We start from the raw sequence: 57,671 nt of genomic DNA, 5'->3' as shown, positions 1-57,671 counted from the left end.
ACTACAAATACTCTTCTTCTATAGTCAAAGTTTGTTGAAAGTTAATGTGACTGAATGGGTCATCGCCATTAGTTCCTTAAAATCTTTGACAGATATACAAGATTGCATTGAGGCTTGCTTGATTGTTAATTAAACAATATTGGCTTGCAGACGCATCGTAGAAAAAAAATTATGATTTGACCGTGGCATTGAACGAGATAGTTTTTGTCTCTAAAGTCATAATTACGAAAAATTAAGATATTTAAATAATAAATGTTTATAAATATCAAAATCTTGATGTGTTTTGTTTTTGATAAAATTTACCATACATTTAACATGAATCATCAATTATTTAGTAAATTAAAAAGGGATCGTTTATTAACTTGTTGATTATTTTAATAAAATTAAAAAAACTGGTTGAGTAGTTAAGTTTATAAATTTAACTTTTTTATCTATAAATTATATTTTTAATAATTTTTACATCAGACAGGATGTCGCTCATCTTTTGAATCGAAAAAAGAACCGACTTTAACTGTTATGTTAGCAAGAAGAAGTACCTGCACAGGTTATGGCAAGAGCTACTCAGATTAAGTGATATAGGCCCTATTAGAATGGTTTGTTCAATAGATTGAGCTTACAGTTTTATTTGATTAATTAGATATAGTTTATAAAAAAGGGAGAACTTATATTCTCCCTTTTTTAATTATGAAATGGTCACAGTCTTTTCTTCTATCTTTTTCTTAACAATTGCATAGCTTATTCCAGTAACGATACTACCGGCAGCAATTGCAGTAAGATATAACCAAGCATGATTAATTGCATTTGGAATTAAAAGAACAAACACACCACCGTGAGGAGTTACCAACTCGCAATGGAATAAGGCAACAAGTGCGCCTGTCACAGCGCCACCTAAAATACAGGTTGGAATAACACGCATTGGGTCTTTAGCAGCAAAAGGAATTGCACCCTCTGAAATAAAACATAAACCTAGTACAAAAGCGGCTTTCCCAGCATCTTTCTCTCCTGTGCTAAATTTATTTTTAGCAATGAGAGTCGCAATAGCCATACCAATAGCAGGGACCATACCGCCCGCCATTGTTGCTGCCATTGGCATATAGGTATTTGTTGTCAGCAATCCGACAGTAAAAGCGTAGGCTGCCTTATTGATTGGACCACCCAAATCAATACACATCATGCTTGCTAATATAATTCCCATTAACACAGCATTTGTTGTACCCATATTATTTAGGAAATCTTTCATTAGCTCGAAAATATGTGCTACAGGTTGTCCAACCACATAGAACATAATAAGGCCAACAAATAACGTACCTAATAAAGGAATAATTAAAATGGGTTTAAGCGCTTCTAGACTAGTTGGAAGTTTAAGTTTTTTTGCAATAAAAAGAGCGATATAACCTGCAAGAAAACCAGAAACAATACCGCCTAAAAAACCTGCTTGTAATTGAGAGGCGAGTAAGCCGCCAATTAAACCAGGTGCGAGCCCAGGACGATCAGCAATCGAGTAGGCAATATAACCCGATAACATTGGGACCATAAGCATAAATGCGGCGGCCCCAATTTGTTTTAAGATCGCAGGTAAACTTCCAGCTTGCTCAGCAGCATTTAGACCAAAGCATAAAGAGAGGGCAATTAAAAGACCTCCAGCCACGACCATAGGTAACATATAGGAAACACCTGTTAAGAGATGTTTATATACGCCAACCTTTTCGGTTTTATCTTTGTTTTCGACTGATGTTTGTTGCTTACCTTGTTCTAAAACTTGAGCATTACTTATTGCTTCAGCAAAGGCTTTATCTGTTTGCTTTAATGCAAAACCAGTGCCGCATCGGTAAACACGCTTACCCACAAAACGATCTGTATTAACTTCAATGTCAGTCGCAAGAATTACGATATCTGCCTCAGCAATAGCTTGAGCTGATAAAATATTTTTTGCGCCAACGGAACCTTGTGTTTCTACTTCAATTTCATAGCCAAGTCTTTCTGCACCTTGTTGTAAAGCTTCGGCAGCCATAAAAGTGTGTGCAACCCCAGTAGGGCAAGCTGTAATTGCAACAAACTTAGTTGCTTTGTTTACTGATGTCGTATCACTCTGCCAATCTTGAGCTGGCTTAAAATGATCTAAGGCAGTTTGAAAAGCTAAGTGAGCATCCTTTTTTATCTCTTCAATGCTAATTAAAGACAAAGGGTGGGTACCAAAAATATTAAGATCTTTCGGGCGTTGTCCAACAACAATGACTTGATCTAAGTTTTCATTCGCATCAAATTCATCGAGCGAAATAATGCTATTTAAATAACCCTGTTGGGATGCAACTTGTGCAAGTTTACGAGCTAAAATCAAAGCATTGACTTGCTGTTGCGGACTATTAATGACAAATAATAAATGTTTAGCAGTTGGCATCAGATTCACTCAATGAATTGATTGTAGTTTGGGCTTTTAATTGGACTAGCTTTTCAGCATTTGGAATCCGAAAGCCAATTTGTGTGACAGCATGGCTTGCAATTGCTGTAGCCGTTTTCAATGTTTCTTCAGCAGAAAAACCATTCATTAAGCCATGAATCATGCCTGCTAAAAGAGAGTCACCTGCACCAACGGTACTTTTAACGACTACTTTAGGGGCTTTGGCATGAAGTGGGTGAGTGTTATGTAGCCAATTTACACCGTCTTCACCCATCGAAATAACGACATGCTCAATTTCAGCTAAGTTTTCAAAAAGCTTTTTTTGTTCAGCATAGGTCGCGGCAGGAAGCTGATAGCTTTCTACTAATTCATCAGTATTGGGTTTAATCATCCAAGGCTGGCACTCAATTGCAGCGACTAATGCTTTACCACTTGTATCAAGAGCAACTTTTTTTCCTTGTCCTTGAATGAGCTTAATAAGTTGCTTTAACTCATCAACGCTAAAACCTTGTGGAAGGCTCCCTGCAATAGCAACTACATCTACCTGTGGCAAAATCATTTCGATTTTCTGAAATAAGTTTTTTTTATCCAATTCAGATACTAAAAAACCTTTTCCATTTAAATCAGTCATACGCCCAGAATGTTCAGCAATTTTTATATTTTGGCGAGTCTCACCTTCAATATAAATAAACTCAGGCTGGAATTGAGCTTCCTTAAAATGCTTATCAAAAATCTGTCTGTTAGTGGTTCCTAGAAAACCAGAAACAATAACCTCATGCCCCAAATCTTTTAAAACCTGTGCAATATTTAACCCTTTGCCTGCTGCATGTATTTCTACAGATTCTTGGCGATTTACTTCGCCAACCTGTAATTCATTGAGTTGTATAGTCACATCAATTGCAGGATTTAAAGTAATTGTTAAAACTTTAGCCATTACTGTTCCTAATCTTTAGATTTCTTGTTCGGATAGCTGACGTACAGCAGGGGCGCTATCACATTCTAGTGCGCGTTTTGCAAGCATTTGAGCTTGGCTGTAGTCAAGTGTACGAATTTGGGCTTTTACCAAAGGAATACTATTGGGAGACATGCTGAGCTCATCTACGCCTAATCCCATAAGGATCGGTACGGCTTTTGGATCAGCTGCCAGTTCTCCGCATACACCCACCCATTTGCCATATTTATGTGCAGCTTTTACAGTGTGCTCAATCAATTGCAAAATGCTTGGGTGGAGGCCATCTGCTTCAGCCGAGAGGATAGGGTGACCACGGTCAATAGCTAAAGTATATTGAGTTAAGTCATTTGTTCCTATACTGAAAAAGTCCACTTCTTGAGCAAGAATAGGGGCAAGTAAGGCAGCAGAGGGAACTTCAATCATAATGCCAACTTCTAAATTGTCACATGGATGTAAAGTTTTAACCTCATCAAGAATTGCCTTTGCTGCACGCCATTCTTCTACACGGCCAATCATTGGAAACATGATTCGTAAAGGGCGATCATCTGCGGCTTTAAGCAAAGCGGTAAGTTGCTGACGTAACAGCTCTGGCTGTCTTAGCGTCAAACGAATACCTCTTAGACCTAAAAATGGATTTTCTTCTTCAGCAATTGGAAGGTAAGGGAGAGGTTTGTCACCTCCCACATCTAAAGTACGTACTACAAGAGGGCGGCCAGCAAGGGCATCTAAGACAACACGGTAATCTGTTTCTTGGGCTGCCTCATTTGGGGCACTGCTATGAGCCATAAAAACAAGCTCGGTTCTGAGTAGACCGATTGCTTCGGCGCCACATTCTACTGCGTGGGCTGTAGCTTGAACTTTTCCTAAATTGGCAGCAATTTCGATCTGGTATTGATCTAGAGTAATCGCAGGTTCTTGACAGTGGCGTTCAGCTTCTTCACGAATTTTTTGTTGAAGCTCACGCTCCTGTTTTGCTTGTTCGATTTGCTGAGAATTAGGGTTTAATACAAAAGTTCCTGTATCTCCATTAATTAAAAGAGAACTCTTTTGTTCAATATCTAATACTTGATCGCCAGCACCCACAATGGCAGGAATACCTAAAGCACGAGCAACAATAGCGCTATGGGCACTAGCACCGCCTACAGCTGTCAAAATACCCGCTACACGATCTTTATTAAGGCGAGCCACATCACTTGGCCCCACATCATACATGATCAAGATATAAGGCTCTTTTGGCTCTTCGATAATAACTTCACCACAGAGTTGAGCTAAAACCCGATCGCCAATATCACGTAAGTCTGTAGCTCGCTCAGCCAGTAAACGGTCTGGTAAAGCTGCTTGTTCTTTGGCTGCTGCGTCAATATGTTCATACCATGCAGCAGGGGCAGAAAGGTTTAAGTTTATCTTTTGATAAACACCATTAATGAGATCGGGGTCATCCAACATTTCCAAATGTGCTTGGAAGATTTGCTTAATTTCCGTAGCTTCAGATTTCGCAATCACTTGGTGAATATTGTTTTTAACTGCATGAAGTGCAATATCTAGTTTTTCTTTTTCTGCTTTAACACTTAAACCCATACGTTCATATTGATAAATCTTAGGTTTAATGACATGTACGGGGCCAAAAGCTAAGCCGCTTGAAGCTGGAATGCCTGTATTTGCACTTAATATTCTCGGCAGTGATTTTACTGTTTGAGACAATTGAGTTTCTTTGATATCTGGAGGCAGAATTGGTTCAACTTCCTCTCCTAAGCCTTGTTGCACGACCTGAATAACTTTATCTAAAGCTTCAACTGCATCTGTTTCTGGCTCGGCAATAAAACGTAAGGTCTGGCCGCGTTTACATCCTAAGGCTAATAAACGAGTCAAACTTTTAGCTGAAACAAAATTACCTTCATCTACTGCGACTTGAATATCGCCTTGAAAACTTTTTGTTAAGTTGACCAAATGAGTCGCTGGTCTAGCATGTAATCCATGTGCATTGGCTAATACAACTGAGCGATGAGGCCAATCTGGAATAACATCTGCACCAATAATTTTAGCAATTTCATTTGGTGTTTGTGTTTGATCTAGCTGAGCGACTTGTTCTGGATTAAATAAAATATCAATGAGTCGGTTAAATCTTTGACTATCTAACTGCTCATTGGCAGCAATACAGACTAGCGTATTTAGTTTTTGCCCATCCAGATCTAGAGTATGGCGGGGCTTTACAATACTGATTGCAGGCTGTTGAACAAATTTACTGCTAGAAATAGACCAGATTTGGTCTTGCAACTGGATAACTTGATCTGGCTCAAGTGAGCTTAGAAAACCACATTTTACGAAATTATGTTTTTTTAAAATTTGAGAGGCTGACCACAACAAATCTTCAATATCTTGAGATTCAATTTCAGTTTGAATTAAATTTTCGTGCAGAGTTAAAGATAAAGGTTGAGCTTGCAAGAGTTCAATAATTTGTTCAGGTTGTGTTGCATTTTTTACCTGTTCACTGACATCTTGCATTAAAGCTCGAGTTAATATTTGTAGTACTTGTAAATGTTCATCAGATTTTGCTGCAATAACCACAGCTAAATAAATCGTGTTTTCCCCATCCCATATTATTCCTTCAGGGAAGTGAGCTAACCGAATACCTGTTTCTAAAATAAATTCACGAGATTGCGGAGTGCCATGTGGAATTGCAATTCCTTGACCTAAATAGGTGGCGCTTTGCTGTTCGCGATTGATGAGTCCTGTTATATATTCAGGTGTAACTAACCCATCTTTTACTAATATATCTACTAGACACTGTAATGCATGCTTTTTATCAACAGCATGTTGATTCATATGAATATGTCGAGGCTCGAGTGCTAGCATACTTATCCTTGAACAATTTCTTTGGTTTTAGCTAAAACAGAAAAAAAGAAGCTGTTTGTATTAAAATAGGTTAGTTTACCCGTTTTTAAACAACAGCTTCAGACAAATTACCATAGCAGAACTTTAAGGTTATATCGACGTATTTACGTAAAAAAATGCTTATTAAAAATACAAAGGAATCGCTACTTAATATATTTTAATTTGTTAGGGTGACTATGAATTTAATAAAGTGATTTTATAAAAAAGAAGTATTAATAATAAAAAAACCTCTAAACCGGATTACGGGCATAGAGGCAAAAAGTAAATGATAGAATTTAAAATTAATATTGAATTTCTTGCTCTAAGAGTGACCACAGCTTTTGATGTGATTTTTTAAACATTAACATGTGTCCAATTGATTTATAACCGAGTTTGATCGGGTTTAGTTCTAGCATTTTAGTAGGGGCTTTCGGATATAAACTTAATAAATCCTCAACATTGTGTTGAGTGGCAATTTCATCGTCACTTGCCCAAATCGAAGTAATGGGGCAGACAATCTCAGTATGAAAGTCATGAAAGATAGTTTTACCAATGGCATTTTTTACATAGCCTGGGTTGCTACAAAATTCTCTCCATTGTTGAGCAACTTTTTTAGGTAAGTTTTCACCCATTCCAATAAATTGAGTAGCGCCATAACCTTTTAAAGTATTAGAAATTGGAAAAATAACATTAAACATAACAGGGGCCAGAAACTTGGTTTTACCTTTAAGTCCTTTTACATTGCCAGTAGAGCCTGCTACCGCAACAACTTTTGCTACCTTATGAAAATTAGGCACAATTCCTAATAATTGCCCACCGGCACTGTGGCCAAGCAGAGTAACTTGTTCTGCTTGTGTTTTTTCTAATAGGGCGTCAATTGCGCAAGGAATATCAAGCGTCCCCCAATCATTAATACTTGCCTCACTTTGCTTTAAAGGTCCATGCAATGAATCTCCAATTCCACGGAAATCAAAGCTTAATACTTCATAACCTTGTTGGCTTAACCATGTAGCAAAAGAATGATAAAAATTTTTAGTAATGCCTGTGGCTGGGCAAATCAAAACAGGATTGGCCGATTTTTTTGTTTGAGCTGGATAAAATTGTGCAGCAAGTTGATAACCATCTTCGCAGGTCATCCAAAATGATTCAAAAGTGTTATCCATAATATTACGTAATGATTAGCTTATTGATGACTTTAATTTACATGAGTTCTAAAATGATACTTGATTAAAGTGTGACTATAAAGTCAGGATTTATGCTATACAGCTCATTAAATTTTAATAAAACGAATAATGAGGAAAAAGATGGATTTACCAAAAGCTGTACAGTTAGCGATTGTATTTAGTGGCATATTTTTATGGATAGGAATGTTCACAGGGGTGTGGAAATATTGGCAAATACGCCGTTCGGAATTGAGTCGTGCGCATTATTATGTCGATATTGCTCATCGAAGTAGCTTACTTTACGCAGCTGCTAGCTTAATTCTTGCTGCACTAAGTTATTTTACTGTTTTAAATGAAAATATTACTTTGTGGTGTGTTCTAGCGAATGTCTTATTTTTTAGTTTTTCAATATTGGTTTACATCATACATGGATATTTGCAGGACACGACAAATCAATTCAAAACTCCACATCGATTAGGCAGATTTAACTTGCCTTCGTGGTTAATGTCTTTAATGATGGTGGCATTGATTATTACTGAATTATTAGCTACAGCTATTTTAGTTATGGGAACAATTTTTTTATTTCTGGGTATATAAAAATGGATGATCACTCATCCATTTTTTAATCTTACAATTATTGTTGACTAAGACGTCTTTTAGCTAACTTTCGCATTTTATGATCGACGAAAGCCCACAAACAAAATATGACAGAAACAACCATCGCATACATAAAGTATTCGGGTTTTAAATTTCCTTTTATCATACCTTGAAACAGCAAAGTCAGCATAAGAGCAAGCGGTGTTACTCCATAAACAACTGAATCTTTGCTGTTCAGAGTGTTAATGAAGACTTGTTTGTTGAAATGTAATGATAACATCTCCATCCCTCCTTGTAGTTGTGCTAAAACCTAATGTTTTAGTCAAGAATAAGTTTTAAGCTTAATGTTTTACTGCTATTTTTAATTCAATTCAATAGAGAATAGCAATTTTTTTGAGCAGTTTTATAAAAACCTCTATATTTATAAAAGCTTAAGGTATTAAAAAAGTAAATATTAAATATTTTTGTATGAAATGCTTATTCTTTTAGGGAAGAGAAATTATTTAAGTGAAAAGTGTATTAATTTCTCTTTCCTATTAATTTATTTTAGCTATTTTGCTTTTTAAAAAAGGTATCAATCGCATGTTGAGCAATTTCTGCATCTTCAAAAGATTGAACACCAGATACACCAATAGCACCTAAAATTTCACCTTCATGAATAATCGGTTTTCCACCTTCTAACATGCCTTGAGCGCTAGGCATACTTAAGAAACCAAGACGGCCACTTTGCAAAAGTTCTTCATAAAATTTTGAAGGTCTACCTGATATTGAAGAGCATTTTGCTTTTTCTAAGCATAAGTGTGAAGTTAAAGGAGAGGCGCCATCTAAACGTTTCATGAGTAATAATGAGCTTGTTTCATCAACAATTGCGATGCTGACTTTAAAGTTGTGTTCAATTGCATATTTTTGAGCTTCTTCCATTAAAAACTCTGCATCTGCTAATGTTAAGTAATATTTAGTTTTCATTGTTGCTCTTCTTTCCTGAGTAAGCTAAAAATTATTTTAGTGTAATTTTACAGTAAAAATTGATTATATCTATAGTTGATTTGTCATTAAAAGCTAGTGTGGAAATAAAATGCTGGCTGGGTAAACACAGCATTTTATTCAATATATAAAATCATGTTTGGATAAAACTCGATTTCAAAAAAGCCACTAAATTAAATGTTTTTGAATTTAACTTTGTCGATAATTACGGTAATTAGAAGAACAACTAAAGATGGGATCAACCAAGCTAAGTTTTGTTCATTTAGTGGTAAATGTTGTAGAAATTCAGGTAAATAATCACCAAAACCTGCAACTTTAAGACCATCAATAATGCCGAAAATTAAAGCAATACTCGTTACTGAACCGACAATAAAAGAAGGTTTGTGCCAAAATTTCCAAAAGAAGCTCAGCATAATCACCACAATTGCAGGTGGATAGATTGCACTTAAAACTGGTACTGATATAGCAATCAGTTTAGTTAATCCAAGATTAGAAATAATGAAAGAGAAACCAACTAAAATAAAGACTAAAAGCTTATAGGGTAATTTAGTTAATTGAGCAAAGTACTCACCACACGCACACGTTAAGCCAATCGCTGTAACCATACATGCTAGAAAGATGAGGCCAGTTAAGAATAATGAACCCATATTTCCAAAAGCATGCTGAACATATGCATGTAAAATTACTGCGCCATTTGCTGCATTTGGTGCTACTTCATGGCTACCTAAACCTAATTTGAACAAGCTTAAATAGACTAAAGTAAGACCGGCACCCGAAATGAGACTGGCAATAATTGCATATTTGGTCACTAACTTTTTATCAGTTACACCGCGAGAGTAAATCGCTTGAATAATAACGATACCAAATACGAGTGCACCTAAGGTATCCATGGTGAGATAACCGTTTACGAAACCCTCTGAAACCGGAGACGCAACGTATTGATTAATCGGTGCAGGAACGTAACCTGCAGGAATCATGACCGCCGCAATTCCTAAAATTGCTAAAGCGATAATTTTTAGCGGGGCAAGTACATGTCCTACTGTATCCAAAAGCTTGTTTGGATAGAGTGAAACTACAGTTACAAATGAAAAATAGATTGCACTATAGATTAGAAGACTGCTACTTGAGGTTCCAAAATAAGAGGAAAAACCAATTTCATAAGAAACAGTAGCTGTACGTGGGGTAGCAAATAGAGGGCCGACTGATAAGTAACAGACAACAGTTAAAATCAGACTTGCCACCCGACCTAAGGGAGAACTAATAATTTCAATGGATCCCTGCATGCGAGAGAGTGCCATGATAGTGATTACAGGTAAGCCGACAGCCGTAATCAAAAAGCCTAGTGCAGCTAACCAGACATGTTCACCAGCTTGTTGAGCGACGATGGGAGGAAAGATAATATTGCCAGCACCAATAAAAAGGGCAAAGGTCATAAAACCTAAGGCAATAATATCTCCAGTGCGAAGATGTTGCATAAATTAAAAGTGAATAAAAAAGAAGGAATTTTAGAGCAAAAGTAATCATGTTCAAGCGCTAATTTATGTGAAAAAGCTTTTTTTCGGGTGGTTAAAACGATATCTGGTGATATAAGCATTTGTTTGGTTAAAGTATGTACTTGAAAAGCCATTAAAAGGACAAAAGAACTTCTTTTTAAGTTCTGACTTTTTATAAAAAATATGTAAGAATAAAAAGATAAATTTTTATTGTGAATGCTGAATGTTTAAGCATTTTAGGCTTTTGGTCTGACTTATATTCATCCTAAAATATTTTGAATTACCTTAGGTTTTTGTAGGGAAGGGCATGTTTCTTGTCTGCGAGGATAGAATTGAATGAGAGCTTCTACTGTTACCATTAAAACTGAACAAGATCTGGAAAAATTAAGAGTTTCTGGACGCTTGGCGGCACAAGTTTTAGAAATGATAGGGGCCTATATTAAACCGGGCGTATCTACTGAATATTTAGATAACCTCTGTAATGACTATATTGTAAATAATTTAAAAGTTATTCCCGCTAATGTGGGATATCACGGTTTTACAAAAACAATATGCACCTCAGTCAATGAAGTTGTTTGCCATGGAATACCATCGCCGAATAAAATCTTAAAAGATGGCGATATTATTAATATTGATGTTGCAATTATTAAAGATGGTTATTTTGGCGATACGAGCCGCATGTATTTTGTGGGTAATGTAAACCCACAAGCAAAAAAACTGGTTGATACAACTTATGAAGCGATGGTTGCTGGTATTCATACCGTTAAGCCAGGAGCTACATTAGGCGATATTGGTTATGCTATTCAGTCGGTTGCTCATCGAGAAGGCTATAGTATTGTTCGAGAATATTGTGGGCATGGGATTGGTAAGGTGTATCATGAACAACCCAATGTTCTACATTATGGACAGCGCGGGCAAGGCTTGGTCTTAAAGAAAGGAATGGTCTTTACCATTGAGCCAATGGTGAATGCAGGTAGACCGCAAGTGAAAGAGTTAAATGATGGCTGGACAGTCGTTACTCAAGATCTTTCATTATCTGCTCAATGGGAACATATGGTTGCAGTAACAGATACTGGCTTTGAACTATTAACACCATGGCCCGAAGGTGTGGGCAATTATCCTGCAATTTGAAAAATATAAAAAAAGTTCGATAAATTATCGAACTTTTTTATTTTAACGCTCAGAAAGATGTTCTACTAAATAATCAATAAATACTCGAACAGCAGGTAGTAATCCTCGGCGTGATGGATATACGGCATGTAATATTCCATGCGGTGCTTTCCAGTCCGGTAAGATTTGTAGAAGTTGCCCAGACTTCAGGAAATCTTCTGCTGCACTCTCTGGTAATAATGCGATACCACAGTTCTGACTAGCCAATTGAGCCAACATGTGTATGTTTGTGCCCATTACAATAGGGCTGACTTTGACTTTTTTCTGTTGATTGTCAGGCCCATGCAAAATGAATTGTTGATCAAGATGATCTTCAGACAAACTTAAAATACGGTGCTCACTGAGCTGCTCTGGATTTTTTATATCTCCAAACTCATTTAAATATGCCTGACTTGCGAATAAACTTTGTTCTATAAGGGCAAACTGTCTAAGAACTAAACTTGGATCATCATCAAGTTTTGAGCGAACTCGTAAAGCGATATCAATCCCTTCGTTAATGACATCCACTCGACGGTTACTCACCATAAGTTGCAAACGAATTTCTGGATATTTTTTTAAGAAAGCAGGTAGGATTTTTGGTAGTTGATTTTGAGCAATATCAACAGGCACACTAACTTTTACCACGCCTCTAGGTTGAATACTTAAATGATCAATTAAATCATGGGCAGCTTGTGCAGCATTCATCATGACTTGAGCATGTCTATAAATATCCATCCCAATATCTGTAACAGCAAAATGACGAGAACTACGCTGGATTAAACGAACCCCCAAGTTTTCTTCTAAACTGTAAACGCGACGACTTAATTTTGATTTTGGTATATCCGTTACACGCTCAGCAGCACTAAAACCACCATGCTCAACAACAAGAGCAAAACAATAAAAATCATCAAGATCAGTGAGCATTAAAATATCCTATTTATGCAACAACTATGATTTTACATTATTATTTTTGCAACGATAATTCTTATACTAAATTTTTTGTAAGTAGAGGATAAATTCATGATCTATTTAATAAAGATGGTTTTTGAAATGATTTTGTAATTACGATGTGATTTTGATGTATGTATTTTAATTGAACTTGTGGCCTATCTATAGAACTATTAATCAATTTCTTCTACACTATAATTTTTCTTTACCCTCCAAATCTAATGCCTTATCAATTAATAGAACTTAACGATGCCTCAACAAATATTAAGTGTCCATTTTGCAAACAAGCGATAATTGACTGGGCACAAGAACAATATGTTCAGCCATGTGAGCACACTTTATTTATTGCTATGGATTTAGGATTCGAATTTGTTGCAGATCGATTTGAAGAGTGTATGAGTCAAAGCGTGGATGAGTTGCATGAAGACCCAAATATGAATATTTTTGAAGCTCTAACGACAACGGCTTATGAAAATCTAATTGTTTTAAAATCTGATTTAGGTGTGGAAGGTCTATTTCGCTATGTTGGCGTGAGTGATTTTTAACGTTAAGAGCATAAAAAAGCCAATCTATTGATTGGCTTTTTTATTATTTACGCTTCTGGTGCAGCGCTATATTGTTCAACTAATGGTTTTAATTCGCCATTTTGGAACATTTCAAGCATGATATCGCTACCGCCAATCAGCTCGCCATTTATCCAAAGTTGCGGGAATGTAGGCCAATTCGCAATTGCTGGTAAGATTGCACGAATATCAGGATTTTCCAGAATATTTACATATGCAAATGGACGACCAATTTGACTGAGCGCCTCTACAGCACGTGCAGAGAAACCACATTGTGGAAACTGTGGAGTGCCTTTCATGTAAAGTAAAACGGGATGCTTCGCAATTTGATCGCGGATTAACGCTTCAGTATCACGTGCTTGTTCAGTCATAAATAGATCCTCAACTAATCTAGCAGCATTATAGGGGGTGTTTATGTTGCTTTGCAAACCACCTGATTACTTAAAGTTGCATTGAATATTCAATATTTTATTGTATAAACCGAAGTGATAACGAAAAGCGGACGAAATTTTAGATAAATGATTGATGAGACTTTTCATCAGAGCCAGTTTTTGCTTATATAAACCCTTCTTAACACCTCATACAGACAGAGTTCGATATGACTGATATTACCCTAGCTCCAATACAACCTGATCAACCATCACACTTAATGGCTACTTATGGTCGCCAAGCGATCAGTTTTGTACGAGGCCGAGGGGCATATCTATATACTGAAGATGGTACAGAATATCTAGATGCCTTAACTGGTATTGCGGTATGTGGTTTAGGTCATGCGCATCCAGTCATTGCAGAAGCAATTGCTGAACAAGCTGCAACACTTGTGCACACAAGTAATTTATTTGAAATTCCTTGGCAAACTGCCGCTGCTCAGAAGCTTGCCGAAGTGTCTGGCATGGAAGAGATCTTCTTTTCAAACAGTGGCGCTGAGTCAAATGAAGGTGCGATTAAGATTGCTCGTAAATTTGGTACTCAACAAGGTGTACGTTTGCCAAAGATTATTGTGGCAGAACAATCATTTCATGGTCGTACTTTGGCAACACTTTCAGCAACGGGTAATAAGAAAGTACAAGATGGATTTGCCCCCTTGGTAAATGATTTTATTCGTGTGCCATTTGGTGATGTAGAAGCAATTCAAGAAGCAGCTTTGCAACATCCAGATATTGTTGCAATTTTGATTGAGCCAATTCAAGGTGAGGGTGGTATTAATACTGCTCCTCAAGGCTTTAGCTATCTTGAGGAAGTTCGCAATATTTGTAATCAGCATAACTGGCTCATGATGCTAGATGAAATTCAAACAGGTAATGGGCGTACTGGTAAATATTTTGCATATCAGCACACCAACATTGTGCCTGATGTCTTGACGACTGCGAAAGGACTCGGAAATGGCTTCCCAGTAGGTGCTGTAATGACACAAGGTAAAGCTGTTGGTTTATTGGGGCCTGGTAGTCATGGTTCTACCTATGGCGGTACTGTACTTGGTTCTCGTGTGGTTTATACAGTCATTGATACAATTCAAAAAGAGAATGCTGTAGAAAATGCGGCGGTAGTAGGACGTTATATTGTTGATCAACTTCGTGCACAGTTAGCCAACAAGAATATTCAAGTGCGTGGTTTTGGCATGATGATAGGTATTCAATTGCCTAAAGACTGTGCTGAACTCGTTGCCATTGCGCGCGATCAACATAAGCTTATTATTAACGTTACAGCAGGTTCGGTCGTTCGCCTATTACCACCTATTAATATGACTCAAGCGCAGGCCGATGACTTGTTAGAGCGTTTAGTTGCTTTGATTAATAATTATCTTTAAGTTTTAGTGTTAAAAAATGGGCGTATAAGCGCCCATTTTTTATTTCAAATTATTAGCCAGAGATATATTGTTTTAACTGTTCAATTAAGTTTTTTTGATCTTCCATTGCAGCTTTTACCAAGTCACCAATAGAGATAAAACCAACTAGTTTTTCATTGTTCAATACTGGTAAATGACGTAAGTGACGATCTGTCATTAACTGTAAACACTCTTCAACGGTGTTGTTCAGGCTTACAGTAAGTACTTTAGATGTCATAATTTCAGCGACTGTAGTGCTATATGAAGAACGTTCCATAAGCGTCACTTTTCGGGTGTAGTCACGTTCAGATAAAATTCCGACAACTTTTTCACCTTCAGCTACGACTAACGCACCAATTCCTTTATCAGCCATGATCTTAATGGCTTCAAGGACAGTGGCTTCTGGAGAAATTGTAAAAATATTTTGTTCTGATTTGTTTTTGATTACTTGTGCAACGATTGTCATTTCTTCTGTCCCGTGTTTTATCATTTTGTTTTAAATTAGCTTGATTTTATAAAAATGCAAAGACTTGATAGTCATTCAATACAAGTTTTACACTCAAGCGTTCAAAAAGCATTCTAATAATGGTGAAGAACCTAAAGAAAACTTTAGGCTCCTTGCCAGTGCGGATGTTTAAAAAAGAAATGATGCATTTGCTGGGTAGATAATTTTAACTTCCTATGAGAAGAATTAAACAAAGCAGGTGTAACGTTGAGTCGGGTTAAGGTTGGTAATAAAGATTCGTGAAAATCTTTGGGGGTAATTCTTCTTGGTTTGTAGTGTGGCCAATGTTCTTTAGCGTAGCGGTGAGCTTGCAATCCATTGAGCCAGAAAGGAAAAATAAAGTCTTCCTGATCTGATTTAATTGCCCAACCTTGATGAAATAATCCCCAAAGAACTCCGCAATACATCATGGTTCTTAAAATATAAATCTTAATCATCAAGTCTTTTGAAACCGGTTGTAGATTGCTTAAACTATTCATTGTCAATTTAATGGTTCTTAACTTGTCTTGCTTATTATAGAAAAAATAGATGACATTTCAGTTTAAACAGGTATCAAATCGTAAACAAATATTCCCAGCTATAAAAATGCCACTTGAGCTACGACTCAATTGGTAAAGTGAAGCTTTGGCGAAACGCAAGGCAAACGAAGTACGTAGTGAATTATATTTATTATAGAAAGTTTTTACAGGTATAAAAAAATGCCACCTGAGCAAAACAAAGCGATTAAAGCTTTGGTGAAGCGCAAGAAGAGATAAGGGATGAATTGGTTTATATCAAATTTTTACAGACATAAAAAAACGCTACCTGAGCCATGACTGAAGTGGCGAAGTAAGGCTTTAGATAAATTGATAACTTTAGATTTTTTACGGGTATAAAAAAACGCCACCTAGGTGACGTTTTTTTATGCTTGCATTGTGGCTAACTTTTGCCAATATTGTGCTTTAAGTGAGTCACGTTCAACACGGAAACCTTGATAATACAATTCTGCTAAGAATAGAGCCGCTTTACCGTGCCCAGCGCGAGCAACTTCTTCTAACTGTGTAACTGCATCTTGAAAGTTCATTTGAGAATGAATAGTGTTTACTGCAGTTGCGTATACATGTTCTAAATCATGATGAGAGATACGTTGAATCATATAAAACTCCTTATTGTAATTATGATTACTTTTTTCTAAAGGCCATTGCCTTTAAATTAATTTAACTTAGAATTATTAAACTAATATTACAAATTGATGGATTTGTCAACTATTTGTGCTTTTCGCTTAATTCACTATTAGGATACATGATTAAACATTATTCACAAATAATTTTGATTAAAATCAATATGAGAATAAAAGACAAGGAGAATAAAATATGACAAATACAATCGACGGCTTTGTTTTTGATACTCCGCCTAAAGAGGAACAAATCATAGAACTGGCCCATTATCACCGTAAATTATTAGATGAAGCGATCTTTCATCAGGAAATCCATTTAGGGGATTATTGTCTTGCGCAACGCAAAAGGGTGTTTGATTTTGCTGGGCATTTGGAACCCACCCAAAAAAGCTGGTTTTATCAAGTTTATGATGGGGAACTTCGAAAAATTGCTGATGAAGACGAATTGCACCCAGCTGATGCAGAAGAAGGACTAAGTATTTTTGCGATGTTTTTAGTCTTAGTGATTATTGCAGCAATTTTATACTTTTCTGTCATTCGTTCACTAATAAGTTGAGCATACTATCCAGTAAGGTACGATTATTAACCTTACTGGATGTTTGATCTTGTGCTTATGAGCATTGAACCCTACACTACACTAATTCGAGGTAGGTCATGCTCATATTCAAACAAAATTTTCTTAAATTAAAGTCTGAGTTAAAAGTTGATCAATGTTTTAACCTATTTGTGGTTATTGTCATTGGCTGTATTTTTGTGCTGTCATATTTAGCATTACTTCGGCCTATTAGTCCGGATCAATATCAACGAATTATCCAACTATCTCATCAGGCGACTTATCCAAGAACTCAAGACATGGCCGAGTTGCTTATAGCTCAGTCGGAAATTCATCGGGCAGAGTATTTAAAGTTAATGCATGCTTACCAATTTGAAGGTGCTCATGTTAAGCAATATCCAGCACTCGCTCAGGAAGATACTCAGTAAATGAGTAAATCAGACTAAATCTTGGTTTGCCAGGCGTTTTGAATGCTATTGTGGCAGGCAATGTTTTGAATTTATGCTAAACTTTCTCTTTTTAAACGCGCTGCTTTTCAAGGAATCGGCATGCAACAACAATCGAATATGCAAAATAAATTCTTGATAGATGCTGAGATCGGTGATGACGATGTCACATTACCTAATTTACCTGCTATCGATGTTCCCATCGTTGAATCTCCTGTTAAATCACAAGAAAGTACGGAATTAGCCGAGACTGAATCTTCTTCTACCAATATAGAAACTGAACAAACCAAATCTGGTTTTTTTGGTCGGATGAAGGAAGGCTTAACAAAGACTCGTCGTAATTTCGCCGATGGTATGGTTAACATTCTGATTGGCGGAAAAGAAATTGACGATGAATTGCTTGAAGAAGTTGAAGAGCAATTATTGGTTGCGGACATTGGTGTAGAAGCAACTAAAACGATCATTACCAATTTAACAGAACGAACAGCTCGTGGTGATTTGATCTATTCCCACTCTCTTTATAAAGCGTTACAAGAAGAGTTGGTTGCTCTGTTGGCTCCACGTGTGAAACCACTACATATTGATCCGAACAAATCACCTTATGTGATTTTGATGGTCGGTGTAAATGGTGTAGGCAAAACTACAACCATTGGTAAATTAGCGAAGCGTTTACAAGGTGAAGGTAAAAAAGTGATGTTGGCTGCCGGTGATACATTCCGTGCAGCAGCGACAGAACAATTACAGATCTGGGGTGAACGTAACGATATCTCTGTAGTCGCTCAAGGTCACGGAGCTGATAGTGCCTCTGTTATTTTTGATGCCTTTGAGAGTGCTCGTGCTAAGGGAATTGATGTATTAATTGCAGATACAGCAGGTCGTTTACATAATAAAAGCAACTTGATGGAAGAGCTTAAAAAAGTTAAACGCGTTATGCAAAAAATTGATGCAACTGCACCTCATGAAATTATGTTGGTAGTAGATGCGGGTACGGGTCAAAACGCGATTAACCAAGTGCAAGAGTTTGACCAAGCTGTGGGTTTAACTGGTATTACAATTACTAAGTTAGATGGAACTGCGAAAGGCGGCGTGCTCTTTAATATTGCTAGTCGCAGTCATGTGCCAATTCGTTTTATTGGTGTTGGTGAAAAAATTGATGATTTAAGACCATTCTCGGCTAAATCATTTGTCGCTGCACTGTTTGAAACTGATAAATAAAATTGGTTATCAGCAATGAAAAGCTTCACTAAATGGTGGAGCTTTTTTATATGTATATCTTTTTTTATTGTTGCGAAAATAAAACGAACTGTCATATTTTTAATGCTGATTATAAAAAATGAGTTCAATACACTGTATTCATTCCCAAACAACGGCCCATGGTCAAACAAATAGGTAGGAAATAACAAAATGTCTACTTTCTTAGATAAAATTAAAAATCGTCGTACAATTTATGCAATTGGTAAAAATGTTGCATTAGATCGCACTAAAATTGAAGAGACAATCCGTGAAGCGGTTAAACATAGCCCTTCAGCTTTTAACTCGCAATCTTCACGTGTGGTGACACTATATGGTGAATCTCATGCTAAATTCTGGAATTTAGTTCGTGAAGCATTACGTAAAATTGTTCCTGCTGAAGCTTTTGCGGGTACAAACACAAAAATTGATAGCTTTGTAGCTGGTGCTGGTACTGTACTATTTTATGAAGATCAAGCTGTTGTTAAAAACTTACAAGAGCAATTTGAATTATATGCAGACAACTTCCCAGTTTGGTCTGAACATTCAAGCGCGATTGCTCAATTTGCAACTTGGACTGCGCTTTCAGAGCTTGGTTTAGGTGCATCTTTACAACACTATAACCCGATTGTTGATGCTGAAGCAGCTGAAGCATTTGATGTGCCTGCAACTTGGAAATTACGTGCTCAATTAGTATTTGGTTCAGTTGAAGCACCAGCAGGCGAAAAAGCATTTATTAATGATGCTGATCGTTTCAAAACCTTCAACTAATTTAAGTTGATTAAAAAAGAGTACCTCATTAGGTGCTCTTTTTTTTACTTTTTGATTATTATTAAAGACTAAATAAAAAACAACTATTCAGTAAAATTCAATTATATATTTTAAAGTCTTTCATCTGAAAATTGGTCTAGAACCCCAATGTCATAAAATGGTCACAATCATATTGCATATTGCTCATGATTTAATGGCTTATCAAATACAGAGAAAGAAACAGATGACTTTAAGATTAAGCGTTGCTGCAATTGGTTTGTTACTCAGTGGTTCAGTATTTTCAGCAGTTACAATTACAGCACCAGAGGAAATTGTAATCCTTGCGGTGAATGGTCAAGAAGTCAATTCTGGGTTATTTCGTTCATCTAAAAATAACTATAAAGTCGATGCGGGTGAAACCAGCTTAAGCGTGCGTTACCAAGAATATTTTGAACATTTAAATGGCGAGCATGACATTGTTAAATCTGGCGTAGTCACAATTCAAACACCTACATTGCAAGATGGGAAAACTTATAAGCTTTCGATGGTAGATGTGCCTAAAGATTATGAAAATGCGAAAAAGTATGCTGAGCAACCAACGGTTGCTTTGTACAGTGCAAATAATGAATTAATTGTGAAACAAACGGGTGCAAACAATGAAGCAAAACCATGGTTTGCAACTGGCTTATTGGGTAAAGTAACTGACTTTACGACTAAATCATCTAAACCACAGCCTGAGGCGGTGTATGCAGCGGCTAAACCTACTTCCGCTCAGGTTGTTGTACCAGCTCCAACATCTATGCCAGTAACGGGTGTAGCCCAAACCAATGATCAACGTTTAGTTGAAACTTGGCAGAAAGCCTCAAAAGCTGAGCGTCAAAAATTTATGGCATGGTTAGCTGAACAATCAAATTAATTAATTGCTATTTAAAATAAAGCCGATTTGATAAATGAAAAAAGACCTCAAATGAGGTCTTTTTTGTTTAGGTTAGAAACCAGATGTAATAGCCTAAAAGCATGAGAGGCCATGCTACCCATGGGCTAAATAACCATTTCCATAACCAGAAGTTTGGTACAAAACCCACTCCATAAATGAAACCACCAGAAATACCAATCATTACCAACATGAGTTGACTATGATTGTAGTGTCCATTTGCATCTAACATGAGTGAAGGGTAAACAAGCAAAATTGCAGCAAGAGGCAATGCCAACAGAAATGAAAGGGCCATTGCGAATGCTTGAACTTTTCGATGATTTGATGCTGTCATTGCTTTTGCCATGATTTATTCCTCATCTAAATTTTGATGATGTTCGATATAAAGTGCACTAAGTACACCTGCAAAACATGCCATCAAAATGCCAAGGATCCATGCGAAATACCACATTTGCTTCTCCTTAATACAAGCTATGCGAGTTTGACTCGATGTGTTTGTTGGTAATGACGCCCCACATTTTGTAATAAGACCAACTGGTATAGATCAAAATGAGTGGTACAAAAATGCCAGCCGCTACAGTCATAACGCCTAAAGTAAGGTGGCTTGAGACAGCATCCCACATCGTCAAGCTAGAATTAGGATTAATACTAGATGGAAGCAAGAACGGAAATAGGGCAAAACCTGCGGTTAAAATCGCTCCTACAATCATTAAACTTGTGCCAGTAAAACTTAAGCCTGCTTTTGCTTTTGAAGATGCAAAAACTGCAATGATTGCGCCTAATATTGCAAGAACTGGGGCAACTTTAGTAATTGGATAGGTACTGTAGTTGTTCATCCAGCCAGGGTTGTTATTTGTAACTACCTCTTTTGCTAAAGGGTTGAGTGCAACATTTGGATCAATAGCAACTGCATAGCTATAACCCGGTACTTGCCCAAAATACAGCCATGCCCCAATAACAAGGAAACAAATTAAAAATATAACTGCCATGATCTGGGTTGCTTTGGCAGAACGTTGCTTTAAAGCGTTGTCTGTGCGCAACATGAGCCATGCACCGCCATGGGCACAAAGCATTGATAGACTGACAATGCCGCAAACTAAGGCGAACGGATTTAAAAGAGCAAAAAAACTGCCAGTATATTCAGAGCGTAAAGTGTCATCTAAACCAAAAGGTAAGCCTAGAAACAAATTACCAAAGGCTACACCGAACACAAGCGCTGGAACAGCACCGCCAATGCATAGGCCCCAATCCCATGAATTACGCCATTTGGTGTTTTCAAGTTTTGAACGGTAATCGAAGCCGACTGGTCGCAGGAAAAGTGCGAATAAAACCAACAGCAGTGCCCAATACATACCAGAGAAAGCTACAGCATATACCATCGGCCATGCGGCAAATAATGCACCACCAGCGGTAATAAACCAAACCTGATTGCCATCCCAGTGCGGTGCAATGGTATTGATAGCGGCACGGCGTTCGTTATCAGTTTTTCCAACAAAAGGCATGAGGGCCATAGAACCCATATCGAAGCCATCAGTGAGAGCAAAGCCGATCAGAAGTACGCCAACTAACACCCACCAAATGATTTTTAATAGTTCATATTCAATCATGATAAAGCCTCCCCATTAACACTTGCTTTCGGTTCCTGCTTTTCAAAATGATATTTGCCAGTGTGCAGAGAGCTTGGTCCTAGACGAGCGAATTTAATCATTAAATACATTTCAATAATTAAAAGAACTGTATAGAAGGCAGCTAAAGCAATTATAGAACCCCATACATCACCAGTACTTAAGCTAGAAGTAGAGAGGTGGGTTGGTAAGATTTCACCAATAGACCATGGTTGACGACCGCCCTCAGCTACATACCAACCTGTTTGGGCAGCAATCCAAGGAAGAGGCAGTGCAAACAATGCATATTTCAGTAGCCAAGGTTTATTTTCGGCATTTCTTTTTGCTACCGCCCAAGTTGCTAAAATGAATAAAAGCAACATTAAGAAACCTGAAGCTACCATTGCACGAAAAGAGAAGAAGAGAGCTGTAACATTTGGAACCGTGTCTTTTACAGCAGCTTGAATGTGTTGCTCTTTCGCATCAACTACATTTGGTGCATATTTTTTAAGAAGAAGGCCATAACCTAAATCTTTTTGATTTTTTTCAAATGAAGCCAATAACTCTGGCGAGCGATCACCGGCACGTAGTTTTTCAAGTTCAGCATAGGCAAGCATACCGTTACGAATACGAACTTCGTGCTGTTGCATGAGATCTTTTAGGCCAGTAACTTCTTTTGTTGTTGAGCGAGTTGCAATTAAACCTAATGCATATGGAATTTTAACTGCATAATCTGTCTGCATTTTTTCATGGTTCGGTATACCAAATAAAGTAAATGGAGCTGGAGCAGGGTGAGTATCCCATTCAGCTTCAATTGCAGCCAGTTTGGTTTTTTGAACATCACCTAATTCATAGCCAGATTCATCCCCGAGTAAAATCACTGAAAGTGTAGATGCAAGACCGAAAATTGCAGCAATTGCAAAAGAACGACGGGCGAAAGGAAGATCCCGTTTTTTAAGCAAGTAGTAGCTTGAGATAGTTAGTACGAAAATTGCACCAGTTACATAGCCCGCAGATACGGTATGTACGAATTTAACCTGAGCTACTGGGTTAAAGATAAGCGCGCCGAAATCGACTAATTCCATACGCATAGTTTCAAAATTGAACGCAGCACCTACTGGGTTTTGCATCCATCCATTAGCTACTAAAATCCAGAGTGCTGACATGTTAGAACCAAGCGCAACTAACCATGTTACTCCTAGATGCTGAACCTTACTTAAGCGGTCCCATCCAAAGAAGAATAAACCAATAAAGGTCGACTCAAGAAAGAATGCCATAAGGCCTTCGATTGCTAATGGCGCACCAAAAATATCACCTACATAATGTGAGTAATAAGCCCAGTTTGTTCCAAACTGAAATTCCATGGTTAAGCCAGTCGTTACCCCTAACGCAAAGTTAATACCAAATAATTTTCCCCAAAATTTAGTCATATCTTTGTAAATTTCTTTACCGGAAATGACATAGGTGGTTTCCATAATGGCAAGAATAAAAGCCAAACCTAAAGTTAAAGGGACGAAAAGAAAGTGATACATGGCGGTCATTGCAAATTGAAACCGCGAAAGATCAACCACGCTTTCAGAAATCATCAACGTGTCTCCTTAATGTGGGAAATGTTATCGCCAGCAATATGCTCGGCGACCTGATTGTCGAAATTTTTGGGGATGGTGGGAGCATCAAACCAAATGTGTTTAATCGTTAAAAGAAGCACTATTTTTATTATTAGAATAATAGTGATTTCTTTAATTAAACGACTATTAAGATTTTGAAAATTAAGGCTCATAAATTAAACCTCATTTGATATTAATTTTATTATTAATCAAAATATAATAAAAATAAACAATAAATATATTTTAAATAAATATTTAAATAATTAGATTATAAAAAACAAATACTTAATATTTAAAAAATAATACCATACTAAAATAGTTTGAATTGATTATTAAATCCAACTAAAACACTTGTAAATAAAATTATTAAGTTGATTAAAATGGTTTGTTTTGAATTTAATTCCGACTAAAATAGTTATGTATAATAATTTGTAGTTTATTTCAAACTAAAATGGTTGGAATAATAAATAATTAATTAAAAAAGAAAATAATAAAATAAAGGCATAATAAAGCCTGCAAAAAGCAATAAATAATAGACTGTAAAATTATTAAAAATTAATCGGGTGCGAAAAGATCGTTTGATATAGAGATTTTTTTGGCCACATAGTGGCTTTTATGCACTCTGACGAGAATGACTTGGGAATGTAATTCGAGTTCGCCATATTCCGGTTCTACTTGAACGTAGTGAAGTTGACCAAATTCATCACGTACGCGTGCTTGAGCAGAAAAGCCTGGTCTGGCATTACCACTGGAAATGGTCGCTAATCGCCCTAAAAGGTTATAATTGGTATGTGTAAGCTTCGGCTTAATCACTTGGTCAAGGCAGTGAATCATGAACACAGTAAAAAAGATCGCGATCACGAGTGCCGGGACGATTAAATAAAATGGTGAAATAAAATAATGCTGTATTGCGAAGAAAGAGAGTTGTAAAAAATAACCTGCATAACTGAAATTGATCAGTAAAAAAACGAAAATTAGAGCTTTAGAAAATTTAACATTAAGTAGCGGTGAGTTAGAAAGCCAATCCGGTGCAATTTTTTTAAGCAACTGACTTGGACGGAGTCCAATATACATACCAATGGTTTCTACCACGCTGAGTAATATCAAAGCCACCACACTTAAGTGAAAAGGCATAAGATAATAATTAAAAAAGAAATCAGCCATGGCAGAAACTCTAATGTTGATAGTCTCAGTCTACGATATAGATACCGCCATCTGAATGTACTTCAAGCTCAACTTTATTTAAAAAATCACCTAAACATGGTCCTGAAATACATTCGCCTGTTTCCACAGTAAATAAGGCACCATGAGTAGAGCATTGAATGTATTCTTGATCTTGGTCAAGAAATTGATTTTCTAAATATTCAAGCTCAGTTTGTAAGTGAGGGCATAAATTCTGATAAGCATAGAATGCGCCGTCACGTTGCGTAACGAAAATAGTAGTTCCTTGTAAAGTGTCAAAAGCTCTAGCTTCACGCTCAGGAACTTCTTCCGTCATACAGATCCTTTCCATTTTAAGCACATTCCTTCTGAAAATTTTCAAGAAGTTTAGCATAATCATTTACAGCTAAACGTGGTCCGAATTGAGAGACTACTTCACTCGAAATTAAGATGGCTAACTGAGCCGCAGCATTCAAATCTTGATGATAATTGAGGGCGTAAAGGAATGCGCCTGCAAATGCATCGCCTGCGCCATTTGTATCAACGGCTTCAACATGACGTCCCGCAACATGGAAGTGCTGAGTTGGGTTAGAAACTAATGCACCTTTAGCACTTTGTGTAATGACTACGGTATGATTTTTAAAACGTAATTGAGCAAGAGCATCTTCTACAGACGTTGTATTGGTATACATTAAGGCTTCTTGCTCATTACAAAATAGTAAGTCTACGCCATCATCCATGAGCTCTTCCAAGCCTTCACGAGCGTATTGCACCATGGCAGGGTCTGAAAGAGAGAGGGCAATTTTAACGCCATTTGCTTTTGCAATTTCTCTTGCTTGTTTTACAGCTTTACGAGCCGTTTCACTTGTAGAAAGATAACCTTCAATATAAAGCCATTTTGCTGTTTTTAATGGTTCAAAATCGATTTGATCTTGAGACAGTTCAGCCGTAATACCCAAATAGGTGTGCATCGTGCGTTCAGAGTCAGGGCTAATTAACACCATACAGGTACCAGTTACACCTTCACTGATCGATTTTGGTGTGGTCTGGATGTTAGCCTCATTTAGACCTTGTAGGTAAATTTTCCCTAAATCGTCATGACCAACGCGGCAACCATAAAAAGCAGTTCCACCTAATGCACTAAAGGCTACAGTTGTATTTGCTGCTGAACCGCCACTTGCTTGACCTTTGTAGTCTTGGTGCTGCTTTAACTCTGCATAAAGAGCAGATTGAGTGTCACCATCGGACAACTGCATTGTGCCTTTTTGCAAACCTTGTTGACTAAGAAAATCATCAGACACTTTAAATTCTTGGTCGATTAATGCATTACCAATTGCAAAAAGATCTACAGTTGCCATATGTGTTGTCACAAATAAAAAAATCAGGTTGATAAGTTTACACCATTGCTTGGATTTGCTGTAGTTTGTTGAATAAAATTCAGTTAATTCAAAAATAGTGGAGAAATATTGTTGTTTAAATATGCTTTAGATCAGTTTTTAATACAAAAAATTGATGAGTTGCCAGAGCAAATTATTGAATTAAGCTTAGTTTCTCAGAATGAGGGTTTTAGATTTATCAATAGATTGATAGATGAATATCAATCTGGCCAGAACTGTTTTGATCAAGAAGGAGAAGCTTTATATAGTATGCAATATGCTAATCAGTTAATTGCCATTGGTGGAATTAATACTACTCTAAATAAAGACATGGGTAGGTTGAGGCGATTTTATGTACATCCTGAATACAGACGACATGGTATGGGTGAATTATTACTTAGAGCTATAGAAGAGCATGCTAAAAAATATTTTAATGAAATAGTTTTATATACAGACACTCATAGAGCAGCTGCTTTTTATAAGAAAATGGGATATTCCGAGACAAATATACCGAATAGTAATTTTTCAAAAAGAATGAAATGAGTTCTTTAATATTTAAAATCTAATCGTAAGTATGCCTTTGAAACTAAATAACCTATTCATCGGAATTACTTTGTTTGGGGCTTGGTGGGGCAAATAACTCAAATTGATGGGCTTTTTTATTTATTGGGTAGCATATACATAGAATTAAAAGCTTTTGTTCTGGTAGGATAAACATTCATGGCTATGTGCTTGATATCAAAGCCGTGCCAATGAAAACTAATACTCAACAAAAACATAGTATTTTACTTGGCTTTTGTTCGCCAATCTCAAGCTGACTCAGGCTATAATGAGACTTATTCACTTATCCGATATGTTAGGAGATCACATGACTGTAGATGTCACTGAAACCATTTCTCAAACTGTTCACCCTGCGTTTCAGTTGCTACGTCAGCACCATGTAGAAGCATTAGATATTTTAGTATCTGAATATAAGCATAAAGTGACAGGTGCGGTGCATTATCACTTGGCAACTGATTATGACGAAAATGTATTTCTTGTTGCTTTTAGAACACAGCCTATGGACTCTAAAGGTACTGCACATATTTTAGAACATACAGCTTTGTGTGGGTCTGAAAAGTTTCCAGTACGTGATCCGTTCTTTTTAATGATTCGTCGTTCTTTAAATACTTTTATGAACGCATTTACAGCAGCAGATTGGACAGCATATCCATTTGCGTCTCAAAATAAAAAAGATTTCCAAAACTTACTTTCTGTTTATCTTGATGCGGCATTTGCTGCCAATTTGAATCCACTTGATTTTGCTCAAGAAGGTATTCGTATTGAACTTGAAAATGATCAACCTGTTTATAAAGGTGTAGTTTTTAATGAAATGAAGGGTGCCATGAGTGCGCCGTCTGACCAACTTTATCATCAGTTGGCTCATCATTTATTTCCTGAAACCACCTATCATTACAACTCAGGTGGCGACCCGAAAGATATTCCTGATTTAACGTATGAACAATTAGTCGATTTTTATAAGGTACATTACCACCCAAGTAATGCTGTATTTATGACCTTCGGGAATCAAACAGCGTATGAGTTGCAAGAGCAATTTGAAAAACTAGCTCTAAATAAGTTTTCTGCGGGTACAACTTTATATTCTAAGCCTGAAAAACGTTTAGCTGCGCCAATTGAAGTAACAGAAAATTATGGCGTTGATAGTGATGATTTAAAAGATAAAACTTATCATGTCTTATCTTGGTTATTACCCGAAGCAAATGACGTTAAATTGCGTTTGGGAATGCGTTTAGTTGAAGGGATTTTGTTAGAAAATTCAGCTTCACCACTGCGCCATTATTTAGAAACGTGTGGTTATGCTCAATCAACAGGTCCATTAATGGGCGTAGACGACAGTAATTTTGAAATGACTTTCTACTGTGGTGTTCAAGGTTCAAATCCTGAACATGCGCAAAGCTTTAGAGAGGGTGTTTTAAATATTCTGCGTGATGTTGCTGCAAAACCAATTGATAGCGATTTAGTTGATGCAATTTTGCATCAGATTGAATTACATCAACGTGAAATTAATGGCGATGGTACACCATACGGTTTAAGTCTAATTTTAAATGGCTTGAGTGGTGCGATTCACCATAATGACCCAATTCAAATTTGGGATGTTGACAGCGCAATTGCACAGGTTAAAGAAGAGTTGAAAGACCCAATGTGGTTATCAAATCTGATTCAAACACATTTGCTAGACAACCCACATCGCGTGCAGATGACTCTAGTTCCAGATCCAACCAAGTCTGTAAAAGAACAAGAAGCAGAAAAAGCCCGTTTAGCTGCTATTGGTGAAAAGCTAACAGACGCTGATAAAGCTGAAATCATTGCTAATACCAAGGCTCTAGAGGAACGTCAGGATACTCCAGATAATCTTGAATTATTACCAAAGGTAGGCTTAGAAGATGTACCTGCTGACTTGCATATTGTGCAAGGTCAATTACGCGAAATTCTTTGCAATCGCATGGATACCCCGTTGAATTTGTATCATGCTGGTACGAATGGTATTTACTATCAACAAGTGCTTATTCAAATTCCTGAAGATATTGTGAAGTCACCGTATTTCAATTTGCTTTCTATCTTGATGGGCGAAGTGGGTGCAGGTGAATATGACTATCTTGAACTACAAACCTTACAAACGGCTGTAAGTGGTGGTTTAGGAATGGGCGCTTCATTACGTAGTAAAGTTGACGACAAAGATAAAATTAGTGCTTGGTTAACGTTAACGACTAAGTCTTTGGCTCAGAAGTTTGATGCTATTCATTTATTAAAATTAGCATTTGAACAGCTTCGATTTGATGAGAAAGAGCGCATTATTGAGTTATTGCAACAACGTAAAACACGTTGGCAATCTCGCTTATCTGGAGCAGGTCATAGCTACGCAATGCAAATCGCATCACGTAATATGAGTGCTTTAGCTCAACGTGATTATCAAAACACAGGTTTAGGTGCATTAAACTGGTTAAGTGAGCTTGTTGCTAAAATTACTCAAGACTCTACTGCATATGATGATCTGATTGCAGAATTAAAACGTATTCATCGTAAATTATTGCAAGCGCCTAAACAGTTCTTGCTGGTATGTGAAGAACATCAGTCTGAACGTTTAGTTGAAGAAATCCAAAATGTTTGGGATAAATTAAACGTTGATGCAACTGCAACAGAGTTAACTCATGTAGAACAGGCAAATGATAATAATCATGAAGCATGGTTAATTCAGACAAATGTTCAGTTCTGTGCTTCGGCTTATCAGGCGGTGGATGTGTCGCATCCAGATGCAGCTCCGTTAATGGTATTGGCAGCTTATTTGCGTAATGGGTTCTTACATAGTGCCATTCGTGAGAAAGGCGGTGCGTATGGTGGTGGAGCAAGCTATGATGGGAATGCATGTTCATTCCGTTTCTACAGTTACCGCGACCCACGTTTAGCAGAAACTTTTAAAGACTTTGACGCAAGTGTGCAATGGTTATTAAATGCGGAACAACAGCCTCATCAGCTTGAAGAAGCGATTCTTGGACTAGTTGCAAGTATGGATAAACCAGGTTCACCAGCAGGTGAGGCGATTACAGCATGTTATGCATTGTTGCATGCAAGAACACCAACTTTCCGCCGTACCTTACGTGAACGCTTGCTGCATGTAACATTAGATGATTTACAACGTGTTGCTCGTCAATATTTAGTTGAGCAAACTCCTGTAAAAGCTGTAGTGGCACCATTTGCAAAACGCGATGAGTTGCAGCAATCAGGTTTTACCATTCAACAAGTTAATTAAAATAAAAATTGGAGATGAACATGGCGTTCAGACAATTTGAACGCACATCTTTACAGCTAAGCATGGGTATCTTGCTTAGCTGTTTATGTGCGTCTGTGACATATGCTGACACCTTGGCACCTGTAACCCCTGCGACAGTAGATGCATGTGTTGCTCTTGCTTCGAATGCCGATCGTCTGGCTTGTTATGACTCTGTATTTAAACCGTCAGCTTTACCAGTTATTCAAGCTGCGGCTGTACCAGAGCCTGTTAAAAAAATTGATGCACCTGCTGTTCCACCTGAAACCTTTAAAGAGAAGGTGGTAGATACAGTGAGTAATATCAAAATAATTGGTAAAGCCCCAAAACTTGAACCTACTACTTCTTTGCTAGATCAACGTTGGGAGCTGTCTGAAGAGAGTAAACTAGGGGTTTGGAATATCCGTGCTTATCAACCGGTCTATTTGTTACCAGTATTCTGGACCAGTGACAAAAATGAGTTGCCACATAGTCCAAACCTAAATAATACGGTGACAGAAGATCAAAATCTGAAATCAACAGAAAGTAAATTTCAGATTTCTTTAAAAACCAAAGCTTGGGAAAATATTTTTGGTAATAATGGCGATTTGTGGGTCGGTTATACACAATCTTCACGTTGGCAGACATTCAATGCTGAAGAGTCTCGCCCTTTCCGCGAAACGAATTATGAGCCTGAAGCAAGTTTAATGTTTAGAACAAACTATGAATTGCTTGGTTTAGATGGTCGTTTGCTTGGCGTTACTTTAAATCACCAATCAAATGGTCGTTCAGATCCATTATCTCGTAGTTGGAACCGCGTAATCTTTAATGTGGGATTAGAGCGCGGTAACTTTGCTGTAATGCTTCGTCCATGGATTCGTCTTGAAGAAGACAGTAAAGATGATAATAATCCAGATATGGAAAATTACATCGGTCGTGGTGATTTAACAGCATTTTATAAATGGAAGGAAAATGACTTCTCTTTAATGCTACGTCATTCATTGAAAGGTGGTGATGACTCTCATGGTGCTGTTCAATTTGATTGGGCTTTTCCAATCAGTGGAAAATTGCGTGGACATTTCCAGTTGTTTAATGGTTACGGTGAAAGCTTAATTGACTATAACCACCGAGCAACTTATGCCGGTTTGGGTGTATCACTCTTGAATTGGTACTAAGTCTTTACTCGTAAAAAGCCGCTTTAAAAGCGGCTTTTTTATTATCCAATTTGAATATTGGCTTGAGGGTGTTTGAGTCGACTTTTTTTCGGAGTGGCAATTAAATAAGCCAGTGTTAATGGGCCGAGTCGCCCAGCAAACATCAACAAACTTAAAATGAATAAACTACCATTATGTAGCTCTGGCGTGATTCCACGAGAAAGCCCTACAGTACAAGCTGCTGAAACAACCTCAAACAACAAATTCATAAAGTCTGCTTTAGGTTCTAAAAGCAAAATAATAAAGAATCCCATGAAAATGAGTATGCTGGTAATTGCAGTTACAGCTAAAGCTTTATACGTAGTTTCGTGTGCGACTGAATGATTAAATATTCGGATTTCATCTGTACGCCGTAAAAATGAAATAACACTGAGCACTAAAATTACAAAGGTTCCAACTTTAATTCCACCTGCTGTACTGAGCGAACCACCACCAATAAACATAAGTAGCATCATGAGTAAAGAGCTGCTATTGGTCATTGCGCCTGTATCAATGGTATTAAATCCTGATGAGCGCGGAACAGTGGCTTGAAACCAAGCATTTAATGCTTGATCACCTGTACTGAGCATTCCTAGGGTATGAGGGTTTTGAGCTTCTAAAGCCCATATTAAAATAAAAGCAGCAAGGTTAATAATTGCAATCGTTATGAGAATTAATTTGCTATTTGGAGTGAGTTTTTTCCATTTTTTATTTTGTTTAATGTCCATGAGAACCAAAAAGCCAAGCCCGCCCAATGTATAAAGTATGCTAATGGTTATACAAATAACATAATTACTTTGAAAGTTTATTAAACTATTAGAAAATAAGGAAAAACCAGCATTATTAAATGAAGAGATGCTATAAAAAATAGCATAATAAAGCCCACGCGCAAAACCGTAAGTCGGTGTAAAGGCGGTGGTGAGGATAATTGTGCCAATAAGCTCAAAAATGAGGGTGTACGTGACAACGCCTTTGGCCACAAAAGTAACTTTTGATAGGCTTGTTTGCCCGAGACTATCTTGTGCCATCATTTGCTGTTTAAGGCCAACTTTAGGTGACAAACTTAATGCAGCCAATATGGCAAAAGTCATAAAGCCCAAACCACCAGATTGAATTAGCAACAAAATAATAGTTTGCCCGAATAGGGTAAAAGACTCATGAATATTTAAAACAGATAAACCGGTAATTGTGACTGCTGAGGTGGCTGTAAAGAGCGCATCCATCCAGCTTACATGACCCGTGTTGGCAAATGGCAGTTTTAGTAATAACGTGCCAAAAATAATAAAGCCCAGAAACCCCAGTGCCAAGAGTGAAGGAGGGCTTAAATTTAATGTTTTATGGGGCTTGGGATATATAGACATATTCTAGATTTCGTTTCTTATATGAAGCAATTAGAAAGTTTTTTTAACTGCGCTAAATGACCTTCTAAAATAAGAATATCATGTGTTTGCAAAGTGAAATTTTCTTCGGTCTCAAACAAAATTTGCTGCTGTCTTTTTACAAGCAAAGTTTTGACCTGTGGGGCTTGCTGCATAATGCCATATAAATTAATGCCATGAAGTTTTTCAGGAATTTCAATTTTTATAATGTAGTGGTCATCTTCTAAAGACATATAACGACTCACCATTGGATAGTTCAGGGCTTGAGCAACGCGTACCCCCATATCTTCTTCAGGGTGAATAATTTTATTGATATTGAGATGCGACAAAATGGTGTGATGTGCTTTGGTTTTTGCTTTTACCCAAATCTTGTCCATACCTAAATTTTTTAAATTCAGGACACACAAAATACTTGCTTCAATATCTTCACCAATTGCGACTACTACAGCATCACAATTTTGGATATTCAGTTCGTCAAGTACATGTTCATCGGTCGCATCAGCAATGACGGCATGAGTTAAAACGTTGGCAAGATTTTCAACATTCTTTTTTACCGTATCAATGCCAATAACATCATGATTTAATTTTGTGAGCTCTTGAGCAACTGTTGCTCCGAAACTCCCTAAGCCAATGACTGCAAACTGTGCCATGTTGGTCCTTGTTTCCTGATTAGACGTTTATTTTTAAGGATATTTTCTTTGAGATAAAGAGAGGCAATGTAAATATGATGGGAATATTAAAATAACTATATGAATAAGCCGACAAATTAGTCGGCCTATTCAACAAAATCGAAGATTATTTCAAGAAACGTTTGTAGCCAACATTATTCGTAATTTCTGCATATGGATAACTAATCTGCTCAAGAGTTTCAATCAATCCATCAGGGTTCTGTTTCGCATCGGTGGCTTGTAAGCCGACTAAAACACGTCCTTCTGCTGCACCATGGTTACGGTAATGGAATAGGGTAATGTTGTGGGTTGGACCTAAACGAGTTAAGAATGTTAAGAGGGCACCTGGACGTTCAGGGAACTCAACACGGAACAATCTTTCATCATCTAGATTTGCATGACCGCCAATCAAATAACGAATATGTAACTTGGCAACCTCATCGTCAGAGAGGTCATCTACCACATAATTTTGCTGCTTTAATTGTTCCAGAATTTCATGACGCTCTGCATCACCACCTTTTAAGCTAATACCGACAAATACTTGTGCTTCTTCTGTATTGTTTGCTCGGTAGTTAAACTCGGTAATATTGCGTCCATGTAAAGCACGGCAAAAACCTAAGAAAGCACCTTTTTCTTCAGGTAAAGTAACTGCATAAATAGCTTCGCGCTGTTCGCCTAGCTCGGTGCGTTCTGCAATATAACGTAGGCGATCAAAATTCATATTTGCGCCACATACAATGGACACAATATTTTTATTGCTGATTTTATGTTCGGTAATATATTTCTTGATCCCAGCAAGGGCCATTGCACCAGATGGTTCAACAATGCTGCGATTTTCATCAAAGGTATCTTTAATGGCAGCACAGATTTCATCTGTGTTTACTGTCACAATCGCAGGTTCAACAATTGGACCAGAATTATCAGACTTACGTAGACGAATAATATCAAATGGTAAAGCACCGATTTGTGCAACGGCAGTACCATCTGCAAACAAGCCTACATGCGGTAAGATTACACGTTCATTAGCTTCTAAGGCTGCTTTTAAACATGCAGACTCTTCATATTCAACGCCAATAATTTTCACATGAGGTGCAACTTCACCAAGGTAAGCTGCTACGCCGGAAATAAGGCCACCACCACCTACAGCAACAAACACATATTCTACATCACGCCATTGACGTAATATTTCATTTGCAATAGTACCTTGACCAGCAATGACAAGTTCGTCGTCATAGGGTGGAATAAAGACTAGACCTTCAACTTCGGCACGCTGTTGTGCATATTTATTTGCGATATCAAAACTATCGCCATGTAACACAACTTGACCGCCCAAGCGTTTAACTGCTTGAACTTTAATGTCCGGAGTTGTGCTTGGCATAACAATAATCGCTGGAATTCCTAAACGTTGGCCTGATAATGCTACGCCTTGAGCATGGTTACCAGCAGATGCACAAATTACCCCACGTTCGAGTTGTTCTTTAGGTAGTTGGCTAATACGGTTATAGGCGCCACGTAATTTGAAAGAAAAAACAGGCTGTAAATCTTCACGTTTAAAACGAATAATATTATTTAATTTTTGACTAATTCGTGGAGCTGCTTCGAGAGGCGTTTCAATTGCAACATCATAAACCGTTGCTTGTAAAATTTGTCGTACCACACGAGACAGCATGTTCATCTTCCCTATAACAGTTTAAAATAGGAAGTTATTGTAGCAAACCCCTGTGCATTTGCGCCGATTATTGGTGCATAAATGTCAAAAAATAGTTGAGTGATGTCATGAGTCTATACGCAACCCAAGATGAAAAGAAACAAGCTGCTGCGCAAGCTGCTTTAAAACACTTACCCAAAGGTGGCATTTTGGGGGTTGGGACTGGAAGTACTGTAAACTTTCTCATTGATTTATTGCCTGAATTACAATTAGAAGCTGCTGTGGCAAGTTCTCAAGCAACTGCTGATCGTCTTAAAAAATTAGGCATCGAAGTGGTAGATATGAACCATGTTGGTGGTTTAGATGCCTATGTTGATGGTGCAGATGAAATTGACCGTCATATGCATATGATTAAAGGTGGTGGTGCTGCATTAACACGCGAAAAAATTGTAGCTTCAATTGCTAAGAAATTTGTTTGTATTGTTGATGATTCAAAATGGGTTGATCAACTCGGACGTGATTTCCCACTCCCTGTAGAAGTTATTCCAATGGCTCGCTCAGCCGTCGCTCGTAAACTAGTAGCTTTAGGTGGTGATCCGGTTTATCGCGAAGGTGAAGTAACTGATAACGGTAATGTCATTTTAGATGTATTTAATCTTAATATTTTAAATGCGATTGATGTAGAAAAAACCATTAATAACATTCCAGGTGTTGTGACTAATGGTATTTTCGCTCTCAATCCAGCAACGATTGCAATTGTTGCAACAAATAATGGTATTGAAGAGCGCACAGCACAGTAATGTCTGCAAAAATGCCAGAAATTAAAATCGTTCGACACGTAAGAGCAAGAAAATTGCGCTTACGTGTTGAGCCAGCTTCAATACGCCTGACAGTTCCTTTGTTTTGCAGTAAGAATCAAATTCAGCTTTTTTTAGCACAATCTGAGCAATGGTTGATCGAAACGTGGAATAAGCAACAACACGTTCAATCTAATTCGCTTGAGATTCCTTCAGAAATTTATTTTTTTAATAAAAACCAACCATTTCAAGTTATTGTTCAAAAGCAGCATCGTGTTTTCCAATTTGATTGGAAAAACAGTTGCTTATTTATTAAAGATACACAGCCATATTTGGCATTGCAAAGAGCAGTTATTGCGTTTGCTAAACAAGAATTACCCGAGCTTTTAAACGAGTTAAGTGAACATACTCAGTTGAATTATCGAGAGTGCACAATTCGCCGTCCAAAAACTCGGTGGGGAAGTTGTAGCAGTCAGCATAATATTATGCTACATGCAGGATTGGTGCTCATGCCACAAGAGATTGCTCGCTATGTCGCTATTCATGAGTTGGCTCATACTAAACATTTTGATCATAGCCCTGCATTTTGGGCAGAAGTTGAAAAATACGATCCATACTTTCAAAAACACCGCAGACAACTTAAATCAAATCCGTTGCCTGCATGGTGGTATGTCTCAAATTAACTAAAGCTACACTCTAGTTGTGGTGTTTGTAAGTTATCTGGTGCTTTTCGGCTATCTAGACCAGCTTTGGCACTCACAATTTTATTTGCTTTAATCGATAATTGTATAAAGTTATATTGTTGCGTTGAGTTATTTGGTTCAGCTGAACTTGAGTTGAGTAAATAACTTGAGTTTGCAGCATCTGTTTGCAATAAATTATCTGTACTATCCGCGCTTAAAGCCGAGCGATAATTCAGTGATCCTTTAATAAGCTCGATTTGACCATTCGCACGGAAATTAAGCTGACAACCTGTTGAAGTGTCTTCATAGTGACCAACTAAATAATCTGTAGCTGGTAGTTTTGGATCAGAAAGATTAATGCTAGTTAAACCTTGTTTACAAGGATATGCAGATCCATTGCAGGTTGCGGTAATGCCGCTAAAACCAACGGCACGACGATAATCACCAGCCCCATCTATACGGAAAAAGTCAGTGGTATTTCCGACAGGTACGACCCCTGAATATAGCTTCTTTTGCAGTAGATCATAGCCTATTTGATCTAAGCTTTGAGTATTTGCCAATTTTAAAGTAGCGGCTTTTAAATTGATTTCAAAAGAATCGCGTGTTGTTTTTTGATTAGCTGCAATATCTAACAGTGTATTTTTAACTGGATCAATATTATCTGGAGCAGGCGTGAAAATAGGAATGAAGGTTGTTTGATCCCCATGAAGTTTTTTTCCATCTAAAAAGCCATCTTTTAAATCGGTTGTCAAACTTTTAACAAGATCTTGGTATGTAGTTGTTCCATCATGAAAAGTTGACCAATATTGTAAGTAGCCAAAGCTAAGATAGCTATCTACATACGTACTAGGCTGCTTAGTGGAGTACTGCAACAAAGTTAGAACTGTGAGGGTGTTGGCTGGACTTAAAATTGGAATATTTGCATCTTTGAACGCATTAAGAAGCGATCTGTAAACGTCTTGAGAAGCTAAATCCACATGCAATTGTTCAATACGGGTTGGGTCAATCGTCTCTTGCGGGAGTTGTCCTGAACGTATCACAGCACGTTGGTAAACGGCTTCACTGCTTGGACTTATGAATAGGGTTCTGCCATTTACACTGTTCGGTGTAATAAACGCATGATAAATACCAGAGAAATTTTGGTATGTTGAAGTAATTGGATCAAATACTTGAGATGAATTTTGAGTCGTAATTTCTACGCGATATAAACGATTTAATTTAGCGGTAGGAATTTTGACATTAAAGCTGTTTAAACTTGCAATTGAAGTATCTACCAAAACAGAGTTAGTGGTGTTGTCATATACTTTTAGCTGGATATTACGCATTTCTACAGGAGATTTAAGAGTAACATCAGTCGTTGCCTCGGGAGTGGGATCAACGGGTGTTGGCGTGCTTGGTGAGTTGCCACTACTACTGCCTCCACCTCCGCAACCTACAAGTAGTGCACTTAAAATTAATGTGCTCAAGCCGAGGTAAGTGTGTAATTTGGTTTCTTTTGATTGATGAAGCATCCTAGCTCTCCAAAATTAAATCTAGTATTTATTTGCTGATATTTGTTTAGTTATGACAGTTCAATAAGTGCTATCTAATTGTCGCTAAAATTAAAAAAATTAAAATTACCAAGCATGAAATGGTTTTGTAAGCTTGGACATCCTGTCATACTACCGCACAAGTATAGATTCAAAAATTGAGGTAATGCACGTGATTTCTGTCGGAATTGTTGGTGGAACGGGTTATACAGGCGTTGAACTATTACGTATTTTATTACGACATCCTAAAGCGCAGGTCCGAGTTCTTACTTCACGTACAGAAGCGGGCAAACCAGTTGCAGATATGTTCCCTAATTTACGTGGACATACTGATCTTCAATTTTCAGATTTAAATATTGATGATTTAAAAAAGTGTGATGTTGTGTTTTTTGCGACTCCTCATGGTGTTGCGATGCAGCATGCAAAAGAATTGATCGCAGCTGGTACTAAAGTTATTGATTTAGCAGCTGATTTTCGTTTGCAAAATCTTGAGCAGTTTGAGAAGTGGTATGGCATGGAGCATGCTTGCCCAGAAGTATTGGAAAACTCAGTATATGGTTTGGCTGAACTAAACCGCGAAAAAATTAAACAGGCGCAAGTGATTGGTAACCCTGGTTGCTATCCAACAACTGTTCAATTGGGTTTAGCTCCACTTTTGAAATCAGAACAAGCATTGATTGAAACAAAAAATATTATTATTGATGCGAAGTCAGGCGTTTCTGGAGCTGGCCGTAAAGCAAGCTTAGGTATGATTTATAGCGAAAATGCTGATAACTTCAAGGCTTATGGGGTTGCAGGGCATCGTCATCATCCGGAAATTGTTGAAGCATTAGAAAATATTTCTGGGCAAAAAGGTGGCTTTGAAGGACTCTTGTTTGTTCCCCATTTAGTTCCAATGATTCGCGGTATGCTCAGTACAATTTATGTCGACTTGACAGAAACTGGAAAACAAACTGATATTCAGGCATTGTATGAGCACTTTTATGCAAATGAAAAATTTGTTGATGTGATGCCTGCTAACAGTTCGCCTGAAACACGTAGTGTGCGCGGTGCGAATGAGCTTCGTATTGCTTTATATAAGCCGCAGCCGAATAAACTTATTATTCTTGCGGTACAAGATAACCTTGTGAAGGGTGCATCTGGTCAAGCTGTACAAAATATGAACCTTATGTTCGGCTTTGATGAAGATGAAGGCTTACAAGGGATTGGTTTATTACCATAAAAAACTCTTTTTTGCTTCACACACATTTAAATTTCGATTTAAATGTGTGTCTTGACTCTGATCTTAAACACTGAGATGACGATGCAAAACTCTGGACAGACGACTTCGGCAGAAAGTTCGTTGCAAAAGAAAAATTTTTTAAATACCAATAAACCTTTGTTTATTGGCGCGGCTATTTTAATGAGTGGTTGTCTTGCGCTCGGCTATACAATTGGACACCGCCAAGGTCTTACTGTTGTAGGTTACGATGCAGATGCAGAGCAATTGGTTGAAGTGGTGCAAAAGCAAAAAACAGCTTTAGATGCGGTTAATAAAAGCCTGAACGCTGCAGTACAAGAGCGTGATGTTGCTGTAACAAATGCAAATGATCTGTTTGAAGCTCTTAATCAGGCCAATGCTGATAAAACACAGCAAGAAGGTATGAGTAATATCTATCGCGATATCTTGAGGCAACGCGGTGGTCTAAGCCTGACGATTCAAAATTTGGCGATCAAACCTCTGCCTGAAAATGCTTATGAATATCAATTAGATTTAGTACAGGTGAGCCCAAGCAAGCGCCGTGCTTCAGGATCGATTGAGATAAGACTCATTAAAGATACAGAAGTTTTGGTTGTACCACTTGAAGCTAAAAACTTTAACTTTACTGACTTTGAGCGCTTAACAGGTCGTTGGACGATGCCTAAAGGTTTTACCCCTCAATTTATTGAGGTACGTTTAACCGGCGGTTCTGATACACCAGTTATTAAACGTTTTAGTTGGCAGCGCGGTAAACCTGTCGAAACACCTTCTGCTTTTGTGGCAGAAATTCCTCAAGCTGAAGCAAATTCACAATAGTAACATCCTATGCGAACAAATAAGCGTCAAACAAACTTAAAAGATATCAAGGCTTCTTTTCAGCAGTCTGGTTATGTCGATTGGCACTTCCATCCACGCTTAAGTGATTCGCAAAACGAAGATCATGACGGAGAGGTTGTTGTACAAACAGCACCTCCTGAACTCAAGCGTCCGCCGTTATATGCAGTCGTATTAATGAATGATGATTACACGCCAATGGACTTTGTAATTGAAATTTTACAACAATACTTTGCAATGAATCTTGACCAAGCAACTCAAGTAATGCTAACAGTACACTATGAAGGTAAAGGTATTGCTGGGGTCTATCCAAGAGACATCGCGGAAACCAAGGCAAACCTTGTTAATAATTACGCTCGATCGCAAGGTCATCCATTACTTTGCCAGATTGAGCCTAAAGCATAAGGGGGTTACATGCTCAGTCGTCAATTAGAAGTATCATTACGTTTGGCTGTTAGCATGGCTCGTCAAAAGAGACATGAGTTTCTTACAGTTGAACATTTATTATTAGCGCTACTCGACAACGATTCGGCCGTGAATGCGTTAAAGGCATGTGGGGCTGATATAGTTTCTTTACGTAAAGAATTAGAAGAATATGTAGAACAACATACTCCTAAGCTTGGCGAAAATAGCGAGCAGGCGCCTCATCCAACAGAAAGTTTTGACCGCATTTTGCAACGTGCTATTTTCCATGTGCAATCAAGTGGCGGCGATCGTACTGTTGAAGGTGCGGATGTTTTGGTCGCAATGTATTCAGAGCGTGATTCTTTTGCTGTGTATTTGCTTAAACGTCATCAAATCAATCGATTGACACTGACTCAATACTTGTCTCATGGGACACGTAAAGATGAAGTGCAAGTTGAAGAAGAAGTTGAAGATATTGAGGGTGAAACGAGTACGGGCAATGCAGGACCATTAGAGCTTTATACGCTGAACTTAAATGTTGAAGCGCAAAAAGGCAAAACTGATCCACTTATTGGTCGTGAAAAAGAAATTGAGCGTACAGCACAAATTCTGTGCCGCCGTCGCAAAAACAATCCATTACTGGTAGGTGATCCGGGCGTTGGTAAAACCTCGATTGCTGAAGGTTTGGCATGGTTAATTGTGAATGGTAAGGCGCCTAAACCTTTGAGTCAGGCTGAAGTCTATAGTTTAGATATTGGTGCATTAGTTGCTGGGACTAAATATCGCGGTGACTTTGAAAAACGTTTAAAACAATTGCTTAATGCTTTGAAGAAAAATCCAAATGCGATTTTATTCATTGATGAAATTCATATGATTATTGGCGCGGGCTCAAGTATGGGCAGCACAATGGATGCTTCGAATCTCATCAAGCCAGCTTTGGCAAATGGTAGTTTGCGTTGTATCGGTTCAACAACGTTCCAAGAATATCGTCAGGTTTTTGAAAAAGACCATGCGTTATCACGTCGTTTCCAGAAAATTGATGTAAATGAGCCAAGTATTTCTGAAACAATTGATATTTTGCGTGGCTTAAAATCTAAATTTGAAGATTTTCACCACGTACAATATGACGATAAAGCATTAGTATCAGCTGTAGAGCTTTCTGCTAAATTCATTAATGATCGTTTCTTGCCAGATAAGGCAATTGATGTGATTGACGAAGCTGGTGCTCAGCGTCGTTTGAAGGCTGAAAGTGATGATAGCTTGATTACGGTAGAGAATATTGAAGACATCGTTTCTAAGATTGCTCGTATTCCACCAAAAACTGTTTCTAAAGATGATAAGTCAGTGCTTGAAAATCTTGAGCGTGATTTAAAACGTGTTGTGTTTGGTCAGGACGAAGCGATTACTGCATTAGGCTCAGCGATTAAGTTGTCTCGTGCTGGATTGAAATCACCAGATAAGCCAGTAGGTAGTTTTGTTTTTGCTGGCCCAACAGGTGTGGGTAAAACTGAAGTCACTAAACAACTGGCGAAGTTGTTAGGTGTTGAGCTGGTGCGTTTCGATATGTCTGAATATATGGAACGTCATGCAGTTTCACGTTTGATTGGTGCGCCTCCAGGTTATGTCGGTTATGACCAAGGCGGGCTATTAACTGATGCGATCCATAAAAACCCCCACTGTGTTTTGTTACTAGATGAAATTGAGAAAGCACATCCAGATGTGTTTAATCTCTTGTTACAAATCATGGATCATGGTGCTTTAACAGATAACAATGGGCGTAAGTCAGACTTTAGAAACGTTATTATTGTCCTGACTACGAATATTGGAGCAGAAAGTATTTCTCGTGCGAGTATTGGTTTTACTGAACAAGATCATAGTTCTGATAACCAAGAAGCGATGAAACGTGCTTTCTCACCAGAGTTCCGTAACCGTCTAGACAGTGTTATTCAATTCAAGTCATTACCAACAACTGTTATTGAGTCTGTAGTTGATAAATTCTTGACAGAGTTACAAGCTCAACTGGATGACAAGCAAGTTGTACTTGATGTCGATCAAAGTGCTCGTGATTGGTTGGCAACCAACGGTTATGACCGCTTGATGGGTGCACGTCCAATGCAACGCCTGATTCAAGAACACTTGAAGAAACCATTAGCTGAAATGATTTTGTTTGGTGAACTGGCAGATCATGGTGGTAATGTGGCTGTATCAGTGAAAAATGAAGATGGCAAAGCTGTTGGCTTAAAGCTTGAAGTTTTTGAAGATCATCATACGGCAGAACCAGCATAATCTATGTTAATTGATAGTCTTACTATAACCCGAATACTGAGTGTATTCGGGTTATTTATTATCACAGCAATTGCTGAAATTCTTGGTTGTTATTTCCCTTATCTGATTTTAAGAGAGGGTAAGTCTACTTGGCTGTGGTTACCTACAGTTTTAAGTTTGGCTGTCTTTGTATGGCTGCTGACCCTACATCCAGCCGCTTCAGGGCGAATTTATGCTGCATATGGCGGTATTTATATTTTTACTGCGTTAATGTGGCTGCGCTTTGTTGATCAGGTCGGATTAACAAGATGGGATATACTGGGTGGTCTAATCTTGCTTTGTGGAGCTGGCTTAATTATTTTGCAACCTCAAGGGCTGATTCGTTAAGACAATGAGTGAATCAAATCTTAAGCGTGAAAATAAGAAGTTTTTTCAAAAAAAAGACTTGTCAAAGCCTTCAACAATGCGTATTTTAGATTTAAGGAACATTTTTTTATATTTGAGATAAAGATGTTAAATCTATCTGTGAACACTAACGCATATTATTATTTTTGGCAATTTAGATAGTTGCCTGAGCGTATTCGGGCATGAGAAAGTTGCCCATCACAGTTAATACCTGATCGGCAACCCCGATCAGGTTTTTTTATGCTTTATCTTTTTGAATCGAGGAACTTAAAATGAACAACATGACTTATTCATACTTTAGCAACTTTTATTGGTTTTACTTTTGCTTGCCTTTACCAACGAATAGATCCAAAACGCTCAAATAAATGATCGGACTGAATAGATTGCAGTCCCAAGGAAAAACCAATGAATGCCCTAAATACTTTATTGACACAAAGCAATACAAAAGAAATACCAGTTAGTTTACCTGTCCAGTTAAAAGCAAAATATCCGCTTGCACAATATTTCGCGCGTCAAATTGCCGAACACCGTCAAACTATTCAAAATATTCTTAGCGGCAAAGATCGTCGGTTAATGGTAATTACAGGGCCTTGTTCAATTCATGATCCAGTTGCAGTACTTGAATACGCTGAAAGATTGCAAAAGTTACAAGAAAAAGTAAAAGATCAGATTTTTATCGTGATGCGTGCATACATTGAAAAACCACGTACAACTGTGGGTTGGAAGGGTTTTATGTATGATCCAAATTTAGATGGCTCATCAAATTTACAACTTGGTTTAGAGAAGTCTCGCGAACTTTACCTCCAAATTATTGAAAAGGGTTTACCAATTGCGAGTGAAATTTTAAGTCCAATGGCAACTGGTTATTTTGATGATTTATTGGCTTGGGGTGCAATTGGTGCTCGTACAAGTGAGTCTCAGATTCATCGTGAAATATCAAGCCACATGCCCTACAGTATTGGTTTCAAAAATGGTACTGATGGCTCAATTCAGATTGCTTTAGATGCAATTCAGTCAGCACAAAATGAACATCAATTTCTAGGAATGAATCAGCAAGGTTTACCTTCAGTGATTCAGAGTGCTGGTAATCCATTACCACACTTAATTTTGCGTGGAGCGAACCATGGACCAAACTTTGATTTAGCTTCAATTCAGGCAATACGAGAAAAACACAAACAAAATCTTCCTGCATTGGTCATTGATTGTAGTCATGGCAATAGCAGTAAAGATCCGTTACGTCAGCCAGAAGTTTTACAGCAAATCGTTGCTGAACGTTTAAAAACACAAGTAAAGGGTGTCATGATTGAAAGTCATTTGGTTGATGGCAGCCAAAAGATTTCTTGTGATATGACTTATGGACAGTCAGTAACTGATGGTTGTTTAGGATGGGAAAAAACAGAGCGACTTTTATTAAATGTTTCTGAGCAATTGAAAGTGAAAGAGTTAGCTCATTCTGCTTAATCATTTATAAGTTTAAAAAGGGATCTGTGAGTAGATCCCTTTATTTTTTAAGAAGCATGATTTAATTCTGATAAGAATGTGGTGATTTCATGCCCAAATTTTTTCGGTTCGGTCAGTAAAGGTGTATGGCCTGAGCGTTCAAAATATATTGTTTTTGCATGCTCGATACTATGTGCAATAAGTGTCTGCCCAGTTTCAGGGTAAAGTGTCGAATTGCGACCTATAAAGAAAGTCGTAGGGCACTGTAATTGTTGAAGAGCTTCACGATAATCTTCATTGTGATAAAGATAATTTTCGACATACCAAAATAAATAATCTAAACGCTGAATGGGTAATAAATATTTTTGTAGAAAAGGCTGTTTGAGAGCTGTTTTAAAAACCAAAGGACTAAATGGATTGTTACTTTGCAACTCAATAAAATCTACCCACAGACGAACCAATTCTTGTCGATCTGGAAGAAATAATTCATAAAGATATTTAGCAGTTTTGTGTTTAGATAATAACTGATAGATATCATTTAATAACTGTTTGAACTGAGTATGAAGAGGACCGAATAGACCATATTCCCATGTTGAATCCACAGATATTTTTGGTGTTTGATCAATATGTAAATAAGCCTTTAACTGCTGTGCCAGATGAGCATGTTTCATACCATGCATGGCCGTCGTGGCGCCCATTGAATAACTCATTAAGATAAAGTTATCGAGTTTTAATTGTTCTATTAAATGAGCGACATCTTGCCAATGGCTAGAAATTGCATCTTGCTCAGGAATTGCGCAGTTTTTTGAACCACCAAAACCACGCCAATCTGGAATAATAAACTCATATTCTTTACGGTTTGCATAGATAAAGGGTAGCCATTGCCAGCTTTGCATGCCAAGACCAGATAAAACCAAAACTGGCTCACCACGACCAATTCGGCGTACAAATAAATTTTCCTGATCGGGCATGGTGTAATATGGCATGGCTATTCTCCAGATACGCTATCTTGGGCAAAGCGTTTTAATTGAGGGATGACTTGTTCCAACCATTTGATCCATTCACTTTCCATAGTAATCCCAAGTTCTAAGATCATTTTGTGAATGTATAACACACGGTCATTTAAATCATTGCTATCTTTAAAATCTTTGTCATAAATACTTTGATAAAGTTTCAGTTTCTCTTGATGTAAACTAAGATGCCTTAACAGTTCAGGTAATATCTGATTATTGCTCAATTGGGCTTCAGCACGCAATCTAACCATTAAATCATCACGAAGCTGTGCTGGTTCACTTTGTTGAGTCATCCATGAAGCTAGCTCGATACGCCCCAGTTGTTCAACTTGATAAGTCTTTTTTCGACTATTTTCCATTTCATTTTCTAACGTTGAAACCCAACCTTTTTTGAGCATGTGGTTGAGTTCACGATAAATTTGCTGATGAGTGGCATTCCAGAAAAAACCGATTGAACGGTCAAAGCGGCGGGCAAGTTCGAACCCTGTGCTTGGTCGTTCAAGCAAGCTGGTCAATAAAACATGGGGAAGTGACATAGCAATCCGGTTTGTAAGCAAAAGTAAAGTGTGACTTATGAGATTATGCAACATGTTGCATAAAAGTCAAAATTTGATTATAAATTGATGCAACAAGTTGCATTAGCAAGCTAGTTGCTAGCCAAAGGAGAAAATATGTCAGCTTATCCACATTTATTAAAGCCACTTGATTTAGGCTTTACTACTTTAAAAAACCGTGTGCTTATGGGGTCTATGCATATTGGATTAGAAGAAGCGCCGCAGGGATATGAACGCATGGCTGCGTTTTATGCTGAGCGTGCAAAAGGCGATGTGGGGTTGATTGTAACTGGCGGTGTTTCTCCAAATGATGATGGTGTTGTATTTAGCCATGGTACCAAGCTCGATACAGTTGAAGAAGCTGAAAAACATAAAGTGATTACCCAAGCTGTCCATGACGCTGGGGGTAAAATTGCTATGCAGATTTTACATACTGGGCGTTATTCTTATCAGGAAAATAACGTTGCACCTTCAGCAATTCAAGCACCGATTAACCCTATTAAGCCGAAAGCTTTAAGTTCTGCCGAAGTACAACAGACCATCGATGACTTTGCAAACTGCGCCAAACTTGCTCAGTATGCGGGTTATGACGGTGTGGAAATCATGGGTTCTGAAGGTTACTTAATCAATGAGTTTATTGCTGCCCGTACAAACCATCGCGATGATGAATGGGGTGGTAGTTACGAGAACCGTATTCGTTTTCCTATTGAAATTGTAAAACGCACACGTGCTTTAGTCGGTGAAAACTTTATTATTATTTATCGTCTATCGATGCTTGATTTAGTTGAAGGTGGTTCAAGTTTTGATGAAGTGATTCAACTGGCAAAAGAAATTGAAAAAGCAGGCGCAACGATTATTAATACAGGAATTGGCTGGCATGAAGCTCGTATTCCAACCATTGCAACGAAAGTTCCTCGAGCTGCGTTTACGTGGGTTACTGAAAAACTCAAAGGTCAAGTCTCTATTCCTTTGATTACGTCCAACCGAATTAATACCCCAGAAATGGCTGAACATGTATTGGCATCTGGTCATGCTGATATGGTTTCTATGGCACGTCCAATGCTGGCTGATGCTGAGTTTGTCTTAAAGGCAAGTGAAGGCCGTAGTGATGAAATTAATACCTGTATTGGATGTAATCAAGCGTGTTTAGATCATATTTTCTCAATGAAAATCGCAACTTGTTTAGTGAATCCGCGCGCATGTTATGAAACTGAACTTATTTTTAAAGATGCACAAGTTCAAAAGAATATTGCTGTTATTGGTGCAGGACCTGCGGGTTTAAGTTTTGCTGTATATGCAGCAGATCGTGGACATCAAGTTAAAATTTTTGAGGCAAGTCATCAAATTGGTGGGCAATTTAATATTGCAAAGACTGTTCCTGGAAAAGAAGAGTTCTATGAAACCTTGCGCTACTTTGGTCGCCAAATTGAGTTGCGACCAAATATTGAGTTAGTTTTGAACCATAAAGCAACTTATGAAGAGTTGAGCCAAGCAAATTTTGATGAAATTGTGGTTGCAACTGGTGTAACGCCTCGTCAATTACAATTTGAAGGTATTGATCATCCTAAAGTACTCAGCTACTTACAAGTTTTAAAAGAACGTGTACCAGTGGGCCAGCGTGTAGCCATTATTGGGGCAGGTGGTATTGGTTTTGATACGGCTGAATATCTCACTCACGAAGGTGAAAGTGGCAGTTTAAACCCAGAAAAGTTCTACGAAGAATGGGGAATTGACACTCAATATGAGCATGTAGGTGGTTTAAAGCAGCCAAAAGTTGAGACTTCTGAACGAGAGATCTATTTATTACAACGTAAGACAGCTGTTGTAGGTGCCGGTTTAGGTAAAACTACAGGATGGATTCATCGTGCAGGCCTGAAAAATCGCCAAGTTAAAATGCTTGCTGGGGTTCAATACGACAAAGTAGATGATCAAGGACTTCATATAACAGTAGATGGGCAACCCAGCGTACTTGAGGTTGATCATGTTGTGATTTGTGCTGGTCAAGAATCATTTACTGCAATGTATGATCAACTAAAAAATGATGGAAAAAATGTTCATTTAATTGGTGGCGCTAAAGAAGCTGGTGAATTAGATGCAAAACGCGCAATTCGCCAAGGTGCCGAGTTAGCCGCGACACTATAAATCTATAGGGGCATTTCTTTGAAAAGGAAATGCCCCTAATTTTATTAATGAAATTATGGGAAAAATAACAATGACAATTGAAGCAACAAAACAGTCTTTAGAAAAATGGCATCAAATGATTCAGGCGGGTGATTTATCAAATCTAAATGATTTATTAGCCGATGACGTGATTTTTCGTTCTCCTGTTGCCCATAAACCGTATGAAGGAAAGCAGGTCGTTTTTTTCATTCTTACGAATGTTATTCAGGTGTTCGAAAACTTTACATATCATCGTGAGTTTTATACAGAAGATGGCGACAATGTAGTGCTTGAGTTCAGTGCGAATGTAAGTGGCAAGTCATTAAAAGGAATTGACATGATTCAGTTTAATGAACAAGGAAAAATTATTGATTTTGAAGTAATGGTACGCCCAATGAGTGGGTTAGCTGCACTGGCTGAACAAATGGGTGCAAGAATTGCTAAGTTTCAACCTTAATAATTTTATTGAATAGCCTAAGTAATACAGAGATCATTAAAATGTGGTTAAAACTTTCAACTTTAGCATTGTTACCTGTATTATTTATTCAGGGAATAAAGGTTCGTAAGAATACACCACGTTTGCTAGAAGCCAGTGGTAATAGAGAAGGTGTGGTTGGCAAGGGAAGAGCTTTGTCATTACTTATTTTAGGTGATTCAGCAGCAGGTGTTGGTGTTGAAACCCAAAAAGATGCTTTATCTGGCGCGATTATTTCTGAGTTACAAGACCAATATTTGATAAGTTGGAAGCTTCATGCAAAAACAGGCGATACCACCAAGCAGGTTTTTCAAGCTTTACAGCATTTAGAACAGCAAAATTATGATGTTGTCGTTACATCTATTGGCGTTAATGATGTGACAAAATTAACGTCAGCAAATTTATGGATAAAACAACAAAAGCAATTATTTCAACATATACAGGCACGTTTTCAGCCTAAACTCATTATTGTTTCTGGCGTTCCGCCAATGCAACATTTTCCAGCTTTACCAAATCCATTGGCTTGGTTGTTTGGAAAATATGCAGAGCAAATGAATCAGGCATTATATAAATGGTTAGAATCACAAAACCAATTTAGATTTATTCAATATGATATTGAAAGTTTTCAAGCGATGAATTTACCTATGGCAAGTGATGGCTTTCATCCGAGCAAAGAAATTTATGCAATTTGGGGACAGCAGGTTGCAGCATTAGTGCGGCAATCATTTAACTCATAATCAGAGGTCGTGATTGGATATGAGCATATCTACTTTAAGTAAAATTAAAGCTTTCGGTTCAGAATTATTTGATTCAGTGTTAGGTGCTGAACAGCCAAAAGTCTATTATGACCCAAAAGGGAAAATTAAAGATGTTTTGGATAAATTGCCCCAACTTAAGCAAAAATATCGTCCTACGCCATGGTTAGCTAACAATCATGTTCATCTTTTATATTTCGATATTATTAGAAAAAAGACCATCAAGCTTGAATATGACCGTATTGACCAGCTCAGCATGAAAGATGGTGGGGTAACTGCGATTGCATGGTATGGCTATAATCTTCCAAAAACTACTCCTACAGTTGTCATCATGCACACGATTACAGGAACACCTGAAAGTATGCGTGAACTGGTGAAAGATCTACATCAATATACGGGATGGAGAATAGCACTATGCTTACGCCGTGGGCATGCTGGTCTACCTATGCCTGTACCACAGATTTCTCTTTTCGGATCAACAAGTGACCTTAAAGAGCAGCTTACGCATATTCAAAATTTGTTTCCAGAATCCGATTTGTATGCTGTTGGTTCCTCTGCCGGAACAGGATTATTAGTTCGTTATTTGGGAGAGCAAGGCACTGACACACCATTTAAAGCTGCTTTTGCAATGTGTCCAGGCTACAACACTGAGATTGGTTTTAAAAATGTTCATCCGTTCTATAGCAAAATGATGACCAAAAAGTTATTCAAATATTTTATTCATCCTTATCAAAGTACTTGGAGCAAGGTTTCTTCTTTAGAAAAAGTTCTAGCGACGACTAGTCTGGAAGAGTTTGAAAAAGAATACTTTGAAATGGCTGGTTTTCGGGACTATCAAAGTTATTGTCAGGCAATTAATCCAATTTATGTATTTGAAAATGTCAAAATTCTATTAATGATTCTTAATGCTGAAGATGATCCAGTATGTTCTATTAAAAATTTAGAGCCTTACAAGGAAACTATTCAGCAAATGAGTAATATTGCAGTGGTAACCACTAAAAAGGGAAGTCACTGTGGTTTTTACGAAGGGTGGAAAAGCACATCATGGGCAGCCAAATTAATATCGAATTATTTTATGGTTGACCATAAACGATGACTATATTGCTGTAATTGGTTAAAGAAAGCCCATTCAGTAGATGGGCTTTATGTTTTTATTAGATCAGGATAAAAGTAATTTTGAGTTTTTTAGTCCAATTTTGATTTTAGTGCTGGCAACGAGATCTTTTTCGTCAGTTTGGTTGGGGTGAAAATCAAAGCGATAATAGTCAAAGAATTTCGGAGTTAAAACTTTATATTGTGTTGTCATAAAACCAAGAAACTTACGCCAAGATTTAAAATTAAGAAGTTGGCGATCCCGTTTCATAAGAACGAATTGATAAATTGTTGAGAAGCCTGTAATTAAAAATAGACTTAAAGTAAAGACTGTAATGCGAGGGAGATACGCACTCAGCCCATTTCCATACAAGTGTTGATAAAGATCAAAAGCCACAGCTTTATGTTCAGTTTCTTCAATACTGTGCCACAACCATAAATTACGAATAGTTGAGTCTGTCATCAGTTCATTAACAGACTGCATCATGCTAACCACAAGTACCGCTGTATAGTGCTCTAAGCCAACTGTTACGAGCAAATTCCATTTTTTGCTAAAAACTTTTTCAATCGTTTTCAAAACGATGCCAGTTACTTTTTCTAAAGATTCTGGATCTAAACCATGTTGCTGTGCACTCACGTGAAAAGCATGATGTTCTTTAGAGTGCATGGCTTCTTGACCAATAAAAGCACTGATTTCCCGATCTAGAAGTTCATTCGACTTTGCTTTGGCACGTAATGCTCGAACTGAACGAACAAAATATGATTCGCCTTCAGGGAACAATGTAGATAAACCCGTAAAGTAATGTGTAAAAGTGGGTTCGTTATTACACCAATAACGAGGCACATTTTCAAAATTATAGTCCATACGACGGACTGGAAATGAGGCGGGCACGCGATTCGATACAGTATTCATTTTAAGCTCCAATCTTCTTTTAATTTTAGTTCCAAAAAGGAACTTGATTAAAAATTACATCTCAGACTATGGAACGTCAATGCTTATTCAGATGAAAGAAGTAGATTGTCCTAAATTGATATCTAGGAAAACTTTAAAGATAAATTGGAATAAGAAAAGTAAAACTGATTATTACGTTAATAATTTTAATCATATTTAAAAAGCCCAAATCAACTGTTCAATTTGGGCATATTTATACGGGAACTTAGTTTTTAAGCGCAGGTGTAGCAGCAGCAATTGCAGCGGCAACAGCATCATCTTCAGTTTGAGATGGTTCAGTTGGCTTAGCAGGTTTTGACTGCACTTTCTCAGGCTTAGGCTCTGCTTTTGGCTCAGGTTTAGGTTCTGGCTTTGGCTCAGGTTTAGGTTGTTCAGAAACAGTTGTTTGTGAATTTTGCTCAGATTGGGCAGGGCGAGTTTCACGGCGAATTTCAGTTGTAGTGTTCGCTGTTTCTTCGTGATGAACTTCAACTTGCGTTGGTTCCTGCGTTTGAGCTTCTTCAGTTTTAACACTTTCTAAAGACTCAAACTTTGCAGGTTCAGCAGGCTTCGGTTCTGAAACAGCAGTTTCAACCTTTTCTTGCTCTTCTTCTGGTGTTTCTTTTTTGACGCATGCGGTTAACAATAGTCCAGCCGCAATTGCAGCACAGATTAAAAGTTTTTTATTTGCCATTGTCCTAAACAACATTTAATTGAGGAGCTCGTATTATAACAGCAAAAGAGAATGAAAAAATCATGTGAGATTGACCTAATTTTTTATTAAAAATGCTGATAGAATAGCCAGTTGTTTAATGATCTTTGAATTGGTGCGGTTTGACTTTGCTTTATAGGGGCAGAGTACAGTAAAATTGCCCAACATTGTAGGCCGATTTCGGCTTGATTGTACGAGAAACTTAATGACCCATTTTATTTTTGTTACTGGTGGTGTGGTTTCATCGCTAGGTAAAGGTATTTCTGCTGCTTCAGTTGCTGCACTTTTGGAAGCCCGTGGCTTAAAAGTCACAATGGTTAAAATGGATCCTTACATTAATGTCGATCCGGGGACGATGAGCCCTTTCCAACATGGTGAAGTTTTTGTCACAGAGGATGGTGCCGAAACTGATCTAGACTTGGGTTATTACGAACGTTTCTTACGTCGTGCGAAAATGACCAAACTGAATAACTTTACTAGTGGCCGTGTATATCAAGATGTTTTAAATAAAGAACGTCGTGGTGACTACTTAGGTGGTACGGTTCAAGTTATTCCACATATTACTGACAACATTAAAGAACGTGTACTTCGCGCAGGTGAAGGTTACGATGTTGCAATCGTTGAGATTGGCGGTACGGTCGGTGATATCGAATCACTTCCATTTATGGAATCAGTTCGTCAGTTAATGGTTGAGCTTGGTCATAAACGTACCATGCTGATGCATTTAACTTTGTTGCCATATATCAAATCTGCAGCTGAGTTAAAAACCAAGCCAACTCAACATTCAGTGAAAGAGCTCCTTTCAATTGGTATTCAGCCAGATATCTTAATCTGTCGTACTGAATATGATGTAGATGTTGATACTAAACGTAAAATTGCATTGTTCACTAACGTGGAAGCGCGTGCCGTTGTGGTATGTAAAGATGCGAAAACAATTTATCAAATTCCACGTACATTCTATGAACAAAACGTTGATGACTTGATCTGTGAACGTTTTGGGTTTAATGATCTTCCAGAAGCTGACTTAACCGATTGGGATAATGTGGTTGAAGCATTACTGAATCCTGAATACACGGTACGTGTTGCGATGGTTGGTAAATATGTTGAACTTCCAGATGCTTATAAATCTGTGAATGAAGCACTTTTACATGCGGGTATCCAAAACCTTGTGAAAGTACAGATTGATTATGTCAATGCTGAAGAACTTGAAAGCCAAGACGTTTCTATTTTGCAAACAGCCGACGCAATTTTAGTTCCAGGTGGCTTTGGTGAACGTGGTACTGAAGGCAAAATGAAAGCTATTCAGTATGCACGTGAAAACAAAATTCCATTCTTGGGCATTTGTTTAGGTATGCAATTGGCTGTAATCGAATATGCACGTCATGTTGCCGCAATGCCAGAAGCATCTTCTACCGAATTTAACCGTTCTACAAAGTATCCATTGATTGGTTTAATTACCGAATGGTTAGATGAGCGTGGCGAGTTACAACAACGTAGCGTAGAGTCTGACTTAGGTGGAACTATGCGTTTAGGTGCACAAAAATCTGAATTGGTTGAAGGCACAAAAACACGTGAAGTCTATGGTAAAGCAGAAATCACTGAACGTCATCGTCACCGTTATGAAATGAATAACCGTTTCATTGAGTCGATTGAACAAGCTGGTATGAAGATTTCTGGTTACTCTTCGGCACAACATTTGGTTGAAACTGTAGAAATTCCTGAACATCCTTGGTTTATTGCTGTACAATTCCACCCGGAATTTACAAGTTCACCACGTGATGGACATCCATTATTTGCTAGTTTTATTGGCGCTGCGAAAAACCAGCATCAAAAAAGTAAATAATGCGATTTTAAATAAACTGGGAAAGTTTAAATGTCACAATTAAAACCACAAGAAGTTGTACGTTTAGGCGATATACAAATGGCAAATCATTTGCCATTTGTATTATTTGGCGGAATGAACGTACTTGAATCAAAAGATTTAGCTTTCGAAATTGCAGAAACGTATGTGGATATTTGCAAACGCTTAGATATTCCTTATGTATTTAAAGCGAGTTTTGATAAAGCAAATCGTTCTAGTCTGCATTCATTCCGTGGTCCTGGACTTGAAAAAGGTATTGAATGGTTAGGCGATATTAAAAAACATTTTAATGTACCTATCATTACTGATGTTCATGAACCACATCAAGCTGAGGCAGTTGCAGAAGTAGCTGATATTATTCAGTTACCAGCTTTCTTAAGTCGCCAAACTGATCTTGTTGAAGCGATGGCAAAAACACAAGCTATTATTAATATTAAGAAAGCTCAGTTTTTAGCACCTCATGAAATGCGTCATATCCTGAATAAATGTTTAGAAGCAGGAAACGATAAACTTATTCTTTGTGAACGTGGTTCAGCATTTGGCTATAACAACCTTGTTGTAGACATGCTTGGCTTTGATATCATGAAAGAAATGAATGTTCCTGTTTTCTTTGATGTAACACATGCGTTGCAAACTCCTGGTGGTCGTGCTGACTCGGCAGGTGGTCGTCGCGCTCAAATTACAACTTTAGCACGCGCTGGAATGGCAACAGGCTTGGCTGGATTGTTCTTGGAAGGTCATCCAGACCCAGAACATGCAAAATGTGATGGACCTTGTGCATTACGTATGTCGCAGCTTGAGCCGTTCTTGGCACAAATAAAAGAATTGGATACTTTGGTTAAAGGATTCAAAAAGTTAGACACCCATTGAGTTTTTACTCATTTACGCTGCTTTAATCGCAGCTCATATTCATTCAACAGAGGAATTGTTCATGAGCCAAATCGTTGACATCCGTGCACGTGAAATTTTGGACTCTCGTGGTAACCCAACCATCGAAGCAGACGTAATTTTAGAATCTGGGATTGTTGGTCGTGCATGTGCACCATCTGGTGCTTCAACTGGTTCTCGTGAAGCTTTAGAACTACGTGACGGTGATAAATCACGTTACTTAGGTAAAGGCGTTAAAACTGCGGTTAACAACGTAAACACGATTATCCGTGACGCTTTAGTGGGCAAATCAGTATTTGAACAAAAAGACATCGATAATACGATGATCGAACTTGATGGTACTGAAAACAAAGAAAAATTAGGTGCAAATGCAACTTTGGCTGTGTCATTAGCTGCTGCACGCGCTGCTGCTGATGAAAAGAAAATTCCTCTTTTCCAATACATCGCTGACTTACGTGGTCAAACCATTTTGACTATGCCTGTACCAATGATGAACATCATCAATGGTGGTTCACATGCAGACAACAACGTTGATATTCAAGAGTTTATGATTGAGCCAGTAGGCTTCACTTCATTTGCTGAAGCATTACGTGCAGGTGCTGAAATCTTTCATTCACTAAAATCAGTTTTAAACAAAAAAGGTTTAAACACTGCTGTGGGTGATGAAGGTGGTTTTGCACCAAACTTGCGTTCAAACGAAGAAGCAATCACTGTTATTCTTGAAGCTATTGGTCAAACGGGTTACAAAGCTGGTTCTGACATTATGTTGGCGCTTGACTGTGCATCTTCAGAATTCTACAAAAATGGTCAATACATCCTTGCAGGTGAAGGTAATAAAGCATTCACAAGCAACCAGTTCTCTGATTATTTAGCTGGTCTTGTAAACCAATATCCAATTATCTCGATTGAAGACGGTCTAGATGAGTCTGACTGGGAAGGCTGGAGTTACTTAACTTCAATTCTTGGCGACAAAATCCAATTGGTGGGTGATGACTTGTTCGTTACAAACCCTAAGATTTTACAACGTGGTATTAATGAGAAAGTAGGTAACTCTATCTTAATCAAGTACAACCAAATTGGTACGTTGACTGAAACTTTAGATGCAATCTATCTTGCTAAAGAAAATGGCTATACGACTGTAATTTCTCATCGTTCTGGTGAAACAGAAGATTCAACTATTGCTGACTTAGCAGTAGGTACAGCGGCTGGCCAAATTAAGACTGGTTCACTTTGCCGTTCTGACCGTGTTTCTAAGTATAACCAATTACTTCGTATTGAAGAGTTGACTAAAGCTGCTTACCGCGGTAAAGCTGAGTTTAAAGGTTTAAATTAATCTTTAAATAAAAAGTTAAAATTAGTTTTTTAACATTTTAGGGTGCTATTTTTCTGTTTTTAATAGGAAATAGCACCTTTTTATTATCCTAATCGGCGTGTTTTTAAAGACTCAGCCCAACTGTGATGTTTGCAACGGATACATTCTTGATCGATTTTATTTAAAATTTTAGTTTCACCACATTTCATACATGAATAAAAAGTATTGATTTTAAGTACGTCCGCTTTGCAATAAGCATCAGGGAATAATGGCAAGCCCCATTTTACATCCTCATCTTCAAAATAAAGCAGACTGAGAATACCATCGGACTCCAGCAAAGCTGTTCTCACTTGTCCAAGATGTTCAACATTTTGTTGACGCATTTCCGAGAAAAACTCATCATGTGAATATGATTGTCTTTGGAAATCTTTGTAGACTACAAGGCCATCCTTAACAATACAAAGTGCTTTTCCTTCAAGCAAATCTTCAATTTTTTTATGCTTTACCATGCTCCATGTAGCAAATCGATAAAGAAAAAGAATAACGATAAACGCGACGAAGGCATGGGCAATAGGTAGGTCCTTAGTAAACATTGGGTCACCGGCAGCTGAACCTAAACATAAAATAATTGCGAGTTCAAAAAGGGAGAGCTGACGTATACCTCTCTTACCAGATAATCTTAAAAAACTAATAATGATTATGAACATCACGGTACATCGCACTAGAATTTCTAAAACAAAGTTCCAGGTCGTGTCACCTATGAAAATATTAAAAAAATCCATTTTTTCTCCTTTTGATAGGTGAAAGAAATCTTTATAAAATTCTTAGCAAATTAAAAATAGAAAAAATATACTTTTTAAGTAGTTATTGGTTAAAAATTCGAAATATATGCAACTTTTTATGAATTTTTCTCAAACAATTTTTTATGAGTCAACTTCCTATGGATCATCTGATCAAAAGAAGGTGCATCAAAACAATAGACTTATCAAGAGGCATTTTAAAAGTTATATGAGTTTGTATTTATAGAGAGAAGTACAAATATTAGGAGTTATATTCCGAGACGTTCTTTCTTATTATTGAATAAATTAATCTTAATAAAGATATAAGCTGTAAATATGTCTGATAATAAGATTTAAGAAAATAGCTTAATAACAATAAGAAGTATAAGGGATCGAATCTAAACGTTTTTGAAAAATAGATGGATTCATAACGTTTTCATACATTTGTTGATAAGTTTTTTTATGATCCTCAATGTTGTGATAATTGATAATTTCTTGGAGTTTATCTTTATATTCTATGTGTCCAGCATGAAACATGGCTGCATAATGGCCCCATAAAGCATATTGATATCGCAAAGCAGCT

Annotated in this window: 57 protein-coding genes (1 of these 57 running past the window's edge); 27 read left to right on the top strand and 30 right to left on the bottom strand. The window is 37.6% G+C overall.

Annotation, left to right across the window (positions count from 1 at the left end):
- Positions 1 to 682 precede the first annotated feature (682 nt).
- The 4 genes from KTH84_RS04435 to KTH84_RS04420 form a co-directional block, all read right to left on the bottom strand.
- The gene (locus tag KTH84_RS04435; RefSeq protein WP_202741890.1) at positions 683 to 2,398 is read right to left on the bottom strand and encodes a fructose-specific PTS transporter subunit EIIC; all 1,716 of its coding nucleotides are present in this window, start codon (positions 2,396 to 2,398) and stop codon (positions 683 to 685) included.
- On the bottom strand, positions 2,385 to 3,332 hold the full coding sequence (pfkB, locus tag KTH84_RS04430) for a 1-phosphofructokinase (protein ID WP_262472172.1): 948 nt from the start codon (positions 3,330 to 3,332) through the stop codon (positions 2,385 to 2,387). Before pfkB ends, KTH84_RS04435 begins: the two co-directional genes overlap by 14 nt.
- A 15-nt stretch (positions 3,333 to 3,347) precedes the next feature.
- Positions 3,348 to 6,203, bottom strand: coding sequence for a phosphoenolpyruvate--protein phosphotransferase (ptsP, locus tag KTH84_RS04425; RefSeq protein ID WP_262472170.1), 2,856 nt, complete (start codon positions 6,201 to 6,203; stop codon positions 3,348 to 3,350).
- Positions 6,204 to 6,523: 320 nt separating this feature from the next.
- Positions 6,524 to 7,384 (bottom strand): alpha/beta fold hydrolase, encoded by an 861-nt coding sequence (locus KTH84_RS04420; RefSeq protein ID WP_262472169.1) that lies wholly within the window; start codon positions 7,382 to 7,384, stop codon positions 6,524 to 6,526.
- Positions 7,385 to 7,525: 141 nt separating this feature from the next.
- Between KTH84_RS04420 and KTH84_RS04415 the strand changes: the two genes are divergently transcribed.
- Positions 7,526 to 7,981, top strand: coding sequence for a hypothetical protein (locus KTH84_RS04415; RefSeq protein WP_262472168.1), 456 nt, complete (start codon positions 7,526 to 7,528; stop codon positions 7,979 to 7,981).
- 37 nt (positions 7,982 to 8,018) lie between these two features.
- Here the strand turns inward: KTH84_RS04415 and KTH84_RS04410 are convergent, their stop codons facing one another.
- The 3 genes from KTH84_RS04410 to brnQ form a co-directional block, all read right to left on the bottom strand.
- Positions 8,019 to 8,261: a hypothetical protein gene (locus tag KTH84_RS04410; RefSeq protein WP_042894212.1), complete on the bottom strand. Its 243-nt coding sequence runs from the start codon at positions 8,259 to 8,261 to the stop codon at positions 8,019 to 8,021.
- Between the two features lie 266 nt (positions 8,262 to 8,527).
- Positions 8,528 to 8,947, bottom strand: a complete 420-nt coding sequence (locus KTH84_RS04405; RefSeq protein WP_252612771.1) for a GlcG/HbpS family heme-binding protein — start codon at positions 8,945 to 8,947, stop codon at positions 8,528 to 8,530.
- 191 nt (positions 8,948 to 9,138) lie between these two features.
- On the bottom strand, positions 9,139 to 10,440 hold the full coding sequence (brnQ, locus tag KTH84_RS04400) for a branched-chain amino acid transport system II carrier protein (protein WP_262472164.1): 1,302 nt from the start codon (positions 10,438 to 10,440) through the stop codon (positions 9,139 to 9,141).
- 354 nt (positions 10,441 to 10,794) lie between these two features.
- On the opposite strand from brnQ, the gene map reads away from it, so the two are divergent.
- Positions 10,795 to 11,589 carry a type I methionyl aminopeptidase gene (map, locus tag KTH84_RS04395; protein WP_202741896.1) on the top strand — a complete coding sequence of 265 codons (795 nt, stop codon included), beginning with the start codon at positions 10,795 to 10,797 and terminating at the stop codon, positions 11,587 to 11,589.
- Positions 11,590 to 11,631: 42 nt separating this feature from the next.
- On the opposite strand, the gene KTH84_RS04390 is transcribed toward map, so the two are convergent.
- Positions 11,632 to 12,531, bottom strand: a complete 900-nt coding sequence (locus KTH84_RS04390) for a LysR family transcriptional regulator (protein ID WP_262472162.1) — start codon at positions 12,529 to 12,531, stop codon at positions 11,632 to 11,634.
- Positions 12,532 to 12,776: 245 nt separating this feature from the next.
- On the opposite strand from KTH84_RS04390, the gene KTH84_RS04385 reads away from it, so the two are divergent.
- Positions 12,777 to 13,100, top strand: a complete 324-nt coding sequence (locus tag KTH84_RS04385) for a hypothetical protein (protein WP_202741897.1) — start codon at positions 12,777 to 12,779, stop codon at positions 13,098 to 13,100.
- Between the two features lie 47 nt (positions 13,101 to 13,147).
- Here KTH84_RS04385 and grxD read toward each other — a convergent pair whose 3' ends face one another.
- Positions 13,148 to 13,489: a Grx4 family monothiol glutaredoxin gene (grxD, locus tag KTH84_RS04380; protein WP_042894221.1), complete on the bottom strand. Its 342-nt coding sequence runs from the start codon at positions 13,487 to 13,489 to the stop codon at positions 13,148 to 13,150.
- A gap of 227 nt (positions 13,490 to 13,716) precedes the next feature.
- Between grxD and KTH84_RS04375 the strand changes: the two genes are divergently transcribed.
- On the top strand, positions 13,717 to 14,925 hold the full coding sequence (locus KTH84_RS04375) for an aspartate aminotransferase family protein (RefSeq protein WP_262472159.1): 1,209 nt from the start codon (positions 13,717 to 13,719) through the stop codon (positions 14,923 to 14,925).
- A 52-nt stretch (positions 14,926 to 14,977) separates the two neighbouring features.
- Here KTH84_RS04375 and KTH84_RS04370 read toward each other — a convergent pair whose 3' ends face one another.
- From KTH84_RS04370 to KTH84_RS04360, 3 genes are all read right to left on the bottom strand, one after another.
- Positions 14,978 to 15,409 (bottom strand): CBS domain-containing protein, encoded by a 432-nt coding sequence (locus KTH84_RS04370; protein WP_262472157.1) that lies wholly within the window; start codon positions 15,407 to 15,409, stop codon positions 14,978 to 14,980.
- Positions 15,410 to 15,552: 143 nt separating this feature from the next.
- Complete coding sequence (locus KTH84_RS04365) at positions 15,553 to 15,927, bottom strand: DUF2750 domain-containing protein (protein WP_042894222.1); 375 nt, start codon at positions 15,925 to 15,927, stop codon at positions 15,553 to 15,555.
- A gap of 422 nt (positions 15,928 to 16,349) precedes the next feature.
- Positions 16,350 to 16,583: a hypothetical protein gene (locus KTH84_RS04360; RefSeq protein ID WP_003652111.1), complete on the bottom strand. Its 234-nt coding sequence runs from the start codon at positions 16,581 to 16,583 to the stop codon at positions 16,350 to 16,352.
- A 217-nt stretch (positions 16,584 to 16,800) separates the two neighbouring features.
- Here KTH84_RS04360 and KTH84_RS04355 point away from each other — a divergent pair, with 217 nt between their 5' ends.
- The 5 genes from KTH84_RS04355 to KTH84_RS04335 all read left to right on the top strand — a co-directional run bounded on the left by KTH84_RS04355 (position 16,801) and on the right by KTH84_RS04335 (position 20,499).
- Entirely contained in the window at positions 16,801 to 17,160 is a 360-nt protein-coding gene (locus tag KTH84_RS04355; RefSeq protein ID WP_042896041.1) for a hypothetical protein, read from the top strand.
- Positions 17,161 to 17,258: 98 nt separating this feature from the next.
- Entirely contained in the window at positions 17,259 to 17,585 is a 327-nt protein-coding gene (locus KTH84_RS04350; RefSeq protein WP_003652108.1) for a hypothetical protein, read from the top strand.
- 120 nt (positions 17,586 to 17,705) lie between these two features.
- Complete coding sequence (gene ftsY / locus KTH84_RS04345; protein WP_202741899.1) at positions 17,706 to 18,818, top strand: signal recognition particle-docking protein FtsY; 1,113 nt, start codon at positions 17,706 to 17,708, stop codon at positions 18,816 to 18,818.
- Positions 18,819 to 19,007: 189 nt separating this feature from the next.
- Positions 19,008 to 19,604, top strand: a complete 597-nt coding sequence (locus KTH84_RS04340) for a nitroreductase family protein (protein WP_004643073.1) — start codon at positions 19,008 to 19,010, stop codon at positions 19,602 to 19,604.
- A 223-nt stretch (positions 19,605 to 19,827) separates the two neighbouring features.
- Positions 19,828 to 20,499, top strand: coding sequence for a DUF2057 domain-containing protein (locus KTH84_RS04335; protein ID WP_262472153.1), 672 nt, complete (start codon positions 19,828 to 19,830; stop codon positions 20,497 to 20,499).
- Positions 20,500 to 20,566: 67 nt separating this feature from the next.
- Here KTH84_RS04335 and KTH84_RS04330 read toward each other — a convergent pair whose 3' ends face one another.
- The 8 genes from KTH84_RS04330 to KTH84_RS04295 all read right to left on the bottom strand — a co-directional run bounded on the left by KTH84_RS04330 (position 20,567) and on the right by KTH84_RS04295 (position 26,247).
- Positions 20,567 to 20,866, bottom strand: a complete 300-nt coding sequence (locus KTH84_RS04330; protein ID WP_080593069.1) for a cyd operon YbgE family protein — start codon at positions 20,864 to 20,866, stop codon at positions 20,567 to 20,569.
- Entirely contained in the window at positions 20,867 to 20,968 is a 102-nt protein-coding gene (gene cydX, locus KTH84_RS04325) for a cytochrome bd-I oxidase subunit CydX (protein ID WP_000270276.1), read from the bottom strand. It abuts the gene before it with no gap.
- 10 nt (positions 20,969 to 20,978) lie between these two features.
- Entirely contained in the window at positions 20,979 to 22,124 is a 1,146-nt protein-coding gene (gene cydB / locus KTH84_RS04320) for a cytochrome d ubiquinol oxidase subunit II (protein ID WP_262472152.1), read from the bottom strand.
- Entirely contained in the window at positions 22,121 to 23,707 is a 1,587-nt protein-coding gene (locus KTH84_RS04315; protein ID WP_262472150.1) for a cytochrome ubiquinol oxidase subunit I, read from the bottom strand. The genes cydB and KTH84_RS04315 overlap by 4 nt, the downstream gene beginning before the upstream one ends.
- On the bottom strand, positions 23,707 to 23,901 hold the full coding sequence (cydP, locus tag KTH84_RS04310; RefSeq protein WP_199964202.1) for a cytochrome oxidase putative small subunit CydP: 195 nt from the start codon (positions 23,899 to 23,901) through the stop codon (positions 23,707 to 23,709). The genes KTH84_RS04315 and cydP overlap by 1 nt, the downstream gene beginning before the upstream one ends.
- A gap of 382 nt (positions 23,902 to 24,283) precedes the next feature.
- Complete coding sequence (locus tag KTH84_RS04305) at positions 24,284 to 24,892, bottom strand: OB-fold-containig protein (protein ID WP_042896065.1); 609 nt, start codon at positions 24,890 to 24,892, stop codon at positions 24,284 to 24,286.
- Positions 24,893 to 24,917: 25 nt separating this feature from the next.
- Positions 24,918 to 25,226, bottom strand: a complete 309-nt coding sequence (locus tag KTH84_RS04300; RefSeq protein WP_133973302.1) for a Rieske (2Fe-2S) protein — start codon at positions 25,224 to 25,226, stop codon at positions 24,918 to 24,920.
- A 16-nt stretch (positions 25,227 to 25,242) separates the two neighbouring features.
- Entirely contained in the window at positions 25,243 to 26,247 is a 1,005-nt protein-coding gene (locus KTH84_RS04295; protein ID WP_262472145.1) for an adenosine kinase, read from the bottom strand.
- A gap of 111 nt (positions 26,248 to 26,358) precedes the next feature.
- On the opposite strand from KTH84_RS04295, the gene KTH84_RS04290 reads away from it, so the two are divergent.
- The 3 genes from KTH84_RS04290 (at position 26,359) to KTH84_RS04280 (ending at position 31,245) form a co-directional block, all read left to right on the top strand.
- A complete protein-coding gene (locus tag KTH84_RS04290; RefSeq protein ID WP_133973306.1) occupies positions 26,359 to 26,808 on the top strand; it encodes a GNAT family N-acetyltransferase in 450 nt (149 codons plus the stop codon).
- A gap of 325 nt (positions 26,809 to 27,133) precedes the next feature.
- Positions 27,134 to 30,073 carry an insulinase family protein gene (locus KTH84_RS04285; RefSeq protein WP_262472143.1) on the top strand — a complete coding sequence of 980 codons (2,940 nt, stop codon included), beginning with the start codon at positions 27,134 to 27,136 and terminating at the stop codon, positions 30,071 to 30,073.
- Between the two features lie 20 nt (positions 30,074 to 30,093).
- A complete protein-coding gene (locus KTH84_RS04280; protein ID WP_262472142.1) occupies positions 30,094 to 31,245 on the top strand; it encodes a phospholipase A in 1,152 nt (383 codons plus the stop codon).
- A gap of 41 nt (positions 31,246 to 31,286) precedes the next feature.
- On the opposite strand, the gene KTH84_RS04275 is transcribed toward KTH84_RS04280, so the two are convergent.
- From KTH84_RS04275 to ilvA, 3 genes are all read right to left on the bottom strand, one after another.
- Complete coding sequence (locus KTH84_RS04275) at positions 31,287 to 32,624, bottom strand: TrkH family potassium uptake protein (RefSeq protein WP_133973310.1); 1,338 nt, start codon at positions 32,622 to 32,624, stop codon at positions 31,287 to 31,289.
- 17 nt (positions 32,625 to 32,641) lie between these two features.
- Positions 32,642 to 33,292: a potassium channel family protein gene (locus KTH84_RS04270; protein ID WP_075431430.1), complete on the bottom strand. Its 651-nt coding sequence runs from the start codon at positions 33,290 to 33,292 to the stop codon at positions 32,642 to 32,644.
- A gap of 145 nt (positions 33,293 to 33,437) precedes the next feature.
- Positions 33,438 to 34,985 carry a threonine ammonia-lyase, biosynthetic gene (gene ilvA / locus KTH84_RS04265; RefSeq protein WP_171459063.1) on the bottom strand — a complete coding sequence of 516 codons (1,548 nt, stop codon included), beginning with the start codon at positions 34,983 to 34,985 and terminating at the stop codon, positions 33,438 to 33,440.
- Between the two features lie 101 nt (positions 34,986 to 35,086).
- Here ilvA and rpiA point away from each other — a divergent pair, with 101 nt between their 5' ends.
- Together rpiA and KTH84_RS04255 are read left to right on the top strand one after the other, a co-directional pair.
- A complete protein-coding gene (gene rpiA / locus KTH84_RS04260) occupies positions 35,087 to 35,758 on the top strand; it encodes a ribose-5-phosphate isomerase RpiA (protein WP_262472137.1) in 672 nt (223 codons plus the stop codon).
- Positions 35,758 to 36,438, top strand: coding sequence for a SprT family zinc-dependent metalloprotease (locus KTH84_RS04255; protein WP_262472135.1), 681 nt, complete (start codon positions 35,758 to 35,760; stop codon positions 36,436 to 36,438). The genes rpiA and KTH84_RS04255 overlap by 1 nt, the downstream gene beginning before the upstream one ends.
- Here KTH84_RS04255 and KTH84_RS04250 read toward each other — a convergent pair.
- Positions 36,435 to 37,949 carry a hypothetical protein gene (locus KTH84_RS04250; RefSeq protein ID WP_262472134.1) on the bottom strand — a complete coding sequence of 505 codons (1,515 nt, stop codon included), beginning with the start codon at positions 37,947 to 37,949 and terminating at the stop codon, positions 36,435 to 36,437. The genes KTH84_RS04255 and KTH84_RS04250 overlap by 4 nt on opposite strands.
- Before the next feature lie 184 nt (positions 37,950 to 38,133).
- Between KTH84_RS04250 and argC the strand changes: the two genes are divergently transcribed.
- From argC to KTH84_RS04220, 6 genes are all read left to right on the top strand, one after another.
- A complete protein-coding gene (gene argC, locus KTH84_RS04245; protein WP_262472133.1) occupies positions 38,134 to 39,189 on the top strand; it encodes an N-acetyl-gamma-glutamyl-phosphate reductase in 1,056 nt (351 codons plus the stop codon).
- 75 nt (positions 39,190 to 39,264) lie between these two features.
- On the top strand, positions 39,265 to 40,023 hold the full coding sequence (locus tag KTH84_RS04240) for a DUF6776 family protein (protein WP_133976269.1): 759 nt from the start codon (positions 39,265 to 39,267) through the stop codon (positions 40,021 to 40,023).
- Between the two features lie 9 nt (positions 40,024 to 40,032).
- The gene (gene clpS, locus KTH84_RS04235) at positions 40,033 to 40,446 is read left to right on the top strand and encodes an ATP-dependent Clp protease adapter ClpS (RefSeq protein WP_002121129.1); all 414 of its coding nucleotides are present in this window, start codon (positions 40,033 to 40,035) and stop codon (positions 40,444 to 40,446) included.
- 9 nt (positions 40,447 to 40,455) lie between these two features.
- Positions 40,456 to 42,732, top strand: a complete 2,277-nt coding sequence (gene clpA / locus KTH84_RS04230; protein WP_042896081.1) for an ATP-dependent Clp protease ATP-binding subunit ClpA — start codon at positions 40,456 to 40,458, stop codon at positions 42,730 to 42,732.
- Positions 42,733 to 42,735: 3 nt separating this feature from the next.
- Positions 42,736 to 43,098 (top strand): YnfA family protein, encoded by a 363-nt coding sequence (locus KTH84_RS04225; protein ID WP_133973322.1) that lies wholly within the window; start codon positions 42,736 to 42,738, stop codon positions 43,096 to 43,098.
- A 423-nt stretch (positions 43,099 to 43,521) separates the two neighbouring features.
- Entirely contained in the window at positions 43,522 to 44,577 is a 1,056-nt protein-coding gene (locus tag KTH84_RS04220) for a 3-deoxy-7-phosphoheptulonate synthase (protein ID WP_262472131.1), read from the top strand.
- 47 nt (positions 44,578 to 44,624) lie between these two features.
- On the opposite strand, the gene KTH84_RS04215 is transcribed toward KTH84_RS04220, so the two are convergent.
- Together KTH84_RS04215 and KTH84_RS04210 are read right to left on the bottom strand one after the other, a co-directional pair.
- Entirely contained in the window at positions 44,625 to 45,542 is a 918-nt protein-coding gene (locus KTH84_RS04215; RefSeq protein ID WP_133973326.1) for an alpha/beta fold hydrolase, read from the bottom strand.
- A 2-nt stretch (positions 45,543 to 45,544) separates the two neighbouring features.
- Complete coding sequence (locus KTH84_RS04210; protein ID WP_262472130.1) at positions 45,545 to 46,105, bottom strand: PadR family transcriptional regulator; 561 nt, start codon at positions 46,103 to 46,105, stop codon at positions 45,545 to 45,547.
- Between the two features lie 135 nt (positions 46,106 to 46,240).
- Here KTH84_RS04210 and KTH84_RS04205 point away from each other — a divergent pair, with 135 nt between their 5' ends.
- The 4 genes from KTH84_RS04205 (at position 46,241) to KTH84_RS04190 (ending at position 50,609) form a co-directional block, all read left to right on the top strand.
- The gene (locus KTH84_RS04205; RefSeq protein WP_262472128.1) at positions 46,241 to 48,265 is read left to right on the top strand and encodes an NADPH-dependent 2,4-dienoyl-CoA reductase; all 2,025 of its coding nucleotides are present in this window, start codon (positions 46,241 to 46,243) and stop codon (positions 48,263 to 48,265) included.
- Positions 48,266 to 48,335: 70 nt separating this feature from the next.
- Positions 48,336 to 48,740: a nuclear transport factor 2 family protein gene (locus tag KTH84_RS04200; protein ID WP_262472126.1), complete on the top strand. Its 405-nt coding sequence runs from the start codon at positions 48,336 to 48,338 to the stop codon at positions 48,738 to 48,740.
- Between the two features lie 41 nt (positions 48,741 to 48,781).
- Positions 48,782 to 49,495 (top strand): SGNH/GDSL hydrolase family protein, encoded by a 714-nt coding sequence (locus KTH84_RS04195; protein WP_262472125.1) that lies wholly within the window; start codon positions 48,782 to 48,784, stop codon positions 49,493 to 49,495.
- Positions 49,496 to 49,514: 19 nt separating this feature from the next.
- Positions 49,515 to 50,609 carry a YheT family hydrolase gene (locus KTH84_RS04190; RefSeq protein ID WP_262472123.1) on the top strand — a complete coding sequence of 365 codons (1,095 nt, stop codon included), beginning with the start codon at positions 49,515 to 49,517 and terminating at the stop codon, positions 50,607 to 50,609.
- Positions 50,610 to 50,672: 63 nt separating this feature from the next.
- Here the strand turns inward: KTH84_RS04190 and KTH84_RS04185 are convergent, their stop codons facing one another.
- Together KTH84_RS04185 and KTH84_RS04180 are read right to left on the bottom strand one after the other, a co-directional pair.
- Positions 50,673 to 51,518 (bottom strand): metal-dependent hydrolase, encoded by an 846-nt coding sequence (locus tag KTH84_RS04185; protein ID WP_197731010.1) that lies wholly within the window; start codon positions 51,516 to 51,518, stop codon positions 50,673 to 50,675.
- A 244-nt stretch (positions 51,519 to 51,762) separates the two neighbouring features.
- Complete coding sequence (locus KTH84_RS04180; RefSeq protein WP_262472122.1) at positions 51,763 to 52,230, bottom strand: internalin; 468 nt, start codon at positions 52,228 to 52,230, stop codon at positions 51,763 to 51,765.
- Positions 52,231 to 52,453: 223 nt separating this feature from the next.
- Here KTH84_RS04180 and KTH84_RS04175 point away from each other — a divergent pair, with 223 nt between their 5' ends.
- The 3 genes from KTH84_RS04175 (at position 52,454) to eno (ending at position 56,330) form a co-directional block, all read left to right on the top strand.
- Complete coding sequence (locus KTH84_RS04175; RefSeq protein WP_042896100.1) at positions 52,454 to 54,091, top strand: CTP synthase; 1,638 nt, start codon at positions 52,454 to 52,456, stop codon at positions 54,089 to 54,091.
- 30 nt (positions 54,092 to 54,121) lie between these two features.
- Positions 54,122 to 54,979: a 3-deoxy-8-phosphooctulonate synthase gene (gene kdsA, locus KTH84_RS04170; protein WP_003652054.1), complete on the top strand. Its 858-nt coding sequence runs from the start codon at positions 54,122 to 54,124 to the stop codon at positions 54,977 to 54,979.
- Between the two features lie 61 nt (positions 54,980 to 55,040).
- Positions 55,041 to 56,330, top strand: coding sequence for a phosphopyruvate hydratase (eno, locus tag KTH84_RS04165; protein WP_133973340.1), 1,290 nt, complete (start codon positions 55,041 to 55,043; stop codon positions 56,328 to 56,330).
- A gap of 83 nt (positions 56,331 to 56,413) precedes the next feature.
- On the opposite strand, the gene KTH84_RS04160 is transcribed toward eno, so the two are convergent.
- Both KTH84_RS04160 and KTH84_RS04155 read right to left on the bottom strand, forming a co-directional pair.
- Positions 56,414 to 57,091, bottom strand: coding sequence for a DUF421 domain-containing protein (locus KTH84_RS04160; RefSeq protein ID WP_262472121.1), 678 nt, complete (start codon positions 57,089 to 57,091; stop codon positions 56,414 to 56,416).
- A gap of 363 nt (positions 57,092 to 57,454) precedes the next feature.
- Positions 57,455 to 57,671, bottom strand: partial view of a hypothetical protein gene (locus KTH84_RS04155; protein WP_262472120.1) — the end only. Its footprint extends 464 nt past the window's final position; only the last 217 of its 681 coding nucleotides appear in the window; its start codon lies beyond the right edge, outside the window; it ends in the stop codon at positions 57,455 to 57,457.

The organism is Acinetobacter sp. WU_MDCI_Abxb74, assembly GCF_025513915.1.
GTDB classification, from domain to species: domain Bacteria; phylum Pseudomonadota; class Gammaproteobacteria; order Pseudomonadales; family Moraxellaceae; genus Acinetobacter; species Acinetobacter calcoaceticus_C.
The sequence above is the reverse complement of the archived record's forward strand: the minus strand, read 5'-3'. Positions and strand labels throughout refer to the sequence as shown.

Excerpts from the sequence above, each read along its gene's own strand:
- KTH84_RS04240 (WP_133976269.1), top strand. The coding sequence starts at position 39,265 with ATGACGATGCAAAACTCTGGACAGACGACTTCGGCAGAAAGTTCGTTG.
- brnQ (WP_262472164.1), bottom strand. The coding sequence starts at position 10,440 with ATGCAACATCTTCGCACTGGAGATATTATTGCCTTAGGTTTTATGACC.
- KTH84_RS04280 (WP_262472142.1), top strand. The coding sequence starts at position 30,094 with ATGGCGTTCAGACAATTTGAACGCACATCTTTACAGCTAAGCATGGGT.
- KTH84_RS04190 (WP_262472123.1), top strand. The coding sequence starts at position 49,515 with ATGAGCATATCTACTTTAAGTAAAATTAAAGCTTTCGGTTCAGAATTA.
- rpiA (WP_262472137.1), top strand. The coding sequence starts at position 35,087 with ATGAGTCTATACGCAACCCAAGATGAAAAGAAACAAGCTGCTGCGCAA.
- KTH84_RS04255 (WP_262472135.1), top strand. The coding sequence starts at position 35,758 with ATGTCTGCAAAAATGCCAGAAATTAAAATCGTTCGACACGTAAGAGCA.
- KTH84_RS04180 (WP_262472122.1), bottom strand. The coding sequence starts at position 52,230 with ATGGCAAATAAAAAACTTTTAATCTGTGCTGCAATTGCGGCTGGACTA.
- KTH84_RS04300 (WP_133973302.1), bottom strand. The coding sequence starts at position 25,226 with ATGACGGAAGAAGTTCCTGAGCGTGAAGCTAGAGCTTTTGACACTTTA.
- KTH84_RS04365 (WP_042894222.1), bottom strand. The coding sequence starts at position 15,927 with ATGAATAGTTTAAGCAATCTACAACCGGTTTCAAAAGACTTGATGATT.
- KTH84_RS04285 (WP_262472143.1), top strand. The coding sequence starts at position 27,134 with ATGACTGTAGATGTCACTGAAACCATTTCTCAAACTGTTCACCCTGCG.
- KTH84_RS04175 (WP_042896100.1), top strand. The coding sequence starts at position 52,454 with ATGACCCATTTTATTTTTGTTACTGGTGGTGTGGTTTCATCGCTAGGT.
- KTH84_RS04315 (WP_262472150.1), bottom strand. The coding sequence starts at position 23,707 with ATGATTTCTGAAAGCGTGGTTGATCTTTCGCGGTTTCAATTTGCAATG.
- KTH84_RS04385 (WP_202741897.1), top strand. The coding sequence starts at position 12,777 with ATGCCTTATCAATTAATAGAACTTAACGATGCCTCAACAAATATTAAG.
- ilvA (WP_171459063.1), bottom strand. The coding sequence starts at position 34,985 with ATGAACATGCTGTCTCGTGTGGTACGACAAATTTTACAAGCAACGGTT.
- KTH84_RS04390 (WP_262472162.1), bottom strand. The coding sequence starts at position 12,531 with ATGCTCACTGATCTTGATGATTTTTATTGTTTTGCTCTTGTTGTTGAG.
- KTH84_RS04355 (WP_042896041.1), top strand. The coding sequence starts at position 16,801 with ATGACAAATACAATCGACGGCTTTGTTTTTGATACTCCGCCTAAAGAG.
- clpA (WP_042896081.1), top strand. The coding sequence starts at position 40,456 with ATGCTCAGTCGTCAATTAGAAGTATCATTACGTTTGGCTGTTAGCATG.
- KTH84_RS04220 (WP_262472131.1), top strand. The coding sequence starts at position 43,522 with ATGAATGCCCTAAATACTTTATTGACACAAAGCAATACAAAAGAAATA.
- KTH84_RS04435 (WP_202741890.1), bottom strand. The coding sequence starts at position 2,398 with ATGCCAACTGCTAAACATTTATTATTTGTCATTAATAGTCCGCAACAG.
- cydP (WP_199964202.1), bottom strand. The coding sequence starts at position 23,901 with ATGAGCCTTAATTTTCAAAATCTTAATAGTCGTTTAATTAAAGAAATC.
- KTH84_RS04305 (WP_042896065.1), bottom strand. The coding sequence starts at position 24,892 with ATGGCTGATTTCTTTTTTAATTATTATCTTATGCCTTTTCACTTAAGT.
- KTH84_RS04250 (WP_262472134.1), bottom strand. The coding sequence starts at position 37,949 with ATGCTTCATCAATCAAAAGAAACCAAATTACACACTTACCTCGGCTTG.
- KTH84_RS04195 (WP_262472125.1), top strand. The coding sequence starts at position 48,782 with ATGTGGTTAAAACTTTCAACTTTAGCATTGTTACCTGTATTATTTATT.
- map (WP_202741896.1), top strand. The coding sequence starts at position 10,795 with ATGAGAGCTTCTACTGTTACCATTAAAACTGAACAAGATCTGGAAAAA.
- KTH84_RS04375 (WP_262472159.1), top strand. The coding sequence starts at position 13,717 with ATGACTGATATTACCCTAGCTCCAATACAACCTGATCAACCATCACAC.
- grxD (WP_042894221.1), bottom strand. The coding sequence starts at position 13,489 with ATGACTGAACAAGCACGTGATACTGAAGCGTTAATCCGCGATCAAATT.
- KTH84_RS04295 (WP_262472145.1), bottom strand. The coding sequence starts at position 26,247 with ATGGCAACTGTAGATCTTTTTGCAATTGGTAATGCATTAATCGACCAA.
- KTH84_RS04185 (WP_197731010.1), bottom strand. The coding sequence starts at position 51,518 with ATGAATACTGTATCGAATCGCGTGCCCGCCTCATTTCCAGTCCGTCGT.
- KTH84_RS04340 (WP_004643073.1), top strand. The coding sequence starts at position 19,008 with ATGTCTACTTTCTTAGATAAAATTAAAAATCGTCGTACAATTTATGCA.
- KTH84_RS04415 (WP_262472168.1), top strand. The coding sequence starts at position 7,526 with ATGGATTTACCAAAAGCTGTACAGTTAGCGATTGTATTTAGTGGCATA.
- eno (WP_133973340.1), top strand. The coding sequence starts at position 55,041 with ATGAGCCAAATCGTTGACATCCGTGCACGTGAAATTTTGGACTCTCGT.
- kdsA (WP_003652054.1), top strand. The coding sequence starts at position 54,122 with ATGTCACAATTAAAACCACAAGAAGTTGTACGTTTAGGCGATATACAA.
- KTH84_RS04350 (WP_003652108.1), top strand. The coding sequence starts at position 17,259 with ATGCTCATATTCAAACAAAATTTTCTTAAATTAAAGTCTGAGTTAAAA.
- pfkB (WP_262472172.1), bottom strand. The coding sequence starts at position 3,332 with ATGGCTAAAGTTTTAACAATTACTTTAAATCCTGCAATTGATGTGACT.
- KTH84_RS04225 (WP_133973322.1), top strand. The coding sequence starts at position 42,736 with ATGTTAATTGATAGTCTTACTATAACCCGAATACTGAGTGTATTCGGG.
- KTH84_RS04205 (WP_262472128.1), top strand. The coding sequence starts at position 46,241 with ATGTCAGCTTATCCACATTTATTAAAGCCACTTGATTTAGGCTTTACT.
- KTH84_RS04210 (WP_262472130.1), bottom strand. The coding sequence starts at position 46,105 with ATGTCACTTCCCCATGTTTTATTGACCAGCTTGCTTGAACGACCAAGC.
- argC (WP_262472133.1), top strand. The coding sequence starts at position 38,134 with ATGCACGTGATTTCTGTCGGAATTGTTGGTGGAACGGGTTATACAGGC.
- KTH84_RS04405 (WP_252612771.1), bottom strand. The coding sequence starts at position 8,947 with ATGAAAACTAAATATTACTTAACATTAGCAGATGCAGAGTTTTTAATG.
- KTH84_RS04275 (WP_133973310.1), bottom strand. The coding sequence starts at position 32,624 with ATGTCTATATATCCCAAGCCCCATAAAACATTAAATTTAAGCCCTCCT.
- KTH84_RS04160 (WP_262472121.1), bottom strand. The coding sequence starts at position 57,091 with ATGGATTTTTTTAATATTTTCATAGGTGACACGACCTGGAACTTTGTT.
- ftsY (WP_202741899.1), top strand. The coding sequence starts at position 17,706 with ATGCAACAACAATCGAATATGCAAAATAAATTCTTGATAGATGCTGAG.
- KTH84_RS04360 (WP_003652111.1), bottom strand. The coding sequence starts at position 16,583 with ATGATTCAACGTATCTCTCATCATGATTTAGAACATGTATACGCAACT.
- KTH84_RS04370 (WP_262472157.1), bottom strand. The coding sequence starts at position 15,409 with ATGACAATCGTTGCACAAGTAATCAAAAACAAATCAGAACAAAATATT.
- cydB (WP_262472152.1), bottom strand. The coding sequence starts at position 22,124 with ATGATTGAATATGAACTATTAAAAATCATTTGGTGGGTGTTAGTTGGC.
- ptsP (WP_262472170.1), bottom strand. The coding sequence starts at position 6,203 with ATGCTAGCACTCGAGCCTCGACATATTCATATGAATCAACATGCTGTT.
- KTH84_RS04270 (WP_075431430.1), bottom strand. The coding sequence starts at position 33,292 with ATGGCACAGTTTGCAGTCATTGGCTTAGGGAGTTTCGGAGCAACAGTT.
- KTH84_RS04420 (WP_262472169.1), bottom strand. The coding sequence starts at position 7,384 with ATGGATAACACTTTTGAATCATTTTGGATGACCTGCGAAGATGGTTAT.
- cydX (WP_000270276.1), bottom strand. The coding sequence starts at position 20,968 with ATGTGGTATTTCGCATGGATCCTTGGCATTTTGATGGCATGTTTTGCA.
- KTH84_RS04410 (WP_042894212.1), bottom strand. The coding sequence starts at position 8,261 with ATGTTATCATTACATTTCAACAAACAAGTCTTCATTAACACTCTGAAC.
- clpS (WP_002121129.1), top strand. The coding sequence starts at position 40,033 with ATGCGAACAAATAAGCGTCAAACAAACTTAAAAGATATCAAGGCTTCT.
- KTH84_RS04200 (WP_262472126.1), top strand. The coding sequence starts at position 48,336 with ATGACAATTGAAGCAACAAAACAGTCTTTAGAAAAATGGCATCAAATG.
- KTH84_RS04215 (WP_133973326.1), bottom strand. The coding sequence starts at position 45,542 with ATGCCATATTACACCATGCCCGATCAGGAAAATTTATTTGTACGCCGA.
- KTH84_RS04335 (WP_262472153.1), top strand. The coding sequence starts at position 19,828 with ATGACTTTAAGATTAAGCGTTGCTGCAATTGGTTTGTTACTCAGTGGT.